36 protein-coding genes, 2 tRNA genes and 1 rRNA gene are annotated in these 43,475 nt (G+C 70.6%); 15 read left to right on the forward strand and 24 right to left on the reverse strand.

The window, feature by feature from the left end; translation table 11 throughout:
* Window positions 1-77, reverse strand: a 16S ribosomal RNA gene (locus E1295_RS24840); the annotation flags it as partial.
* A gap of 599 nt (window positions 78-676) precedes the next feature.
* On the opposite strand from E1295_RS24840, the gene E1295_RS24845 reads away from it, so the two are divergent.
* The 3 genes from E1295_RS24845 to E1295_RS24855 all read left to right on the forward strand — a co-directional run bounded on the left by E1295_RS24845 (window position 677) and on the right by E1295_RS24855 (window position 1,601).
* Window positions 677-1,078, forward strand: coding sequence for a hypothetical protein (locus E1295_RS24845; RefSeq protein ID WP_132633166.1), 402 nt, complete (start codon window positions 677-679; stop codon window positions 1,076-1,078).
* Window positions 1,079-1,227: 149 nt separating this feature from the next.
* A complete protein-coding gene (locus E1295_RS51925) occupies window positions 1,228-1,359 on the forward strand; it encodes a hypothetical protein (RefSeq protein ID WP_281284767.1) in 132 nt (43 codons plus the stop codon).
* Window positions 1,360-1,364: 5 nt separating this feature from the next.
* Complete coding sequence (locus tag E1295_RS24855) at window positions 1,365-1,601, forward strand: hypothetical protein (RefSeq protein WP_132633170.1); 237 nt, start codon at window positions 1,365-1,367, stop codon at window positions 1,599-1,601.
* A gap of 159 nt (window positions 1,602-1,760) precedes the next feature.
* Here the strand turns inward: E1295_RS24855 and E1295_RS24860 are convergent.
* From E1295_RS24860 to E1295_RS24885, 6 genes are all read right to left on the reverse strand, one after another.
* Window positions 1,761-1,834 (reverse strand) — tRNA-Met (locus E1295_RS24860).
* A gap of 108 nt (window positions 1,835-1,942) precedes the next feature.
* Window positions 1,943-2,019, reverse strand: a tRNA-Met gene (locus tag E1295_RS24865).
* A 54-nt stretch (window positions 2,020-2,073) separates the two neighbouring features.
* Window positions 2,074-5,004, reverse strand: a complete 2,931-nt coding sequence (locus tag E1295_RS24870) for a UPF0182 family membrane protein (protein WP_425465364.1) — start codon at window positions 5,002-5,004, stop codon at window positions 2,074-2,076.
* A gap of 164 nt (window positions 5,005-5,168) precedes the next feature.
* A complete protein-coding gene (locus E1295_RS24875; protein ID WP_132633174.1) occupies window positions 5,169-6,215 on the reverse strand; it encodes a YlbL family protein in 1,047 nt (348 codons plus the stop codon).
* A gap of 10 nt (window positions 6,216-6,225) precedes the next feature.
* Window positions 6,226-6,651, reverse strand: coding sequence for a molybdenum cofactor biosynthesis protein MoaE (locus tag E1295_RS24880; protein WP_132633176.1), 426 nt, complete (start codon window positions 6,649-6,651; stop codon window positions 6,226-6,228).
* A gap of 105 nt (window positions 6,652-6,756) precedes the next feature.
* Window positions 6,757-7,830 carry an NAD-dependent epimerase/dehydratase family protein gene (locus E1295_RS24885; RefSeq protein WP_132633214.1) on the reverse strand — a complete coding sequence of 358 codons (1,074 nt, stop codon included), beginning with the start codon at window positions 7,828-7,830 and terminating at the stop codon, window positions 6,757-6,759.
* Between the two features lie 130 nt (window positions 7,831-7,960).
* Here E1295_RS24885 and E1295_RS24890 point away from each other — a divergent pair, with 130 nt between their 5' ends.
* Genes E1295_RS24890 through E1295_RS24900 form a run of 3 tightly spaced genes read left to right on the forward strand, consistent with a single transcriptional unit; the run spans window position 7,961 to window position 10,750 of the window.
* Window positions 7,961-9,178 carry a zinc-dependent metalloprotease gene (locus E1295_RS24890; RefSeq protein ID WP_132633216.1) on the forward strand — a complete coding sequence of 406 codons (1,218 nt, stop codon included), beginning with the start codon at window positions 7,961-7,963 and terminating at the stop codon, window positions 9,176-9,178.
* A complete protein-coding gene (locus E1295_RS24895) occupies window positions 9,175-9,729 on the forward strand; it encodes an NUDIX hydrolase (protein ID WP_132633178.1) in 555 nt (184 codons plus the stop codon). Before E1295_RS24890 ends, E1295_RS24895 begins: the two co-directional genes overlap by 4 nt.
* A gap of 34 nt (window positions 9,730-9,763) precedes the next feature.
* Window positions 9,764-10,750 (forward strand): endonuclease/exonuclease/phosphatase family protein, encoded by a 987-nt coding sequence (locus E1295_RS24900; protein WP_132633180.1) that lies wholly within the window; start codon window positions 9,764-9,766, stop codon window positions 10,748-10,750.
* Window position 10,751: 1 nt separating this feature from the next.
* On the opposite strand, the gene E1295_RS24905 is transcribed toward E1295_RS24900, so the two are convergent.
* The 3 genes from E1295_RS24905 to E1295_RS24915 all read right to left on the reverse strand — a co-directional run bounded on the left by E1295_RS24905 (window position 10,752) and on the right by E1295_RS24915 (window position 12,698).
* Window positions 10,752-11,339, reverse strand: coding sequence for a hypothetical protein (locus E1295_RS24905; protein ID WP_246080321.1), 588 nt, complete (start codon window positions 11,337-11,339; stop codon window positions 10,752-10,754).
* Complete coding sequence (locus E1295_RS24910; protein WP_166427396.1) at window positions 11,333-11,848, reverse strand: M48 metallopeptidase family protein; 516 nt, start codon at window positions 11,846-11,848, stop codon at window positions 11,333-11,335. The genes E1295_RS24905 and E1295_RS24910 overlap by 7 nt, the downstream gene beginning before the upstream one ends.
* A gap of 67 nt (window positions 11,849-11,915) precedes the next feature.
* On the reverse strand, window positions 11,916-12,698 hold the full coding sequence (locus tag E1295_RS24915) for an enoyl-CoA hydratase/isomerase family protein (RefSeq protein ID WP_132633182.1): 783 nt from the start codon (window positions 12,696-12,698) through the stop codon (window positions 11,916-11,918).
* Window positions 12,699-12,934: 236 nt separating this feature from the next.
* Here E1295_RS24915 and E1295_RS48945 point away from each other — a divergent pair, with 236 nt between their 5' ends.
* The 3 genes from E1295_RS48945 (at window position 12,935) to E1295_RS24930 (ending at window position 16,024) form a co-directional block, all read left to right on the forward strand.
* Entirely contained in the window at window positions 12,935-14,284 is a 1,350-nt protein-coding gene (locus E1295_RS48945) for a ubiquitin-activating E1 family protein (protein WP_166427397.1), read from the forward strand.
* Window positions 14,281-15,690 carry an ABC1 kinase family protein gene (locus tag E1295_RS24925; RefSeq protein WP_425465365.1) on the forward strand — a complete coding sequence of 470 codons (1,410 nt, stop codon included), beginning with the start codon at window positions 14,281-14,283 and terminating at the stop codon, window positions 15,688-15,690. Before E1295_RS48945 ends, E1295_RS24925 begins: the two co-directional genes overlap by 4 nt.
* 127 nt (window positions 15,691-15,817) lie before the next feature.
* Window positions 15,818-16,024 (forward strand): hypothetical protein, encoded by a 207-nt coding sequence (locus E1295_RS24930; RefSeq protein ID WP_132633184.1) that lies wholly within the window; start codon window positions 15,818-15,820, stop codon window positions 16,022-16,024.
* A gap of 646 nt (window positions 16,025-16,670) precedes the next feature.
* Here the strand turns inward: E1295_RS24930 and E1295_RS24935 are convergent.
* The 5 genes from E1295_RS24935 to E1295_RS24955 form a co-directional block, all read right to left on the reverse strand.
* Window positions 16,671-16,940, reverse strand: a complete 270-nt coding sequence (locus E1295_RS24935) for a WhiB family transcriptional regulator (RefSeq protein ID WP_132633225.1) — start codon at window positions 16,938-16,940, stop codon at window positions 16,671-16,673.
* A gap of 125 nt (window positions 16,941-17,065) precedes the next feature.
* Window positions 17,066-17,329 (reverse strand): hypothetical protein, encoded by a 264-nt coding sequence (locus E1295_RS24940; protein ID WP_132633186.1) that lies wholly within the window; start codon window positions 17,327-17,329, stop codon window positions 17,066-17,068.
* Between the two features lie 161 nt (window positions 17,330-17,490).
* The gene (locus E1295_RS24945; RefSeq protein ID WP_132633188.1) at window positions 17,491-18,360 is read right to left on the reverse strand and encodes an acyl-CoA thioesterase; all 870 of its coding nucleotides are present in this window, start codon (window positions 18,358-18,360) and stop codon (window positions 17,491-17,493) included.
* 277 nt (window positions 18,361-18,637) lie between these two features.
* Complete coding sequence (locus E1295_RS24950) at window positions 18,638-19,732, reverse strand: winged helix DNA-binding domain-containing protein (protein WP_132633190.1); 1,095 nt, start codon at window positions 19,730-19,732, stop codon at window positions 18,638-18,640.
* Window positions 19,733-20,030: 298 nt separating this feature from the next.
* On the reverse strand, window positions 20,031-22,070 hold the full coding sequence (locus E1295_RS24955) for an ATP-dependent DNA helicase UvrD2 (RefSeq protein ID WP_132633192.1): 2,040 nt from the start codon (window positions 22,068-22,070) through the stop codon (window positions 20,031-20,033).
* A gap of 347 nt (window positions 22,071-22,417) precedes the next feature.
* Between E1295_RS24955 and E1295_RS24960 the strand changes: the two genes are divergently transcribed.
* Window positions 22,418-23,140: an alpha/beta hydrolase gene (locus E1295_RS24960; protein WP_246080323.1), complete on the forward strand. Its 723-nt coding sequence runs from the start codon at window positions 22,418-22,420 to the stop codon at window positions 23,138-23,140.
* A gap of 81 nt (window positions 23,141-23,221) precedes the next feature.
* Window positions 23,222-23,470 carry a glutaredoxin domain-containing protein gene (locus E1295_RS24965; RefSeq protein ID WP_181958043.1) on the forward strand — a complete coding sequence of 83 codons (249 nt, stop codon included), beginning with the start codon at window positions 23,222-23,224 and terminating at the stop codon, window positions 23,468-23,470.
* A gap of 28 nt (window positions 23,471-23,498) precedes the next feature.
* Here the strand turns inward: E1295_RS24965 and nudC are convergent, their stop codons facing one another.
* Complete coding sequence (nudC, locus tag E1295_RS24970) at window positions 23,499-24,473, reverse strand: NAD(+) diphosphatase (RefSeq protein ID WP_246080325.1); 975 nt, start codon at window positions 24,471-24,473, stop codon at window positions 23,499-23,501.
* Window positions 24,474-24,616: 143 nt separating this feature from the next.
* Here nudC and E1295_RS24975 point away from each other — a divergent pair, with 143 nt between their 5' ends.
* Genes E1295_RS24975 through E1295_RS24990 form a run of 4 tightly spaced genes read left to right on the forward strand, consistent with a single transcriptional unit; the run spans window position 24,617 to window position 29,858 of the window.
* Entirely contained in the window at window positions 24,617-25,753 is a 1,137-nt protein-coding gene (locus tag E1295_RS24975) for an ATP-grasp domain-containing protein (protein WP_132633196.1), read from the forward strand.
* Complete coding sequence (locus E1295_RS24980; RefSeq protein WP_132633198.1) at window positions 25,750-27,237, forward strand: IucA/IucC family protein; 1,488 nt, start codon at window positions 25,750-25,752, stop codon at window positions 27,235-27,237. Before E1295_RS24975 ends, E1295_RS24980 begins: the two co-directional genes overlap by 4 nt.
* Complete coding sequence (locus tag E1295_RS24985; protein WP_132633200.1) at window positions 27,238-28,791, forward strand: IucA/IucC family protein; 1,554 nt, start codon at window positions 27,238-27,240, stop codon at window positions 28,789-28,791. It abuts the gene before it with no gap.
* Complete coding sequence (locus E1295_RS24990) at window positions 28,788-29,858, forward strand: type III PLP-dependent enzyme domain-containing protein (RefSeq protein WP_132633202.1); 1,071 nt, start codon at window positions 28,788-28,790, stop codon at window positions 29,856-29,858. The genes E1295_RS24985 and E1295_RS24990 overlap by 4 nt, the downstream gene beginning before the upstream one ends.
* Here E1295_RS24990 and E1295_RS24995 read toward each other — a convergent pair.
* The 8 genes from E1295_RS24995 to E1295_RS25030 form a co-directional block, all read right to left on the reverse strand.
* Entirely contained in the window at window positions 29,818-33,111 is a 3,294-nt protein-coding gene (locus tag E1295_RS24995) for an ATP-dependent helicase (protein ID WP_132633204.1), read from the reverse strand. The genes E1295_RS24990 and E1295_RS24995 overlap by 41 nt on opposite strands.
* Entirely contained in the window at window positions 33,105-36,317 is a 3,213-nt protein-coding gene (locus E1295_RS25000; RefSeq protein ID WP_246080327.1) for an ATP-dependent helicase, read from the reverse strand. Before E1295_RS25000 ends, E1295_RS24995 begins: the two co-directional genes overlap by 7 nt.
* Before the next feature lie 155 nt (window positions 36,318-36,472).
* Complete coding sequence (locus E1295_RS25005) at window positions 36,473-39,220, reverse strand: CDP-glycerol glycerophosphotransferase family protein (protein WP_132633206.1); 2,748 nt, start codon at window positions 39,218-39,220, stop codon at window positions 36,473-36,475.
* Window positions 39,221-39,427: 207 nt separating this feature from the next.
* Entirely contained in the window at window positions 39,428-39,733 is a 306-nt protein-coding gene (locus tag E1295_RS25010) for an MGMT family protein (protein WP_132633233.1), read from the reverse strand.
* Complete coding sequence (locus E1295_RS25015) at window positions 39,730-40,089, reverse strand: hypothetical protein (protein WP_132633208.1); 360 nt, start codon at window positions 40,087-40,089, stop codon at window positions 39,730-39,732. Before E1295_RS25015 ends, E1295_RS25010 begins: the two co-directional genes overlap by 4 nt.
* A gap of 47 nt (window positions 40,090-40,136) precedes the next feature.
* Window positions 40,137-41,285, reverse strand: coding sequence for a S8 family serine peptidase (locus E1295_RS25020; protein ID WP_132633210.1), 1,149 nt, complete (start codon window positions 41,283-41,285; stop codon window positions 40,137-40,139).
* The gene (locus E1295_RS25025; protein ID WP_132633212.1) at window positions 41,279-42,181 is read right to left on the reverse strand and encodes a hypothetical protein; all 903 of its coding nucleotides are present in this window, start codon (window positions 42,179-42,181) and stop codon (window positions 41,279-41,281) included. The genes E1295_RS25020 and E1295_RS25025 overlap by 7 nt, the downstream gene beginning before the upstream one ends.
* A gap of 53 nt (window positions 42,182-42,234) precedes the next feature.
* A partial coding sequence (locus tag E1295_RS25030) for a S8 family serine peptidase (RefSeq protein ID WP_342775905.1) occupies window positions 42,235-43,475 on the reverse strand: 1,241 nt, incomplete at its 5' end.

Consider the following 43,475-nt stretch of genomic DNA (forward strand, 5'->3'; position numbering starts at 1 on the left):
GGGCCTTTCCGCTCGACTTGCATGTGTTAAGCACGCCGCCAGCGTTCGTCCTGAGCCAGGATCAAACTCTCCAAAAAAGGTCTGAACCCAACTATCAAAAAGGAATCCGTCAACACCGACCACAAAAGAAAACCTGCAGCCGATGGACGGGGTTGTGCATCATGCACTGGCTTTTAACACACTGTTGAGTTCTCAAGAAACGCACGCGTCCATCCTCACCAAAACCCCGGCAACCGGGATCCCCGCTCGGAGGCGTTCATTTCGTTGTGTCTTAACTCTTTCAGCCGTTCAAGTCTCTGTCAAATTGACCGGACCTGCACAACCTGCGGGAATTAAGCGCCGCCCCCTTTCGGAGACAACCCCTCTAACTTACCAGCCGATCCGAATCGATGCGAAACCATCGGCGGACGACCGTGAAGGTAGTGGGATTCGCCGGGCTTCTCCGTGGCTCCGAGGAACCTCCGGACCGCCCTGCGGGAAGCAACTCTAGCAGCCTGTGGCACCTACTTCGGCCCACTCAGGTAATCAGAAGGTTCTTCCCTTCCCAGGGGACACCCAAACCTCACCAACGAACTCCCCTGGCGCCGTCGCGGCGCAAGCCGACGTCAAGCCATCCGCAATCGCCCGCCGGTACCAATGTACCTACGAGCAGACTGCGCTCTCGGAGGTGTCCGCCATGACCCGCTCGGAGTTCGACGACATCCGCGCCTTCCTCGCCGACGAGACGACCCAGGCAGGAGACCTGCTGAGCATCGCCAGGATGCTGCTCGACGACCTCGAACAGTCCCGCATGCGCGAGGCCATTCTCCGCACGCACTATCTGCGCCTGCTCACGTCCGCGCGGGCGACCGTCGCCGCCGAGGCCGTGCACGCGCCGGATCCCATGGCCTTCCTCAAGCACGAGCTGGCAGAGCACGGCCAGCTGCCCCAGGACGACGAGACCGTACAGCGTGTCCTCGCCGACGCCAGGACGGCGGCCGCGCTGCTCGCGTGCCTGGAGGAGTCGCCGCAGCGGCCCCGCCGACGCGCCGTGCCACTGCGGCGTTGCGTGGGCACGGGCAGGACGCTCCCCCGCTGAAGTTCACCGGGCACGGCGGGCTCAACGCGCAGTGACCCGATGACGACTCCCGGCATACCCACCATTGGGCGACCGCCTGCGACACTGCACATATGTGGCAGCGAGGGCTGAACTGGGCAGCAATCCTCCTCGTCGGGATATTCGGCCTGATGTGGGTCGGCATTGTGATGTACGCCGACCACTTCTCGTCCCTGTGGATGCGCATCGTGCAGGTCGTCTTCGGGTTCCTGCTCCTCGGCTGGGCCGTACAGAAGACGATCGAGATGATCAAAAAGGTTTGAGCGTCATGGACGACAACCTCTACGAGATCGGCCAGGACATGGGGGACGACCTCCAGCTGTCGCTCATCGACATGTACCGGGACCGGCTGCCCTACCTGCACCGCATCGCCGAGATCGACGACGAGGTCTCGCGGGGCATCTCGCGCTGGGTCGGCGAGGAGGACCTCCGGGACTCCGGTACGTACGTGAACCCGCTCGACGAACCCGACCCCTTTGTGGGACCGGACGAGTGGAACCGGTGAAAGTGCGAACAGCGCGGTCCGGATCAGGTCGTGCTTGACGACGCCGCTCCGCCGGCCCACGCGTAGACACACGACAAGGCCGGCCAATCGGAGAAATTGTCAGAGAAACGAAAAAGTTCCCGGCCGCCGGATGATCCGGTGACCGGGAACTCTGTTGAGTAGCGGGGACAGGATTTGAACCTGCGACCTCTGGGTTATGAGCCCAGCGAGCTACCGAACTGCTCCACCCCGCGTCGGTGTGTCACTTTCAACTATACAGCCTTCAGAGGAGTGCTTGTGACGAGCACATCTCTGAACCGATCAGAGGCCCGATCCTGTTTCCAGATCTCGAGCCTCTGGCCTGGTAGCGGGGGCAGGATTTGAACCTGCGACCTCTGGGTTATGAGCCCAGCGAGCTACCGAACTGCTCCACCCCGCGTCGTCGTGCTTTTCAAGCGTATCGGCGACGCGGGGTGGGCGCAAATTGATTGCGCTAAGAGGTGTCTCCCGCCGGCGATCCGGTGGGTGACGGTGCGGGTGACGGCGGCGCGGACGCCGGCGGCGAGCCCGTGGGGGTCGCTGACGGTGTGGCCGTGGGCGAAGGACTAGGAGTGCCCGTCGGCGCCGCCTGCTGCTTGTTGGCCCCTTCCAGCGTCTTCAGGGCATCGTCCAGCCGCTTCTGGGCGTCGCCGTAGGCGTCCCAGTCGGGCGGGCTCGCCTGCAGGGCCTTCTGCGCGTCGTCGTAGGCCTTCTTGGCGTTGGCGATCGCCGAGTTGAGCGCCGTGTTGGCCTGGTTGGGCTGGGTCTGTTGCTCGTTCTGCTGCTGGTCCTGCTGTTGCTGCTGTTGCTCGCCGCCGAAGACCTCCTGCAGCGCCTCCTCCAGCGTGCGGGCCACACCGATCTTGGAGCCGAACGACACCAGGACCCGCTGCAGGATCGGGTAGGGCTCCTGACCGCCGCCGGCCGCCACCTGGATGTAGACCGGCTCGATGTAGACCAGCCCGCCCGCGTACGGGAGCGTCAGCAGGTTGCCGTAACGCACGGACGACGCACCGACGCCCAGCAGGTTGAGCTCACCCGCGAAGCGGCTCTGGAAGGCGTTCTGTGCCTGGCCGGGGCCTGGAATGGGTGTGCTGGACGGCATGCGCAGGATGCGCATGCGGCCGTATCCGGAACCCGCCGACGAGTCGACCGCCATGAACGCCGCCAGGTTGGGCCCCTGACGCGGCACGAACGTCGTCGTCAGCGAGAACGTCGGCGTGCCGCCCGGCATCGTGGTGGTCAGGTAGTAGGGAGGCTGCTTGACGTTCTGCTCGCCCTGCGTCGGGTCGTTGGGGACGTTCCAGAAGTCCTGGCCGCTGTAGAAGGCGGCCGGGTCGGTGATGTGGTAGCGCGAGAGCGTGTAGCGCTGCACCTTGAACAGGTCTTCCGGGTAGCGCACGTGGTTGCGCAGGTCGGCGCTCATCTCAGAGGCCGGGCGGATGACGCCGGGGAAGGCGTTGCTCCAGGTCTTGAGCACCGGGTCGTTGTTGTCCCAGGCGTAGAGCTTGACCGTGCCGTCGTAGGCGTCGACCGTGGCCTTGACGGAGTTGCGGATGTAGTTGATCTGGTCACGCGGCTGCTGGGCGATCACGCGACGGTCGGTGGACGTGTCGCGCGTCATGTCGCCGAGGCTCTCGCTCTGCGCGTAGGGGTAGTCGTTGGACGTGGTGTAGCCGTCGAGGACCCAGGTGACCCGCCCGTCGATGATCGCCGGGTAGGGGTTGCCGTCGAGCGTCAGGAACGGCGCGACCTGCTCGACCCTCTCACGCGGGTGACGGACGTAGAGGATCTTGGAGTTGTCGTTGATGTCGCCCGACAGCAGGATGTTGGCCTCGCTGTACTTGGCGGCGTAGACGAGCCGGTTGATGAACGAGCCGACGGGCACTCCGCCCTTGCCGGTGTAGGTCGTGTTCTTCTGGCCCGTGCCGCCCGTCTCCGGATAGTCGAGCTCCTGCGGGTTCTCAGGGTTGCCGCCGGCGATGACGTATTCGGAGGACGACGGGTCCTCACCGAAGTAGATGCGCGATTCCTTGAGCTTGGCGCTGTCGACCAGCGGGCCCGTGACCGGCATGTCCTTGGCGTCGTAGGCGGGCAGGCCACTGGAGTCGACCTGGTTGCCGGGCGCGGCGACGAAGCCGTAGCCGTGGGTGTAGACCAGGGCGCGGTTGATCCAGTTGTTCTGGTCCTGGGGCGGGCTGGTCAGCTCACGCACGCCGACGATGTGGTCGGTCAGCTTGCCCGTGCTGTCGGGATAGCGGTCGACGTCGAGCGTGTCGCCGAAGCTGTAGAAGCCTCGGATGCGCTGCGTCTGCTCGTACGTCGAGGACACGAGCGCCGGGTCGAGCAGCCGCACGCCGGAGACCGAGGTGTCGCCGTTGCTGTCGACCTTCGCCGGGTCGGCCTGGGCGTTGTAGGTCTCGACCTCGGTCTTGTCGACGTTGTACGCCTCCCGCGTGGCCTCGATGTTGCGCTGGATGTAGGGGGACTCCTTGCCCTGCTGGTTGGGCTTGACCTGGAACTGCTCGACCAGCGCCGGGTAGACGCCGCCGATCAGGATGGCCGAGAGCACCAGCAGGCCCGCGGAGACCCCCGGCAGCATGCCGCCGGGCCGGAACACGCCCGCGAAGAACAGGGCGGCACAGATCAGGGCGATGATCGCGAGGATGGTCTTGGCCGGCAGGACGGCGTTGACGTCGGTGTAGGAGGCGCCGTGCACGAAACCGCGGTCGGAGAAGACCAGGCCGAAGCGGTCGACCCAGTAGGCGACGGCCTTGAGCAGCAGGAACACGCCCAGCAGCACCGACAGGTGCGTGCGGGCGGCCCTGGAGGCGTGGACGCCTGGCGACTGCAGGCGGAAACCGCCGTAGAGGTAGTGGGTGATCGCCGCGAGAATGATGGAGATGATCACCGCAGTGAACAGGAAGTTCAGGACCATCCGGATGAACGGGTAGTCGAACATGAAGAACGAGATGTCCATCCCGAACAGCCGGTCCTGCTTGCCGAAGGCCTCGCCGTTGACGAACTTCAGCCACGTCTGCCACTGACCGGCGAACGAGGAACCGGAGAAGAGCGCGAGCAGCCCCATGCCGACGATGAAGATCAGCTTGCGGTGGGGGTCGAGCGCCATGCGATAGCGGTCGGCGCCGCTGCTCCCGCCGAACACCGCGGGGCCGAACATCGGCCGCATCCGGAAGGCGAGCAACATGTTGCCGCCGGCGATGGCGACCATCAGTGCCGCTCCGACCAGGAACAACACGATCTGGGTCAGCAGCACACCGGTGAAGACCGACGTGTAGTTCGTCGCGTCGAACCACAGGTAGTCGGTGTAAATGCCGGAGAAGAGAAAGAACAGGGCGACGATCACCACAAGGGCGATCGCCACGGGCAGAAGCAGTCGCGGTCGGCGGGGCAAGCGCATCGCCCTGCCGGCTCCTGGGGTCCGGAAGCTCAAGGCCAACCCCTCGTCGTAATGAAAATTCGGTCCGTGCTGGCAACCTACACCGCTGTGCCAGCCCTACGACTAACGCATGGGCCTTGCCGAAAGTTTCATCCGGCGTCACATGCGGGCACGTTGCCCTTACCCGCGCGCAGCGCGTCCAGCGCCTGCACCGCGTTGTGCAAAGTGTCGGCCCTGACCAGGCGGAGCCCGTCGGGCACCGCTTTCAAGGCCTCGGCGCAGTTGTCGGCGGGCGTCAGGAAGATGGTGGCGCCCGAATCTTTCGCGCCGACCATCTTCTGGGCGATGCCGCCGATCGCCCCCACCTCGCCCGTCGGCTGGATGGTGCCGGTGCCGGCTATCCGCTTGCCGCCGGTGAGCGAGCCGGGAGTGAGCTTGTCGAGTATGCCGAGCGAGAACATCAGCCCGGCGCTGGGCCCGCCGACGTCGCCCACGTTGATGTCGACCTCGAACGGGAACTTGTATTTGGCCTGCATCAGCACGCCCACCAGGGTCTGCCCCTGATCTCCCGCGATCGTCGGCACCGTGACGTCGAGCTTCTCCTTGCCCCTGGTGACGTTGAAGACGACGCTCTCGCCGGGCTTGTGAGCCTTGACGGCGTCGCCCACGACGTCGACGTTCTTCGCCTCCTTGCCGTCGACGTAGTTGATCTGGTCGTCCTTGCGCAGCTTGCCCTCGGCCGGCTTGCCCTTCTCCGTGGAGACGACCGTCACGACCATGTCGTAGGGGACCTTGAGCTCGTTGAGCGCGGCGGCGGTCGCCGAGTCCTGGGAGTTGGTCATCTCGACCGTGTTCTCCTCCTCGACCTCCTGGGGGTCGCGGTCGGGAGCGAAGATGGTCTCCTGCGGGACCACCGCGACGGTCGGGTCGATCCAGCCGCGCAACGCGGTCAGCAGGTCGATCTGGGCGGCGGGTCCGCCTTGGTAGGCGACCGTGACCAGGCTCAGCGTGCCCGTGGTGGCGTGGGTCTGCCGGCCCTTGATCGAGATCACGGGCTTCTTGTCGACCTCGCCGATGGTGTTCTCCGTCGGGCCGGGGCTCAGCACGACGTACGGGACCTCCTGGAACGCGCCCACCACGCCGAGAGCGAGCACGAGGAACCCCGACAGCAGCAGGGTCAGGGCGCGTCGCGACATGGTGGAAAGCCTATTCGCCGACACCGACCCATTCGGCCTCGCCGTCGGCGAATGACTGGTGTTTCCAGATCGGGACGTGCGCCTTCAGGTCGTCGATCAGCCTGCGCGAGGCCTCGAACGCCTCGCCACGATGCGGCGCGGCCACTGCGACGATCACGGCCGTGTCGCCCAGCTCCAGGTCTCCCACCCGGTGGACGGCGGCCAGCGCGGTCACGGGGAAGTCGGCGGCCACCTTCTCGGCCACCTGACGCAGCTCGGCCTCGGCCGAGGGGTGCGCCGAGTAGGAGAGCCGGGTCACCGGCTTCCCGTGGTCCTGCTCGCGGACGGTGCCCACGAAGATCGTGGTGCCGCCTGCGGCGTGGTCGCCCACGGCGGCCAGCACCTCGTCCACGGACAGCGGGGTCTCACGAATGCCGAGCAACCGGATGACGTCCACGGAAAGAGACTACCAACAGCGAACCTGCCCGCCTGCCCGCGGCTCTGTTGTCGTGCCTGGTCAAAGCTCTAGCAGCAGATCGGCTGGGAATTCTCTCAAGGGCCTTCACTGGCGCCTTTTCTTGCGCACCTGGCGGACGATCGCCGCCGTGCCGATCACGGCGACGGTGGCGCCGGCCGCCGTGAGCGTCGCCTCCTTGACGGGCAGGCGCCTGCCGACCACCGTCGTCCTGTTCTCGCGCAGCTCCAGGAGCTGCTCGAACGCGGCCTCGTTGGTCCACGACGGCTTCCATCCGGCCTCGCGCAGCGCCGTGCAGTCGACCACCCACGGATAGACGACGTAGTGCAGGTCGGTCGCGGGCGCCGGCGTGATGCCGAGCCGGTGCAGGCGTTGCGCCGTGCCGAACGTCAGCCCGGCGGGCAGCTCGAACCGGCGGATGCCGGACATCTCCTCGACCTGCTCCTGCTCCATCCACCCGTCGCACCCGACCGCCACCACGCCCGTGACGGCTCCGCGCGCCGCCAGTTCCAGCGCCGAGAGCAGGTCGTCGATGTGGCAGAACTGCCAATGAGGGTTGCAGCCCTTCACGGTCAGCAGCCTGGGCGACTCGAAGTGACGGGTGATCACCGTGTCGACCCCCGGGCCGACGACCGCGGCCGGGCGCAGCACGGTCACCTCGAGGCCGGGATGGCTGCGCAGCGACCTGCGTACGAGCGACTCGATCTCCAGGAAGTCGCCGACGACGCCGGTGTCGGGCTCGGCCGTGACCGGGGAGTCCTCGGGCAGAGGGACGTCGTTGTCGGGGGCGGCGCCGTACACCATCGCGCTTGTGACCAGCACCACGCGGCGGACGCGCGCCGCGGCGCAGGCGGTCAGCACGGTCTGGGCGGCGCGCAGGTTGTAGGCCCGGCGCTCGCCGGGGTCGGAGTCGACGGTGTAGTCACCGGCCAGATGAACAAGGACGTCGATGTCGGAGATCCGGTTCGCCAAGAGCGGATCCCGTACGTCGAGCACTCGCCAGGTGGCCTCACCGACGTCGCCGCGCTGCTCGTCAATGGCCACCACCCTGCGGAAATCCGCAGCGGATACGAGCCTCGCGAGCAGCTCACGGCCGAGACCGGAGGCCGCGCCGGTGACGGCTACGACGGGTTGACGCGGGCGTTTCGAGGTAGGCACCAGGTCCTCACTTTGCACTGATCCGCCGTAGGACGACTAACGTGGCGGATGTGGACTCCTCCATCCTGCACGAGGTAGAGCGGTGACTGACCTGCCAGGTCGCGAAAACGACCCTAACGAGAACCCGTTCGCCATGTTCGGCAACCCTGAGCAGATGGCTCAGGCGATGCGCCAGTTCGCCGACATGTTGTCGGCGCCGCAGGGTTCAGGCCCTGTCAACTGGGACATGGCCAAGAACATCGCCCGGCACTCCGTGGCCGCCGAAGGCGATCCGAGCGTCATGGAAGGCGAGCGCCGCCAGATCATCGAGGCGCTCAGCCTGGCCGACCTGTGGCTCAACGAAGCGACGACGCTGCCCAGCGGCGTGTCCAATCCGCAGGCCTGGAGCCGGTCCGAGTGGATCGAGAACACCGTCCCGATCTGGCGGAAGCTTTGCGAGCCCATCGCCGAACGCATGGTCGAGACCATGGGCGGCGCGCTCGGCGGCTCCGGGCTGCCGCCGGAGGCCCAGCAGATGGCCGGGCCGCTGATGGGCATGCTCAAGCAGATGGGCGGCATGATGGTGGGCCAGCAGATCGGCCAGGCGATCGGGTCGCTGGCCCGCGAGGTGGTCGGCACCACCGACATCGGGCTGCCCCTGTCCGACACGGCCGCGCTGCTGCCCGGCGGCATCGCCTCGTTCAGCGAGGGCCTGGAAGTGCCGTCCGACGAGATCAGGCTCTACCTGGCGCTGCGTGAGGCCGCGCACCACCGGCTGTTCCAGCACGTTCCGTGGCTGCGTTCGCATCTGCTCGGCGCGGTCGAGGAATACGCCAGGGGCATCACCGTCGACACGTCCGCGCTCGAAGAGCAGATCCGCGGTCTCGACATCAACAACCCCGAGGCCATCCAGGAGGCGCTGAGCGGGGGCAACCTGCTCAAGCCCGAGGAGACCGAGCGGCAGAAGGCCGCACTGGCGCGGCTGGAGACCATGCTCGCCCTGGTCGAGGGATGGGTGGCCACCGTGGTCGACCAGGCCGCCCAGGGCAAGCTCCCGTCCGCCGTCGCTCTCGCGGAGACCGTACGCAGGCGGCGCGCGACCGGCGGTCCTGCCGAGCTCACGTTCGGCACCCTGGTGGGGCTGGAGCTGCGGCCCAGGCGGTTGCGCGAGGCCGCCGCGCTGTGGCGCGCGCTGGAGAGCGAGCGCGGGGTCGACGGGCGCGACGCGCTGTGGTCGCACCCCGACCTGATGCCGACGGCCGACGATCTCGACGACCCCGAGGCATTCGTACGCGGTGAGCAGTCGTGGGACATCTCCCAGCTGGAGGCCAAGCCGGACGACGAGGGAGAGGGCGAGGGCGGCAAGAGTTGAGCCTGCACCGCGATGCCGTGGCGGTGTTGTCCGGCTGGACGGCGCCCACACCCGAGGAAGAGGCGCTGCGGACGGAGTTCCTCGAGCACCTGCGCACCCACGACGACGCGATGCTGCGCGAGTGCGTGCCGGGGCATCTGACGGCGACGACGGCGGTGCTGTCGCACGACGGCTCCCGGGTGCTGCTCACGCTGCATCCGAAGGCCAAGATGTGGTTGCCGATGGGCGGCCACTGCGAGATCTCCGACATGTCGCTCGCCGACGTGGCGCTGCGGGAGGCATGGGAGGAGTCGGGGATCTCCGGGCTTGAGTTGCTGCCGGGCCCACTCGCCGTCGACAAGCACGAAGTGTGGTGCCATCCGCCGCGCAGCTGGCATCTCGACGTCGAGTACGCGGCCGTGGCCCCCAGCGAGGCGGAGGCGGTGATCAGCGACGAGTCGCTCGATCTGCGCTGGTTCCCCGTCGACGAGATTCCCGAACTGTCCGACGACGCCACGCGGCGGCTGGCCGCGCGGGGACGGGACGCGCTGAGCTCTCGCGCACTTGGCTAGAGTCCTCTTGGGTCGTTCCAAAAAGGGGGCTTGCGTGGAGACTTCCGCCGTCGGCGGCACGATCGTGGTGCCGGAGCGCAAACGCCGCAGGTTCCCGGCGGCGGCGCTGACCTGGCTGGCCGTGACCCCGTTCGCCGCCTGGGCCGTGGCCCGGGCGGCCGGACTGGAGCGCGGGTCCCTGCCCACGCAGCTCATGACCGCGACCCCGTACGCGGCGGCGGGTTCGCTGATCCCGCTGCTGATCGCGGCGGTCGGGCGCAAGCGGGCCGCGACCGCCGTCGCACTGCTCGCCACGACCGCGCTCGGCTTCAGCGTGCTGCCCCGCGCGCTGGGCACCGCGGACGCCACGGCGGGCCGGTCGCTCAAGGTCATGACGATCAACATGTTTTTCGGCAGGGCCGACGTGGCGACGATCATGCGGCTCGTACGCGAGTTCGACCCCGACGTGCTGGCCACCCAGGAACTGACCCCGGAGGCCGTCGCCGATCTGGACGCCGCGGGGCTCAAGGAGATCATGCCGCACCGGGTGCTCGAACCCGAGTGGAGCGCCAGCGGAAGCGGACTCTTTTCCCAGCACCCGATGCAGGAGCTCCCCGGTCTGATGCCGCAGATCGGGCACCGGATGCCGGCCGCGCTGGTCTCCCTGCCCGGCGGGCCGCCCGTCGAGTTCGTCGACGCGCACCCCCATCCGCCGCTCGGCCGGTATTACGCCGGCTGGCATGAGGCGCTGGAGGCGTTGCCCTCCGCGTCGAGCGAGCGGGTGCGGATCCTGGCGGGCGACTTCAACGCCTCGCTCGATCACGCGCCCATGCGCCGGCTGCTGGCCCGCGGCTACAAGGACGCGGCCGACCAGGTGGGGGCCGGGCTGATCCCCACGTGGCCGGCCAACAAGCGGGTGCCGCCGATCATCACCATCGATCACGTACTGGTCGACCAGCGGGTCGGCGTCAAGGAGGTCAGCGTGCACGACGTGCCGGGCACCGACCACCGTGCCCTGGTGGCCCAGCTCACCGTGCCCTGAGTCAGCGCGCGGCGATCAGCGCGCGCGTGTTGTCCCAGCCTTCGAGGCCGGGGTCGAGGCGTTCGACGTCGTCCCGGGTGCGCAGGCGGTGCCAGCCGGGGGTCGTGGCGACCCTGCGCGGCCCGGGAGCCTGGGCGCGCAACGCGGCCACCACGTCGGGGGCGTCGAGGTCGGCGTCGGCCCAGCCGGGCGCGGGAAGCGCGCAGGCCATCGCCACGGCTCCGCCGCCCTCCGCGGGGCAGACCGTGATCTCGGCCCGGCCCAGCTCCCTGAACAACTTCCCGACCAGCAGCGGAGGAAGGTCGGGTGCGTCCGCGGCGATCACGGCGGCCTGGTCGGTGTCCAGGCGAGCGAGAATCTTCGTCAGCGGCTCGTCCTCGCCCACCACGATGACCTGGGTGCCCGGCCAGACGATCTCGTCGAGCTCGGGCACGCTCGTGATCAGGACGGGGGTGACGAGTTCCAGCCCGGCGACCATCTCGTAGGTGTCCTCAGCCACCGCTTCGAGGAATCTCGCCGGGTCGACGCCCGGTGGCGCCGCCTGGGACATGCGCCGTCGTGCCAGGACCGCGGCTGTGCGGGTCAACATTCCTCCGGTGCCGTGTGGGCCGCGGCGGAGAATCCTTCAAGGAAACCGCGCGCCCGCTCCGCCTTCGGATACTGTTCTACCAGCGCCCAGAACTTGGGGCCGTGGCTGGGGACCAGCAGGTGCACCAGCTCGTGGATGATCACGTAGTTGATGACCCATTCCGGCAGGCCCTTGAGCCGGGTCGAGATCCTGATCGTGCCGTTCTCAGGGGTGCACGAGCCCCAGCGGTGCTGCTGGTTGTCGACCCAGCGCACGCTCACGGGGTCGGGCCCGCCGTCGAGATATTTGGCCGACAGCTCCTTGGCCCGTTCGAGCAGAGCCTCGTCCGTCGGCCGTCGCCGGCGCTCTTTCGCGGCCAGCCGATCCAGCATCCGGCTCACCCATTCATCCGCGTCTTCGCCGCTCAGCCAGGCGGGCAGGAGCACGATCGTCTTGTCACCGTCGCGGTAGGCGGAGACCGTACGCCTGCGACGAGAACTGCGACGAACCTCGACTGTCTCGGGGGGCACATATGCACGGTAGCCGAGACTGGCGAAATTCCACAGAGGGTGGCCGTTGTTTCTGCTGGTCAGATGATTAGGAGCCGGTGAATTTGGGCACGCGCCTTTCCCGATGAGCGGTCAGTCCCTCGATCATGTCGGACGATGCCATGGTCACCGGCTGTGCCAGGGATTCCCACCTCAGCGCGGCTTCCAGGTCCTGATGGTCTTGGTTCAGCGCCACTTTCGTCAGTCGTGTCGCTATGGGTGCGTTCTTCGCGATCTTTCCGGCGATGGACCGCACTTCCGACATAAGGTCATCTTTCGGGAAAGATTCATTTACTAGCGCTTTAACCGCGGCTTCCGCTCCTGTTACGGTGCGGCCGGTGAGCAGCATCTCCCGGGCCAGGCCCGTTCCCGCCCTTCTGGGCAGCAGGTACGTGGCCGCCATGCCGGGATGCAGGCCCAGCGACGTGAACGGGGCCAGCAGCTTGGCGTCGTCGGCGGCGTACACGAGATCACAGGCCAGCGCCACGCACAGACCCGCGCCGACGGCGGGACCGTTGACGGCGGCGACCGTGGGGACTTCGAGCTCGGTGACCATGAGCCAGGTGCGGTAGAAGTCGAGCATGCGATCGCGCAACTGCGGCACGGCCTCCGCGCCGCGTTCGCCGATCCACGACAGGTCGCCGCCGGACGAGAACGCACTGCCCGCGCCGGTGACGACGACACAGCGCACGTCGCGGTCCTTGGCCAGCGACGACATGATCGCGCGCCACTGGGCGGTCATCGTGTCGGTCATGGCGTTGCGCATGTCGGGGCGGTTGAAGGTGATGAGGACGACTCCGTCGTCATGGCGGTCAACCAGGAGCTCGGTCATGCCGGGAAGCGTAACGTGGCCGGGCGGGGAGACCGGGTGCGCGGGGATGCCGGGCGCGCAGGGAGACCGGGCGCGCAGGGAGACCGCGTTCAGAGGCGCTGCGGCAAGCCCGTGGTTGCCCATATGCGCGGCGGCGGGTTTGCGGTTGTCCCCAGGCGCGGCGGCGGGTGCGTGGTTGTCCACAGGCGCGGAGGAAGACGCACGGGATCTTGCTGTGGCGTGCGAACCTTCCCGGCATGAGGCCACGTGTGAAGCCCGCCCTCCGGCGCATCGTCCGCGACGAGCACACCCTCCAATACGGTGCGCACCCGCTCAGGTCCGTCCTGCTGAGCGGTTTGACCCGTCCCGTCCGCGCCTGGATCGAGAGTCTTGACGGCACCCGCGAGCTGGAGCAGGTCCTGCGCGGGGCGGCCGACGCCGGTCTCGGGGACGACTGTGCCCGTTCCGTGCTCGACCAGCTCATCCGGCAAGGGGCCGTCCACGACGCGGGCGCCGGTCCCGGCTCGCTCCGTGACCTTTCGCTGGCCGAGCGCGACCGGCTGCGGCCGGAGCTCGACGCCCTCGACCTGGCCTCGACCTCGCCCGAAGGCGGGATCGCCGTGCTGGAGCGGCGCAGGGGCAAGCGGGTGCGGGTCTACGGAGCCGGGAAGGTGGGGGCGCAGGTCGTCGCGCTGCTCGCGGGTGCGGGAGTGGGGACCGTGCGGGTGTTCGATCCGGGCGTCGTCCGGCCCGGCGACATCACGCCCGGCGGCCTGACGTGGGCGGAGCTGGGCCAGACCCGCGAGGCCGGTGCGGTCGCGGTCGCGAGAAGGCTCACCTCCGGCGGGCGTACGCCATCCGCTCCCACGCCGGCAGCACCATCAGGGCCGGCGGTTCGACCGCCATCCACTCCCACACCGGCGGCACAAACACGACCGGCGGTACGACCGCCATCCACTCCCACACCGGCGGCACCGTCACGGCCGGCGGGGCGGCCGCCATCGCCTGGGCCGGAGGCGACCCGGGCCTCCCGGGCGGCCGCCGATGGCGGCCGGCCGTCCCCGCCCGTCCCCCGGTCCGAGCCGCGCGGGGAAGAGGAGGTCGCGCCATCCGTCGACGCAGTGGCGGGAGGGCCATATCTCGGGGACGCCACGGACCGGCCCGACCTGGTCGTTCTCGCGCCGGTCGACCCGCTGGACGGGGTACTGGTCAACGAGCTGACCGCGCTGGGCATCCCGCATCTTCTGGCGACGGCCTTCGAGGGCCATGGCCTTCTCGGGCCGCTGGTCCTGCCCGGCCGGAGCGCGTGCCTGCACTGTCTCGACCTGACCCGGCGCGACCACGACCCGGCTTGGCCTATCGTCACAGCGAGGCTGGGTGGTTATCCGCCCGGTGAGATCGCCTGCGATTCGACGCTGGCCGCCCTGGTCGCGGCCGCGGCGACCGGCCACGCGCTTGCTCATCTCGATGGCCGGGAGTCCGTTGTGACCAACGGCACAGTGGACGTAACGCCTGATTGGCGTTGGAGAAGGCGGTCTTGGACCATTCACCCGCAATGTCGTTGTATGCGAAACAATCCTTATTCGCTAAGAATGGTCATGGCATGACAACCACGACTGACGTGCTCAGGGACTGCCACGAAGGGGGGAAGCGGATCTTCCGGGGTTCGCGCATCAGTGTGAGCGATCTTCCACGCCGGGCCGTCACGCGCTCCGCCAAGCTGGCCGCCCTTCCGCTGAGTTTCGCCGGACGCACTGCCCTGGGGCTGGGCAAACGGCTCGGTGGCAAGTCCGCCGAGATCGTGGCGCAGGAGGTGCAGCAGCGTACCGCCGAGCAGGTTTTCAAGGTGCTGGGCGAGCTCAAGGGCGGCGCGATGAAGCTCGGGCAGGCGCTGTCGATCTTCGAGGCGGCGCTGCCGCAGGAGATCGCCGGGCCTTACCGCGCCACGCTGACGAAACTGCAGGACGCCGCGCCCCCGCTGCCCACGTCCACGGTCCACACCGTGCTCACGGAACAGCTGGGTGACGACTGGCGGCAGCACTTCCTGTCGTTCGACGACCAGCCGACGGCCGCCGCCTCGATCGGCCAGGTGCACAGGGCCGTGTGGCACGACGGCCGCGACGTGGCCGTCAAGATTCAGTATCCCGGGGCGGGCAAGGCGCTGCTCGGCGACTTCGCGCAGCTGGCGCGCCTGGGCAAGGTGTTCGGCACGCTGCTGCCCGGTCTCGACATGAAGGCCGTGCTGAGCGAGCTCCGGGAGCGGATCGCCGAGGAGCTCGACTATCTCAGTGAGGCCGAGGCGCAGCACGCGTTCGCCCTGGAGTTCGACGGCGACCCCGACTTCCACGTCCCCGACGTCGTCGCCGCCAACGAGATGGTGCTGGTCAGCGAGTGGATGGACGGCACACCGCTGTCCCGGATCATCGCCGAGGGCACCAAGGAGCAGCGCGACCGGGCCGGCCTACTGTTCGTGCGTTTCCTCTTCTGCTCCCCCGCGCGCGTCGGCATGCTGCATGCCGATCCCCACCCCGGCAACTTCCGCATGCTCGACAACGGCAAGCTCGGCGTTCTCGACTTCGGCGCGGTCAACCGCCTGCCCGACGGCTACCCCAAGTCGTTCGGCCAGCTGACCCGCATCTTCAACCAGGGCGACATGGACACCGTCATGCGGGGCCTGCGTCAGGAAGGCTTCATCCGCGACGACATCGAGATCGACCCCGACGCGTTGCGGGCCTTCCTCGCGCCCTATGTCGAGCCGACGGCGGTGGAGGAGTTCACGTTCAGCAGGGAGTGGCTGCAGGCGCAGGTCGCCAGCGTCACGGACCTCCGCCCCACCAACGTGGTCCGCCAGCTCAACCTGCCGACGTCGTACGTGCTCATCCACCGGGTGCACGCGGCGGGCGTGGGCGTTCTGTGCCAGTTGGGCGCCACGGCACGTTTCCGTGACGAGGTGATCCGCTGGGTTCCCGGTTTCGCCGACGACCCCGACGACGAGGCCTTGGCCATCGGCTGACACTGTGGCCGTCCGCGCCCGCATTTGAGCAGAGTCGGCAAGATGAGAATTCGACGTTCCCACTACCTTTACTTGACTACTGTGTGTAATGATTCGGATACAGACAGTCATCCCTGGAGAGGACGTCATGGACCGATCGGCACGCCTGCTCGCAGTTTCCGCCCTGGTGGCAGCGGGTCTGATCTCCGCCGCCACCGCGGCGCACGCCGTCATCGACCCGGCGGCCGCCCTCGGCTGCCTCACCTCGAACGTCGGCGACCTCACCACACTGGTCGACCCGTCGGGGCCGGGCCTGGCCGCCGAGATCCCCGGCACTCACTGCCTGGCCCCCTGACTGTTCCCGTGCCTTGACGTGGAGGCACGGGCGAGATCGTGACGAGTGGTCCGGCTGCCCCATCGGATCGCTCGGCGCGCGCGAGGCACGACGCCCACACCCCCTGCTGCAGGCGTCCGACATTCTGCCTCGCGATCCGGCAGAGCTGCCCAGCGGCGCCGTCCCGCGAGATCCGACCGTCCGCACGGATCCTATGGGAGGCCCTCGCTGGGCAGCTCGTCATTTGCCGGTGAGGTTCTCCTCGGCACCGGGCTCTCTCCGGCGACTGGTCGGAGCGTGGACGCGGGCTCCTTGTGGGGGCGTCGTGCGTACCGGCTGCCGAGGGGAAAAGGGAAAGCCGGGCGCTGGACGCGCCCGGCTTCTGGATTATTCGGCTCCTACGGGGAGATCCTGCGTCGGCGGCAGGACCTCCCCGATCAGAACGGGTGGCTCAAGGCCTTGCGGAGGCGGTCGTTCGCCCGCCTGACCCCACGCCGTGCCCGCTGCACGCGAACGACGCGCGTTATGAGGCGTTGCTCCTCCGCCTCACGATGCATCGTTTGTATTCGGTCATTGACCAGGTCATGGATGAGATCCGGCACTGCGAGGCTCCTCGTCGACTGAGCGATCATGGTTTCTCTGCTTTCTTGCTCGTGGGTGCGGTGGTTCAGGCAGCGACCGGGTGCTTGCGCGGACGCCCACGCGGACGCTTGCGAGGAATGATGGTTCCCCTGAGGATGAGCTCGCCGCCCCAGACGCCCCACGGCTCCTCGCGCTCGAGCGCACGAGACAGGCAGGCCTTCTGGATCGGGCAGCCGCCGCAGAGAGCCTTCGCGAACTCCACGTCCTCCGGCGACTCGGCGAACCACAGGTCAGGGTCGGTACGACAGGGGATTTCGGCTTCGTCGATCAGGTCCATGATCGTCTTCGCCCCCATCTGCTTTCTCCTTTGATCGATCTTTTGATCTTGTTCGGGCACCTCGTGGGTGGTCGGGGGATCACGGACAAACAAAAAGACCGCGGATCCTGTCTGCGGATCCGCGGCCTGGTCGGTCTTCCCGGTCAGGTTATGACCGGGGTATCCCGCCAGGGGTGCGGACCGCGCAGTCCACCCTTGATGAGCTGGTTGGCCGGCAGTTCGATACGAGCGGTGTAGACAGGGGCTCCCTGTGCAGCAGCGGCGGCACCGAAGTGGGCGTGCGCATAGGCGGCGGCCTGACTACGGACAAACTTCTCCTGCCGGGACTGCGTGGGGCCATCGACGAGCCTCACCGCGTCACGGCATGCGGAGGCGAGCCACTTCGTGGCTGGCATCTTGATGCTCATCACAATGACTCTCCTCCCTTGAGATCGTCGGAGCAGGACTGCCCGACTCGCTTGACCAAGACCCTAAACCGGAATCGCAGGAACCGGCAACATATTTTCTACCTGCGATTTCGTTACATTCGACAGGCTTCTCGGGCCGCCGATGGGCAGGTGGTTCGTGCCTACTTCGTACGGCGGATCATCGCCTCCTGGACGACCGAGACCACGAGCTCGCCCGACGTGTTGAACATCTCGCCCCGCGCGAGGCCCCGTGCCCGCCCCGACCATGGGGACTCCTGCGCGTACAGCAGCCAGTCGTCGGCCCGGAACGGCCCGTGGAACCACATGGCGTGGTCCAGCGAGGCACCCATGATGTCAGAAGCCCCCCACGCCATGCCGTGCGCCAGCAGTATCGTGTCGACCAGGGTGAAGTCGGAGGCGTACGCGGCCAGCACGACGTGCAGCAGCGGGTCGTCGGGCAACTCGGCGTCGTAGCGGAACCACACGTTCGTCTCGGCGCTGCGCAGCTCCGGATTCCGGTACGCCTCCCAGGTGAGCGGCGAGGCGTAGCGCGCGTCGACCGGGCGCGGGCGCGACAACCAGTCGCGCAGGCCAGGGTGATCGGCGGCCAGCTCGTGCATCCTGTCCTGGAACGTGGGCAGCGTCGCGGGATCCGGCACCACCGGCATCACGGACGCCTGGTGGGTCACCCCCTCCTCGGCCACGTGGAACGACGCCGACATCGTGAAGATCGCCTTGCCGTGCTGGACCGCCACGATGCGGCGCGTGGTGAACGAACGGCCGTCACGGAGTCGGTCTACGTTGTAGACGATCGGGATGGACGGGTCGCCCGGGCGGATGAAGTAGGCGTGGAGAGAGTGCACGTTGCGGTCTTTCGGCACCGTGCGACCGGCCGCCACCAGGGCCTGGGCCGCGACCTGGCCGCCGAAGACGCGCTGAATGCGCTCTTCCGGGCTTCTCCCCCGGAAGATGTCCAGCTCGATCTGCTCCAGGTCGAGCAGGTCCAGCAACTCCTTCAGCGCCTCGTTCACGTGTCGGTCCCCTTCGTTCTCCGGTGGTGGGACAAGTGTGACGTGCCGCTTGGTTCATGCCACAGGTGGGTCTGGCTTGTCCGATGATTCCGTGCCGGGGTTTCGCCGGGGTTACGGGTGGCGGGCATTTCGGACGCTTCGCCGATCGGGTGGTGTCGGCGTGGCGTTGCGAGAAAACGGTGCTGCTTCTTCCTGGTGGTGAGGGGCGACGCGTGGGCCTGGTCGGTGACCCCGTGCCGCGCGTGTTCGGGGTGGGTGGCCATGGTGTGGTCGCTGGTCAGGCGGTGGCGATCTCCACGTGGGAGTTGTGCTCGTCGGACAGGAACGCCGCCAGCGCCTGCCCCTCCTCGGCCACGGCGTCGCGGTCGGCCCGGGAGAGGGGAAACAACGGGGTGACGTGCACGGTGGTGTCCTTGACGGTCCAGGTCGCGGCGACCCTGCCGTCGACCAGGACGACCCGTTCCCCCGCCACGGACAGCCCGCGGTGGGCGTCGTCGACGATGCGGCTGCGGTCGTGGTAGCCGAGCAGCGCGTTGTCGAAGGCAGGCAGAAAGCGGACAGGGGCCGGTGTGCCGGGGTCGGGGCGCGGCGCGTCGGGGAGGTCGAGGAGTTCACGGCCTCTCTCGTCCCGGAAGGTGATCAGCTCACCGCGGATCGCGGCGACGGCTGCGGGAAGTCCGGACAGGCCGGACCATGCGCGCAGGTCGGCGGTGGCGGCGGGGCCGAACGCGGCGAGGTAGCGGCGTACCAGGGCTTGGCCCGCTGGGTCGGAGCCGTCCGTGGCGGGCGGGTCGATGTCGCGGCCCACCCAGGAGGAGAGGGTTACGTTGCGCGCTCCCCCCTTCGCGCGCCATAACCCGCGCGGCGGGACCTGCACCATCGGGATGAGGGCCGCGACCAGCACCTCACCCAGCGGTCGCGGGCCCGGCTCCGGCCAGCGGTCGGCGACCGCCCGCGCGAGCTCGGACATCGTACGGGGCCGTCCGTCGGCCATCACCTCGAGACCCGCGGCGGCCAGCGCGTCGAGGTCGACCCCGGCGAGTTCGCGGCGGTACGTTCCGAGCACCCGCTGGCGCAGCATGGGGTTGTGGCGGGCCCGCCAGGCCAGGACGTCTTCGGCGGTCATGAGGTGGACGGTGCGGCGCATGAGGTGGATACGCACCACGCTGCGCCGTACCAGCAGGTCGGAGAGCACCGCCGGGTCGAACGCGCGCAGACGCGACCAGAGCCCGACGAACGGTTCCTGCGGTTCCTGGGCCTGCAGGCCGCACAGATGCCCTGCCGCCTCCAGGACCGGGAGGTCGGCGCGGTCGAGCAGCAACTGCCTGGCCAGCGTCGCGCGGTTGAGCGCCCTGGTGCCGAGAACGGTCATCTGATCATCATGCCGCAGCACGCTCGCCTCCCGGGGCCGGGGTGGGTGACGGCCGGGGGCGTAGGTGACCGTCTCCGGCGGCGATCCTCAGGGGTGGCCCCTGGACGACCGTTTCGGGCGGCGAGCCTGTGGCGGGGGTCCAGACGGCAAGGTCCTGGACGGCGAGTTGCAGACAAACCGTCCTAAGCGGCCGTTCCGGGCGGACGTTGCGGGCCGACGTTCCCGGCCGACGTTCCCGGCCGACGTTGCGCGCGGACGTTCCCGGCCGGCGTTCTGGGCGGGGGTGGTTGTGGGAGCGTCAGCCGGCGCGGCACAGGGCGAGTACGGCTTCGCCGTAGCGGTCGAACTTGACCTTGCCGATGCCCGTGATCGACAGCAGTTCCTGTTCCGTCACGGGGGCTCGTTCCGCGATCGCCTGGAGGGTGACGTCGGTGAAGACGACGTACGGGGGGATCTTGGCTTCCTTGGCCGTGGTCGTACGCCAGGCTTTGAGGCGTTCGAGGAGGGCCTCGTCGTAGTCGGCGGGGCAGGTGGAGCAGCGGCCGAGTTTCTGTTCGGCGGCGGCCACCAGCGTTTTGGCGCAGACGCGGCAGCTGACGGGAGCGGCAACCTGGCGGCGTTCGCGGGACTGCGGGGTGACGCGGGCCGGGGAGGAGGAGCGGCCGGTGAGGCCGTCGAGGAACCGGGAGGGGCGGCGGCTCTTGCGGCCGCCCGGCGCGCGGGCGAGGGCCCAGGACAGGGAGAGGTGTTCGCGGGCGCGGGTGATGCCGACGTAGAGGAGGCGGCGTTCCTCCTCGATCTGGTCGGGGGACTCCGCGTAGATGATGGGCATCATGCCGTCGGTCAGGCCGACGAGGAACACGGCGTCCCATTCCAGGCCCTTGGCGGCGTGGAGGGAGGCGAGGGTGACGCCCTCGACGGGCGGGGCGTGCTGCTCGGAGGCGCGGCGTTCGAGCTCGGCCACGAAGGTGGGCAGGTCGGCGCCCTCGGCGGCCATGTCCTCGGCGAGGTCGGCCAGGGCCTTCAGCGACTCCCACTTCTCCCGGGCCTTGCCGCCTCCTGAGGGGGGTGCGGGGGTCAGGCCGATGCCGGCGAGGATGTGGTGGACCTCGGAGGCGAGGGGTTCGCCCGCGGCGGAGCGGGCCGCACCGCGAAGGAGGACGACCGCCTGGCGCACCTCGGGCCGTTCGAAGAAGCGTTCGGCCCCGCGCAGGACGTAGGGGATCTCGGCCTTGGACAGGGCCTCCTCGTAGGCCTCGGACTGGGAGTTGACGCGGAAGAGCACGGCGATCTCGCGCGAGGGCACGCCCTTGTCGAGGAGCTTCCTGATGGCTCTGGCCACGCCCGCGGCCTCGGCGGGCTCGTCGTCGTAGTCGGCGAAGGCCGGTTTGGGGCCGTCGGGGCGCTGGGCGAGGAGTTCGAGGCGGTGGGGGGTCTTGCCCTTGGCGATGACGAGGTTGGCCAGGTCGACCACCTGGGGGGTGGAGCGGTAGTCGCGTACGAGCTTGATGACGGCGGCCTCCGGGTGCTCGACCGCGAACCCGGTGAGGTAGCGGGGGCTGGCGCCGGTGAAGGAGTAGATCGTCTGGTTGGGGTCGCCGACGACGCAGATGTCGTCGCGTCCGCCGAGCCAGGTGTCGAGCAGGAGTTTCTGCAGCGGGTTGACGTCCTGGTACTCGTCGACGACGAAGTAGCGGTACTGCTGGCGGATCTGGGCCGCCACCTCCTGGTGCTCGGTCATCACGGCCGCGGTCAGTTCGAGGATGGTCTCGAAGTCGACCAGGTGGCGTTCGCGCCTGATCTGTTCGTACGTGTCGTAGAGGCGGGCCACCTCCTCGGCCGGTACGGGAGGCGTGCGGTGGTGTTTGGCGGCCGCCGCGACGTAGTCTTCCGGGCCGATCTGGGTGACCTTGGCCCATTCGACCTCGGCGGCGATGTCCCGCAACTCGGACCGGTCGGGATTTTTCCGGACCTGGCGGCAGGCCTCCACCAGCACCGGCAGCTTCGACTCGATGACCGAGGGCGCCTCGCCGCCGATGACCCGCGGCCAGAAGTAGGTGAGCTGGCGCAACGCCGCCGCGTGGAAGGTGCGCGCCTGCACCCCGGGCGCGCCCAGCGCGCGCAGCCGCTGACGCAACTCCCCCGCCGCGCGCGTGGTGAACGTCACAGCGAGAACGCTGCGCGCCTCCACGACGCCGCTACGGACCGCGTACGCGATGCGGTGGGTGATCGCCCTGGTCTTGCCCGTGCCCGCGCCCGCCAGCACGCACACCGGCCCGCGTACGGCCTCGGCGACCGCCCGCTGCTCGGGGTCAAGACCGATCAGAACGTCATCCACGTTGTTCACCTGTGTTCACCCGTACATATTCCCAAGGAGTGGCGGCCATGCGCTTTATTCTGGCAACATGCCTGCCGGCGTATGTTCATTGCCAACAAGATGCAAACTACTGGTCTCTTCCCCCACAATGGGGCCGACCATCTGCATGGGGGAAAGGGAAGGCCGTGCGAACTGCGGTGTCCGTGGGTGTTCTGACGCTCGCTGCCGTTGTGCTCACACCGGTCGTCGCCGCGAATGCGACCAGGGAGCCCACGCCGGGTCCCACGGTGAGTAGTCCCCTGTATCCAGATGGGCTCGGTGGTCTCGCGTTAGAAACCGTCGCGTACGGCCGCCACAAGCGCCAGAGCATGGACGTGTGGTGGACGCCCGACGGCATGGAGCGCCCGGGTGTCTTCCTGATCCACGGCGGTTGGTGGTCCAGCGGCGACAAGAGATACATGAAGGAGATCACGCGGAGCTACGCCGAGCTCGGCTACACGGTCTTCAACCTCAACTACCGCCTGTCCGGCGACGCGGCCTGGCCGGCGCAGCGGACCGACGCTCTGGCCGCGATCGCGACGGCCCGCAAGCACGCCGACAGATGGGCGTTCGACCCGAGCAACTACGTGGTGGTCGGCTTCTCCGCCGGCGGGCACATCGCGGCCGCCGTCGGCACCTACGGCGACGGCGTCACCGGCCTCAAGGGCGTGGTGGGCCTGTCGCCGATCATCTCTCCGCTGCGCGCCTACGCCGACGGCGCGAAGGCCGTCGAACGCAACAAGCGCAAGCTGCGCAAAGCCGCCATCCGCCTGGCGGGCGGCTGCCACCCCAAGGGCAAGTGCTCGCGCGTGTGGGCCAGCATGGAGGTGGCCTGGCACGCCAGCCGCAAGGACGCGCCGGTGCTGGCCGTGCACTCGAAGAACGAGTTCGTGCCGCCGGTGCAGAGCCAGCTGCTCAAGCAGATGCTGGGCCAGGTCGGCGTCCCCGTGACGGTGTATGCCGCGCCGGGCAGCAACCACAGCGCCCCTCTCTACCGCATGCCCGGCGTGGCCGAGCGCGTGCAGGCCTGGATCGCCGAGCGCATCGGCTGACGAGCGGTGTCCGGGATTAACCGGGCAGGTCGCGTTGTTGCACCGATCGCCGTCTTCTTGACCTTGGAGGGATGTTCCACCATGGCGCTCACGATCTACAGCACCACGTGGTGCGGCCCGTGCAAGCGGCTCAAGTCTCAGCTGACTCGCGAGGGCATCGGGTTCGACGAGGTCGACATCGAGCGTGACCCCGCCGCCGCGGAGTTCGTGATGAGCGTCAACAACGGCAACCAGGTGGTGCCGACCGTGGTGATCGAGACGCCGAGCGGCCGGGTCGTACGCACCAACCCGTCGGCCATCGAGGTCAAGGCCCTGCTCGCGCCCGCCTGAGAACAGAGCCCTGCTCGCGCCCGCCTGGTCACCAGTCGCCGGTCAGCTCGCCGCCGTACCACGTCTCGATCAGGCGGCGGGCGATCGACACCGGCGGCGGCAGGCGCAGTTCGCCCGAGTCGAGCGCCCGCGTCAGCTCCTCGCGGGAGAACCAGTGGGCCTCGGCGATCTCGTCGGCGTCGGGGGTCAGGGTGGTCGTCGTGGCCTCGGCGAAGAACCCCAGCATGAGGCTGCGCGGGAACGGCCACGGCTGGCTGCCGAGATAGCGCGGGTTGACCACGGTGATGCCGACCTCCTCCGCCACCTCGCGGGCGACGGCGGCCTCCAGCGACTCGCCGGGCTCGACGAAGCCCGCGAGGATCGACAGGCGGCCATTCGGCCACTGCGGCCCGCGGGCGAGCAGACAGCGGTCGTCGGGGTCGCGGATCAGCATGATCACCGCCGGGTCGACGCGCGGGAAGTGCTGGCTGGAGTCATGGGGGCAGACGCGGATGTGGCCGCCCGCCTGGATCGTGGTGCGGGTGCCGCAGCGCGGGCAGAACTCGTGGGTCTCGTGCCAGGCCTCCAGCGCCACGGCATAGACCAGCAGGCCCGCGTCGCGGTCACCGAGCAGGCCGCCCACCTGGCGCAACCCGGCCGGCACCGGCACGCCCTCGCGCGTGTCGCGCAGGCTCATCGGCACCGTCACCCGGCCGTTGCCCTCGCCTCTGGGGATGCCGGGCAGCGGTGCGGCGACCGCGAAGTAGGCGGCTCCGCCCTCCGTGCCCAGGAGGTAGCGCGGCCCCGGGGGCGCGTCCTCGGTGGTGAACAACACCGCCTGCACCTCATCGCCCTGCCTGCGCACCAGGGTGTGACCGTTGTCGATCACCAGCACCCTGGTCGCCGGATCCGACCACGCCTGCTCCAGGCGGCGCTCGTCAGCCCGCAGCAGAGCGGATCTGTCGATGGTGCCGCGCGCCAGGAGCAGCGGTCCGATGAGTTGCTCTTCCGCGGTCGTTCCCACAGGTCGTTCCCCTCCCGAATCCCATGTCATCCTATGACCTCGCAGTTGGCGGCCGATTAACGTATCCGGCGGACGCGATGATCTCTCTGGGCTAGGATCAATGAGTTAGGTAAGGCTTACCTGATTCTCCTGGGGGTCCTCGCGTGCGGCTCTACTTGACCGCGCTCAAACCGACCGACTCCGTGACGGACGGCTTCCTGCCCGCGGCCCACGCCCTGGGCTGCGAGGTGACGATCCTGACGGACCGGCCCGAGCGGCATCCGTACGCGGTCGCGTGCGACGTGCGGGATCCGCGCGCGCTGATCGACACGGTCGAGCAGCTCGGCAGGCCCGACGCGATCTTCTCCAACTCCGACCACCTGCAGGCGGAGACCGCGCTGGCCGCGGCCTACTTCGGGCTGCCCGGCAAGGACTGGCGGGCCTGCGTGGCGGCCAAGAACAAGTTCCTGATGCGTCGCAGGCTGCGGGAGGCCGGGGTGGAACAGGTCTTCACCGTACGCCTCGCGCCCGGCGACCCCGTGCCCGGCGACCCGCCCTACCCCGTGGTGCTCAAGCCGCGCGAGGGCGTGGCCAGCGAGGACGTCCTGCTCGTCGAGCACAGCCTCGACCGGGCCGTGGCCGAGCTCAGGAAGCGGCGGCCGGGCGAGGCGCTGGTCGTGGAGGAATACCTCGAAGGTCCGCTGCGCACGCTGGAGACGCTGGGCGACGGCACCGAACTGCGGGTGCTCGGAGGGTTCGAGACGACACTGGGGCCGCTGCCGTACTTCGTGGAGGAGCGGCTCGACTGGGCGCCCGGCGGGCCGCACGAACACGTGCTGAAGGCGCTGCGGGCGCTCGGCGCCGGGTTCGGGGCCTGCCACACCGAGTACGTGCTCACGCCGCACGGGCCGAGGATCGTCGAGGTCAACTACCGGGTGATCGGCGACCACTGCGACTTCCTGCTGGGTGACGTGCTCGGGGTGCCGCTGTTCGCGTGGATTTTGCGCGTGCACCTCGGCGAGCCGGCGCCCGCCGTGCCCGCGGCCACCGCGTACGGCAGTGCGGTCAGCCTGGTCGCCGACCGGCCGGGGACGGTCAAGCAGGCACCCGGTCACGAGTCTGTCGAGGCCGGAGACGTACGGCTCTGGCACCGGCCGCTGCGGGCCGTCGGCGACGCCGTCTCCCTCACCCACACCAACCGCGACTACCTGGGCGTCGTCCGCGCGGTCGGGCCGGACCGGGCACGGGTCGACGCGGCCATCGCGGACTACCGGGCCCGCCGGCCGTGGGTGCTCGAATGAGCGCCAGGGAGGCGTACCTCGCCGCGCGGGTGCTGAACGCCCTGCTGCGCGAGGACTACGGCGGGCTGGCCTCCCGCGTCACCAGGAGCAGGGACGGCGTCGGGCTGCTGCTGGCGGACGGCCGCTGGGTGCGGCTCGCGCCGGGGCTGCTGCTCCAGGACTTCGTGGTCGCCGAGGGCGAGCGGCTGGGCCTGGAGCAGGTGCTGGAGACGCTCGTCGAGGTGGCCGACCCCGCCGACGCCGAAGGGGTCGCCGCCTTCTTCGAGGAGTGCGTGGCGGCGCTGGCCGCGCTGGAGCTGCACGACGCGCGGAAGGACGAGGTGCTGGCGCGGCGGCCGTCGTACGAGACGCGGGCCGCCTTCGTGGACCATCCGGTCTATCCGACCTCCCGCGCCCGTCCGGGGTTGTCCGATGACGAGCTGGTGTCCTACGCGCCCGAGTTCGGGCCCTCCTTCGAACTGCGGTGGGCGGCCGTGCCGCGCGGCGCGCTCGCGCCGGGCTCCGCCGCGCGCCTGCCGACGGAGGTAGACCCGGGCCTGCCCGTGGGGCCGGGCGAGGCGCTGTTCCCCGTGCACCCGCTGACCGCCGGGGAGGTGCGGAAGATCGACGGGGTACGCCTGCTCGACCAGGCCGCGGTCACCGTGCGCCCCACCCTGTCCATGCGGACCGTCGAGGTCGCCCCCCGCCTGCACCTCAAATTGCCCCTGCCGATCAGCACGCTGGGGACCGCGAACCGCCGCTCGATCAAGCCGGGCACGCTGCGCGACGCCGCCCTGGCCGAACTGCTGCTGCGCGAGCTGGCCGATCCCGGCGTGCTCCTGGCCGACGAGCAGACCTACGCGCAGACCGGGGACGAACATCTCGCGTGGATGGCCAGGCGGCTGCCCGAGGGCGAGATCGTGCCGGTCGCCGCGCTCAACGCCCCCGGCGTGCTCGACGAGGTGGGCGACGTGCTGCCCGGCTATCTGCGGCTGCTGCTGCGGTGGAACGTACGGCTCTTCGTCCGCTACGGCGTCGCGCTGGAGGCGCACCAGCAGAACCTCGCCCTGGTCCTCACCGGCGACCGGATGCGGCTGCTCGTCAAGGACAACGACGGGCTGCTGGCCTCACCGGCGCGGCTGGCCGCCGCCGGGGTGGCGGTGCCGGAGTTCGGGGACGAGCGCATGCTGAACGACGATCCGCACGCGCTGGCCGACGTGTTCGTCACCATCACGCTGCACCTGGCCGCCGCGGCGGTCACGTTCGGGGCGCTGCCGCACGCCCGCGCGTCCGCGTTACTGCGGGACACGCTGGCCGAGGCGCTCGCCGAGCACGGTGACGACCCCATGGCCAGGCTCCTGCGCGCCAGGACGCTCGACGCCGCCAGGCTGACCGGCAAGTCCATGATCACAGCCGGGACGCTCGTGGCGAAGGAGCGGTCCGGCGCTCGCGACGTCAACAAGTTCTACGGGACCAGCGGGCCCAACTATCTGAGGAGAGCTTGAATGCCGAGCCTTGAGGGACTGGCCGTCGAGGCGCCCTCCGCCCTGGCCGAGGAGGCGACGCTGGCGGCCCTGCTGCGCTGCTGCGTGCGGGAGGTGGCGGGGCCGCGCGGCCTGGTGTGGCCGGCGCCGCCGTACCTGCTGCTGCGGGTCGCGGGCACGCTGCTGCGCGTACGCGCCCACGGCGGCGCGGCGCTGCGTTTCGAGGGCCCGCCGGAGCGCCTGGCAGGCGGCGCGTGGCAGGTGCTGACCACGGACGAGCTGGTCGGGCTGGCCGAGAGCGAGCTGGGAGGTCCCGAGGCCGGGCACAACGGCGAGTTCGCCGGTCAGGTGGCGGCCAGCAGGGCCGCCGTGGCGGCGATCCTTACGGCCAGGGGCTCGGCCGTGCCGCCCGCCGACCCGTGGCTGGCCTCGGAGCAGGCACTCGTGTACGGCCATCCGTTCCACCCCAGTCCCAAGGCGCGGGGCGGGGCCGGCTGGCTGCGGTACGCGCCCGAGGCGCACGCGGAGTTCCCCGTCAGGCTGCTCGGCGTGCGGGCGGACCTCGTCGCGCAGGACGGCGACACCTCGGCGCTCGACGCGATGGGCGACGCGCCGGCGGGCTACCGGCTGCTGCCCGCGCATCCGTGGCAGCTCGACCTGCTGGGGCCCGCGTTCGGGGCCGAGCTGGTCGATCTCGGGCCGGGGCCGGTCGTGCAGCCGACCTCGTCCGTACGGACGGTGTACGTCCCGGAGACGGAGGTCTGCCTGAAGTTCTCCCTGGACGTACGGATCACGAACTGCGTGCGGAAGAACGCCTGGTACGAGCTGGCCGGAGCCGTGGAGCTGACCAGACGACTCGAACCCATATTTCGTGACGTGTCGGTCAGGCATCCCGCCACCCGCTGGCTGCCGGAACCCGGCTACCGTTCGGCCGCCCTCGGCCCGCGGCTGCTCGAAGGGCTGGGCGTGATCGTCAGGCGGAGCCCGTGGGCCGCATGCTCCCCCGGCGTGACCCCGGTGCTGGCCGCCGCGCTCGCCCTCGATGCCCCCGCCGTGGATCCGTGCGCCTGGTGGCGGGCGTACGTGCGGGTGGTGGCGCTGCCGGTGCTGGAGCTGTACTTCACGCACGGCGTGGTGCTGGAACCCCACCTGCAGAACGTCCTGGTCGGGCTGGACACGACCGGCCTGCCCGCGCAGGCCGTCTTCCGCGACCTGGAGGGCGCCAAGCTCGTCGAGGGCCGGCACGACCTCGGCGGCCTGCATCCCGAGGTCGCCGCGGCCCTCACCTACGACGCCGAGCGGGGCTGGGCCCGGGTGGTCTACTGCCTGCTCGTCAACCACCTGACCGAGATCGCCGCGACGCTCGCCGGGCCCGACGACGCGCTGCTGCGCACGTTGTGGCGGATCGCCCGCGACCTGCTCGACCGGCAGGCAGGCGAGCTGGGCCGGCCGCTGCCCCTGTCGGACCTGCTGGCGGGGGCGCCGCTGCCGGCCAAGGCGAACCTGGGCGTGCGCTGGGCCAGGGCGGCCGACCGCGCCGCCGGTTACGTCCCGATCGCGAACCCGCTCGCATGATCAGCGCCCGCGTCCAGGAGGCCGTCACGCGCCTGCCCGCGCTCCCTGCCTACCTCTATGACCTGCCCGCGCTGGACGAGCATGTCGCGTCCGTACGGCGGGCCCTGGGGGCGGCCGAGCTGTACTACGCCGTCAAGGCCAACCCCGACGCCGAGGTGCTGCGGGTGCTGGCCGGGCACGTGGACGGGTTCGAGGTGTCGTCGGGCGGCGAGCACGCCCACGTCACCGGCCTGTTCCCCGGCGTGCGGGTGGCGCTCGGCGGCCCCGGCAAGACCGACGCGGAGCTGCGCCTGCCGCACCACCGCATCCACGTGGAGTCGCCGAACGAGCTGCGCCGCCTGCTCGCCACGGGCCTGGAGGCCGACGTGCTGCTCCGGCTCAATCCCGGCCTGCCGGTGGAGGGGGCGGCGCTCACGATGAGCGGGCCGTTCGGCATGGACGAGGAGGCCGTGGCCGAGTGCCTGCCGCTGTTCGGCGAGCGCGTACGGCTGCGCGGCCTGCACACCCACCTGGCCAGCGGGCTGGACGCGGAGCAGTTGCTGCGGCTGGCCGCGACGCTGCTGGAGGGCGCGTACGACGAGGTCAACCTGGGGGGCGGCATGGCGGTCTCCTACGCCGAGCCGGGGGCGAGGTTCGGCTGGGAGGCCTACGGGGCCGGGCTGGCGGCGCTGGGCCGGGGGCGGCGGTTGCGGATCGAGCCGGGCCGGGCGCTGACCGTCTACTGCGGGTGCTACGTGACCAGGGTCGTGGACGTGAAGCGGGTGCGCGGCCAGGCGTACGCGATCGTGCTGGGCGGCACGCACCACCTGCGCACGCCGGCGACCAAGGGCCACGACCAGCCCTTCACGATCCTGCCCACGGGCGAGGGGCCGGGCATCGGGAACGAGCCGATCACGTTCGTCGGCCAGCTGTGCACCCCGAAAGACGTTTTCGCCCGAGATATCGTGACCACGGCCCGGGTGGGCGACACCGTGGTCTTCGAGATGGCCGGCGCCTACGCCTGGAACATCTCCCACCACGACTTCCTCATGCACCCGAAGCCGGCGTTCCACTATCTGCGATCCTGACGCTCTCGATGAGCGCCACCAGGCCGTCGGCGTCGAGCAGGTCGACCGGGCGCACCGTGCGGTTCGCTCGTACGTAGTGGAAGGCCGCGCCCACCCGCTCCAGCGGCACGCCCGCCAGATGCGACCAGGCCAGCCGGTAGGCCGCCAGCTGCACCGACGCCGCCCTGGCCTGCTTGCCCCTGGGCGGCTGCCCGGTCTTCCAGTCGACGACCTCGTAACCGCCGTCCGGCCGCTCGAAGACGGCGTCCATCCGCCCGCGCACCAGCCGGTCGGCGATCATGGTCTCGAACGGCACCTCCAGGTCGACCGGCCGCCGGTCGGCCCACTCGCTCTCCTCGAACCGCTCCTGCAGCTCGGCCAGGCGCACGTCGGCCTCTTCGAGCTCGTCGTACAGGTCAAGCTCGAAGTCGTCGATCAGCCGCTGCTGGTCCCAGCGCGTCTCCAGCCACTTGTGGAACGACGTGCCGCGCCTGGCCAGCGGCGCGGGCTTGACCGGGACGGGACGGCGGATCCTGCGGGCCAGCTCGCGCGCGTCGGCGGCCAGCGTGACCAGTGACGACACGGTCAGCTTCACGGGCAGCTCGACGGTCGTGGAGGGCCGGCGCCGGTGCAGCTCACGCTCGCGCAGCAGCAGGTCGGTGTCGCGCTCCCAGGCGCGCAGGCGCTCCTCCTCGTACGGGCGCAGCGGCTCTTCCTCGTCGCCCTCATGCCCGTCGCCGAGGTCGCCGGACAGGGCGTCCTCGACCAGGCGGGCGCCGTCGAGCACCGACTCGTAGCGCAGGCCCTCGGGCGTGACCGGCCAGACGGCCTCGGCCGGCTCGGCGAGCAGCGGGTTGGTGGCGCCCTCCGCCAGGTCGCCGGCCCAGAAGGCGACGCGGTCGGCGGTGTCGCGGATCTCCAGCAGGAAGTCGGACGGCTCCAGCGGCCTGGTCGCGCTGCCCCAGCGGTAGCCGGAGGCGATCAGGTGATAGTGGGCCCTGGTCACCGCGACGTACGCGAGCCTGCGCTCCTCCATCAGGTCACGCTCGCGGCACCGCTCGTCGAACGCGGCCAGCTCCTCCTTGCTCAGCCCGCCCAGCCTGGGCAGGTCGGCGGCGTCGCCGCGCAGGGAGTAGGGGAGCTTGCGCGGGTTCTCCGTCCAGCGGCTGTTCATGACCGGGGTGGCGGGGAACACGCTGCCCGTGGCGATCGTCCCCTTCGAGCTGACGAGCTGCGACAACCCCGGCACCACGACGATCGGCCATTCCAGGCCCTTGGAGGCGTGCACGGTCATCAGCTTGACGCTGTTGCTCTCGCCGACCCGCCCGGCCTCCAGCCCGAACTCCTCGCTCTCCGCCGCCTGGAGGTAGGCCAGGAACGCGCCGAGCGTCGGATCCTCCGAGTCGCCCGCGAACCTGGACGCCGCGTCGAGGAACGCGTCGAGGTCGGCCCGCGCCGCGAACGCGCTCGCCGTGCCGCTGCGCGCGGCCACCTCGACGTCGAGGCCGAGCCGCCGCTCGACCTCGGTGATCAGGTCGGGCAGCGGCTGCGCGGTGTGAGCCCTGAGCTGGCGCAGCTCGTGGGCGAACGCGACGAGCCTGGTGCGGGCCAGCGGTGAGAACGCCTCCAGCCACTCCTGCCTGTCGGGCAGCTCGTCCAGCGCGTCGACCAGGCTGCCCCGCTCCTCCGCCAGGTCGGCCACCACCTGGTCGAGCGGGTCGTCCTCGCGGTGGCTCTCGCTCAGCTCGCGGGCCAGCTCTCTGGACTGCTCCCCCAGCACCCGCAGGTCGGCGGGGCCGATGCGCCAGCGCGGCCCGGCCAGCAGCCTGGCCAGCGCGTCGCCGGCCGTGGCGTCGTAGAGGACGCGGAGGGTGGCGACGATGTCGCTGACCTCGGGCACGGTGAGCAGGCCGCCGAGACCGACCACCTCGACCGGGATGTCGCGCGCCTCCAGCGCCCTGCGCAGCGCCGGGAACTGCGAACGTTTGCGCGCCAGGATCGCGACGTCCTGCGGCTGCACGGCGAGCGTCTTCTTGCGCTCCTTCTCGCCCCAGGGCATGCCGTCGGGGGCGACCTCCTGGCCGAGGATCCTCGCGATGCCGTCGGCGACCCACGCGGCCTCGTCGTCGGCGGTCTCGTGGAAAGCGCAGGTGACGCGGCCCCGGTCGACCCGGTTGGGGCCGGGGACGAGCACCGGCACCTCGCGGGCCTCCATGCGCAGCGGGAGCTGGACGCGGGCGGCGACGTCGAGGACGCGGTCGCCGTTGCGGAAGCTGACGCCGAGCTGGCGTACGGGGGCGAGATCGCCCGACGTCGTACGGAAGTCTCGGGAGAAGCGGCGGAGGTTGCCGGAGGAGGCGCCGCGCCAGCCGTAGATCGACTGGCACGGGTCGCCTACGGCGGTCACCGGATGGCCGCCGCCGTAGAGCGAGCGCAGCAGCACGAGCTGGGCGTGGCTGGTGTCCTGATATTCGTCGAGCAGCACCACGGAGAAGCGGGCGCGCTCGATCTCGCCGACCTCCTTGTGGTTCGCGGCGATCCTGGCGGCCAGCGACATCTGGTCGCCGTAGTCGATGACCTCCCGCCGGCGTTTGAGCCGTTCGTACGCCTCCACCAGCGGCAGCAGCTGCTCCCGCGCCTCCTGGACACCGAGCGGCCTGCGCTGCGCGAGGGTGGTGCGGCCGGGCAGCGCCGCCAGGCGCTCCTTCAGCCACTCGCCGAGCCGCCTGACGTCGGACGGCGAGCGCAGGTGCTCCGACAGCTCGCCCGCCAGCTCCAGCACGGCGGCCGTGACCGACGGCGGGCCCAGCTCGATCTTGTCCATCGGCCCGTCGTACATCGCGACCACCCGCGAGGCGAGCTGCCACGACACGGCGGGCGTGACCAGGCGCATGGTCGGCTCCAGCCCTTCGCGCAGCGCGTGGTCGGTCACCAGGCGGGAGGCGTAGGCGTGGTAGGTGGACACGGTGGGCTCGTCGTCGAGCGCGCCCGGCGCGATCAGGCCGGCCTCCGCCAGGCCGGACAACCGTTCCCTGACCCTCGTGGCCAGCTCGGCGGCGGCCTTGCGGGTGAACGTCAGGCCCAGCACGTTCGCCGGTTTGACCAGGCCGTTGGCGACCAGCCAGACCACGCGGCCGGCCATCGTCTCGCTCTTGCCCGAGCCGGCGCCCGCCATGACGACGGTCGGCTCCAGCGGGGCCTCGATGACCGCGGCTTGTTCGCGGGTGGGGGGCAGGATGCCGAGCTTGCCGGCGAGTTCGGCCGGGGTCAGCACACCTGGCCCCCGTTGTCGTTGACCGGGCAGCTCGCCCTGGCCGCGCAGGTGCGGCAGCCGTCGTTGACCTTGGCCTGGAAGAACGGGCCCGACATGCCGGTCGCCACGGTGTCGACGAGGTCGGCGGCCCAGCCGGGGTCGCGGTCGTCGGCCAGCGCGTCCTGCCGCTGCTCCAGCGCCTCCTTCTTGCCCGCGGCCTTGCCGAGCTGCACCAGCGCGGCGCCGCCGGGCTCGGTCATGCCGTGCCGGGCGAACGCGCCGAGCAGCGCGGCGAGCTGGTAGACGCCCAGCTGCGGATGGCGTTCGAGGTCGCCGGCCTTAGGTTTGGCGCCGCCGGTCTTGAGGTCGATGATGACCGCGCGGTTGCCGGAGTCACGCTCGACCCGGTCGACCCGGCCCTTGATCTGCACCCCGTCGGAGAGCATCGCGGTGAACGCCTCCTCCAGAGCCACCAGTTCGCGCGGGTTCTCCTTGTGCCAGCGCAGGAACTTGCCGATCATCTGCTCGGCCACCTGGCGCTGCTTGCGGTTGTACCAGACCCCGCCGAAGTCGAGATCGTTCCACACCTGGTCGAGGCGGTCGCCGAGGAGATCCTCGCTGGGCAGGTCGGTGGCCGCGAGGACGGCGAGCGCGTGGATGACGTTGCCCAGGCCCTGGGCGGTGCTGGTGCCCGCGGCCCCGACGGCCGTCTCCAGGAGCCAGCGCAGGCCGCACTTGGTGAAGCTCTCGACCGCCGACGGAGAGATGCTGACGACCCCGTCGGGCCAGCTCAGGGGGCGGTCGTCGGAGATGGGGGTGAGGGCGTACCAGTCGTTGGGGTGGGCGCCCTGGACGCCCGCCGCGGCCAGGCGGGCGAGCTGGTGGGCCGCCTTCTGCCGCATTCTCGCCGGTCTGGTGGGGTCGGTCACCGCGCTGCGCAGGTCGGCCACGAGCGCGGACATGGTGAGCCAGCGGGCGCGGTCGTCGACCGTGGCCGTCTCCACCGCGCCCGGCATCAGCTCGGACAGGAACCTGGACGGCCGTTCGTCGGTGTCGTCGCCTCCCACGGCCGTCACCACGAGCCTGCGCCTCGCCCTGGTGGCGGCGACGTAGAACAGCCTGCGCTCCTCGGCCAGCAGCTTGGAGACCAGCGACGCGGCGCTCGGCTCGGCGCCCTCGACCACCTCGACCAGGTCTTCGACGCCGAGCAGCGACCCGCGCAGGCGCAGATCGGGCCAGACGCCCTCCTGCACGCCCGCGACCACGACGACGTCCCACTCGAGGCCCTTCGAGCGGTGGGCGGTCAGCACGCGCACGGCGTCGCCGTCGGGCGCCCGCTCGGCCAGCGTGTCGCCGGGGATCTCCTGGGCGGCCAGGTCGTCGATGAACACCTCGGGGCCCGCCTTGGGCATGCGGTCGACGAACCTGGCCGCGCGGTCGAACAGCGCCACCACGGCGTCGAGGTCGCGGTCGGCCTGCGCGCCCCTGGGCCCGCCCGCCAGGCTCAGGTCGGTCCAGCGCTCGGACAGGCCGCTGCCCTGCCACACGGCCCACAGGAGGTCTTCGGCGGTGCCCTCCTGCCGCGCGGCCTCCCTGGCGGTGGCGAGGAGCCTCGCGACCCGCTCGGCGGGCAGCGCCACGTGCGGCTCGACGCGGGTCAGCTCGCGCGCGTCCTGCACGGCCGCCACGAGCAACTCGCCGGACGAACGTGCCGCTAACGGCCGCTCGTCGGCTCCGGCGTCCGTCTCGCGCAGCGCCGCCACGGCGTCGTTCTCGGCGATCTTGAGCGCGCGGCGGAGCCGGCGTACGCCGATCATGTCGGTGCCGCCGAGCGGGCCGGTCAGCAGTTCCTCCGCCACCGCCTCGTCGAGCTGGGACGGGTCGAGCGCGACCCGCAACATCGTCAGCAGCGGGCGCACGCCGGGCTCCTGGGCGATCGGCACCTCATCGCCCGCGATCATCGTCGGCACGCCCGCGTTGACCAGGGCCCGCCGCAGCAGCGGCACCTGACGTTTGGCCGAGCGGACCAGCACCGCCATCCGGTGCCACGGCACGCCGTCGATCAAATGGGCCCGCCGCAGGGTGTCGGCCACGATGGCGGCCTCCTGGCTGGTGCTGTCGGCCAGCAGCACCCGCACCTCGCCGGCCTCGGCGTCGGGCAGCGGCGTCAGGTCGCGGTGGTCGTGCTCGTGACCGTGCACATGGTCGGGCATGGGGGCGACCGGCAGCCGCGCGGCGACCCTGCGCGAGGCCTCCAGCAGGTCGGCGCCGCTCCTGCGGCACGCCCGCAGCGCCAGCACCGGGGCGGGGCGGCCGTCGCGGGCAGGGAACCGCTCGGGGAACTGCATGATGCCCTGCACGTCGGCGCCCCTGAAGCCGTAGATCGACTGGTCGGGATCGCCCACCGCGACCAGGTCGCGGCCGTCGCCGGCGAGCCGGGCGAGCAGCAGTTCCTGCGCCGGGTCGGTGTCCTGGTATTCGTCGACGAAGACCACGTCGTGCGCGGCCCGCTCGCGAGCCAGCACACCGGGCCTGTCCAGCAGCGCCGAGGCGGCCCCGACCAGCTCGGCGTAGTCGAAGGTCTCCTCGGGGTCGAGGTCGAAGCGGTCCTGGTAACGCTCCGCGAACCGGCCGGCCGCCACCCAGTCGGCGCGCCCGTGCCGCCGGCCGAGCGCGACGAGGCGCTCGGCGTCGAGGCCGCGCTCGTTGGCCCGCGACAGGAAGTCGCGCAGCTCCTCGGCGAACCCGCGTGTCCTGAGCGGCTCGCGCAGCGACGAGGGCCAGTCGAGCGCGCCGTTCTCCAGCTCGCCGTGGAGCAGGCGGCGGATCTCCAGCAGTTGCTCCGGGCCGGTGAGCAGGCGCGGCGGCGGCCTGCCGTCGAGCACGGACTCGCGGCGCAGCAGGGCGTAGGCGTAGGAGTGGAAGGTGAGCGCGAGCGGGGTGCGGGTGGTGCGGCGCAGCCGGGCGGTGACCCGCCGGCGCAGCTCCTCGGCGGCCTTCCTGCTGAAGGTGAGGATGAGCACCCGCTCGGGGTCGATGCCCCGCCGCTCGATCCGGTGGACCACGCTCTCCACGATCGTGGTGGTCTTGCCGGTGCCGGGACCGGCGAGGACGAGCAGCGGGCCGCCCTCGTGCTCGACCACGGCACGCTGGTGCTCGTCGAGCACAGGAGGCACAACAGGGGCGTCGTTGCCGCGACGCACCAGCCGCCAGGTCTGACCACTCACAACACTAGATTCCACCAGACCACAGGGGTAGATCGTGCCGACTTGCCCGGTCTCCCGGCACGATCCGCCTACCGTATCGAGGCAAATATCCAGATCCCCGGCGACACGCCGCCCCGCTGTTCGCCCTCGGCGTCACCTCATCCGGCGGCTCGCGGTCAGGGGAAGAGGTGGTCCACCACGCGCGCCGTGGCCTTGCCGTCGTCCTTGGGAGCGAACGTGGCGCGGAAGGCGTCGTAGCGGTCCGCGTGTGCCGCCGTCACCTCGTCGATCGACCTGAGCGCGTCGATGACCTCGGCCGACGTCGACAGCACCGGCCCCGGCGCCTGCTCGGGCAGGTCGAGGTAGAGGCCCCGCTTCGACGAGTATTTTGCCAGGTCGTAGCCGTAGAAGACGATCGGGCGGCCGGTGCAGGCGAAGTCGAACATGACCGAGGAGTAGTCGGTCACGAGGACGTCGGTCACCAGCAGCAGCTCGGCGATATCCGGATATGTCGTGACGTCGCGGGCGATGTCGGGGACGGCGGGCATGGCCTGCATCGGGTGGGCGCGTACGAGGATCTCGTGGTCCGCGCCCAGCGCCTCGCGCGCCTTGGCGAGGTCGAGCTTGACCATGGCGTTCTTGCGGTCGTAGTCGCGCCACGTCGGCGCGTACAGGATCACCCGCTTGCCCGGCGCCAGCCCGAGGCGTTCGCGCACCGCCGCCGCGAGCGCCTCGCGGTCGGGCGAGGCGAGCACGTCGTTGCGGGGCAGGCCGCTCTCCAGCACCTCGCCCTTGTAGCCGAACGCCTTGCGCAGGACCGGGGTCGCCCACGGCGACTGCGACAGCAGCAGGTCCCAGCCGCGCACCTCCGCCGCCTGGCGGTACCAGATCGGCGGCCTCGGGTCGCGCTGCATGTGGGGCAGGTCGTTGCCGATGTGCTTGGCCGGGGTGCCGTGCCACGTCTGCACCACGACCTGGTCCTCGCGGGCGCGGAACCACGTCGGCAGGAACGCGTTGGTGATGATGTGACGCGACCTGGCCAGCGCCGCGTGGTGCTCGCGGCTGCCCGCGCGCACGACGGTCGCGCCGCCCTCCGGCACGAAAGCGCCGTCCTTGACGACCCAGATGTGCTCGCGGTCGTCGCCCCGCCGCAGCCGCTCCTCGTAGATGGCGCGGACGCTGTCGGCGTACAGGCGGCCGTCGTTGACGGCGTAGACGGTCGCGTCGGTCAGCGGCTCGGTGCGCTGGGCCGGGTAGAACACGCGGCGCAGCACATGCGTGCCCGCCACGCCGCGCTCGTCGGCGGGCCGGTCCTCCTCGACCGTCACCACCGGCACGTCGAACCGCGTGGAGATCATCCGGTACGTGCGCCCGTCGAACGTGCGCGGATCCTCGTCGAACCCCGGCAGCGCGGCATGGTCGACGCGCAGCGGCACGATCTCACCCGAGGGGTGGCGCAGCGACATGTTCCAGGTGCCGGACGCCAGCGGCACGGCGTCGCCGAACCGGTCCAGGGCCGCCGGCCGGACGCGTACGGTGAACGCGTCGCCGGACCGCTCCATGGGAATCCAGTAGGACAACCCCGACCGGTGCCGCAACGTGAGCGTGCGGGGGCCGGCCGCGTCGGGATAGTCGCCGCGCAGGACCAGCTCCGGCCCTTCCCAGGCAGCCGAGGTGATCACCGGCCGGATGCGGTGGGCCGAGACGACGACGCGGTCGCGCCGGTCGCCCAGCACGGTGATCTCGCGGTCGCCCACCGTCGTGCGGGTTCCCGCGAGGTCGGCGAGCATGACGGACGCGGCGGGGTCGCCCTTGGGCTCGACCCAGAGCCGCCGGCCGTCCTTCTCATGCAGCAGCGCGGGCACGGCCAGCCCGACGACGACCTTCGTGCCGTCGCCCGCAGGCGTGAAGTCGGCGGCGATGCGGTGGCCGCCCAGCCGGGCGTGGCCCTTGGTCACCGTACGGCCGGGCAGGGAGATCGTGAGTTCGAGGCGTTCGCCGTCGACGGAGACGCCCTTCAGCTCGGCCCGGTTGGGCTGGAGCACGACCTGCAGCGCCCTGTCGGACGTCCAGACCGGCCTGGCCCACCAGCCGGGCTTCAACCGGCGGCCGGCCGGCCGCTCCGCCCTGCCGATCGAGAAGCCGCGCAGCAGGCCGGTGGCCCGCGCGCCCCGGCTCCAGAACACGATCTCCGCGCGCCACGTCGTGGCGTCGGGCACGGAGGGCCGGTGGCGCATGCGGCGGCGTACGGCGGAGACCGCGCCGCGCACAGCGCCGCGCCAGCGCAGCGACCACGGGCTGAGCTCCGCGGCGAAGCCGGACCAGTCGTAGTTGCAGCCGGGCTCGCGTGCCCCGTGGGTGGCCTCGGGGGCGAGGACCCGGCGCGTACGCATGCGGATGGGCGGCAGCCACCGAGGGCCGCGCAGGACCACGGTCGCCCAGTTGAACCTGCGGCTGCGTACGGACAGGCCCGCCAGGTAGGCGAAGCCGGTGACGCGCAGCTTGCCGTCGACCCAGACGATGTCGTCGATGTGGGTCACGGGGACCAGGTCGGAGCGGCGCAGCCGCAGCAGGTCGGGCGGCAGCTCGTCGCCGAAGGGCAGGTCGGCGTACCAGCGCAGGCCCTTGCGGATGCGCTTGGACGGCTCTGCCGCCGCGGCGACGACCGTGGTGAGCGTCTCCCCCTCGACGAGCTCCTCGTCGGGGCGGTGCTCGATCAGGTGGCAGATGACGCGGCGCGCGACCGGCAGGTCGCGTTTGACGCGCGCGTCCACGCCCGCGAGGTAGGGGCGGACGAGATCGAGCAGCTCGCGCCGTCGCTCCGCGCCACGTTTGACCGCGAGGTCGATGCGGCTCCCCAGGGGACCGCTCAGCACCTCGGTGTCGAACGCCGCGTCGCGACCGCCTGGGCCGACCGCTCGCATGACCGCTTCGAGAGGCTCGCCACGATCACAAAGATCTTGGACAGCCTTCAGGCGGTCGGCGAGCGAATCCCCGCCCTGGCTTTGGGCTGTAACGCCGGTGGCCATAGGGAGGCACCGCCTTTCGGGCCGCCATCAGTGTTTTGCCCATGGTAATGGGAGTCACATGTCACAGAATCGCCCGTTCGGCGAAAGTGCTGGTCAGACCATTTACTGAAAATCCCCTGAACGCCCGTCCCAGCGCGCCAGCCTCATGTTCACCCGCTCGCCGCGCAGCGGCGTCCCCTCCTCGCGCCAGTGGGCCAGGCATCTGCGCAGGTGGTCGGGGGCGGCGCCGCTGCCGTCGGCGTGCACGACCCGCCACCAGGGCACGCCGCCGCCCCACGTCGACATCACCGCGCCGACCTGGCGCGGGCCGCCCTCGCCGAGGTATTCGGCGATGTCGCCGTAGGCCATGACCTTGCCCGGCGGGATGCGCTCGACGAGTTCGAGCACCTTCTCCGCGAACGGGTTCATGGAGTCCACGCGGCGGGTCCCGCTTCGATGATCTCGTCGAACTTGCCGATCTCCACCGTGCCGCCGCCCGCCTCGACCTCGATGACGCCGTCGCGCAGGGCGTAGACCTCGCCGTCCTCGCCCACGAGCCGGGCGCCGAGCGCGGCCGACAACCGCAGGAGCTGTGCCACCTGCCAGTCGGAGCCGGGCTCGCCGATCAGCTGGTCCTTCCAGCGCGCCACCGCGTGCGCGGCGCCCGCGTGACCTGCCACGATCTCGTCAGATCCCCGCAGCTCGAACCCGGCCGGCGCGATGGCCTTCGCGAGCTCCGCGAAGGCGAGTGGTGACTCACGCACCACCCGCAGCTCGTATCCCATGACGGGGGACCATAGCGGATCTTTACACCTTCCGTCGTACGGAACTTTCACTCCTTGCGCTGATTGAGCATGATGATCGCGCCGCAGAAGGCCACCAGCGCCACCAGCACGCCGCCGCCGTACAACGCGAGACGGATCGGGTCGGGCCCCGGACGCGCGGGCACGGGCGAGTCCTCGCCCTTGCCGAAGTGCTCCATACCGGGCACGACGCTGCGTTTGGCGCCGGCCAGGCGCTCGGCGGCGTTGAGCGCGGCCCCCGCGTCGACCACGCCGAACCCGGTCCGGTCGTCGTAACCGGCGGCGGGCCGGCCCTTGGCGCTCGACGACAGGGCCTGGGCCACCTGCTCCGGCCGCATCTTCGGATAGCGCGACTTGATCAGCGCGGCCACGCCCGCCACGAGCGCGGCGGCCGAGCTGGTGCCCTGCGACATCTCGTAGCCGCTCTTGCGCTTGACCACGGGCACGCCGACGCCGGGCGCCGCGACCAGCACCGAGAGGTTGTCGCTGCTGAACGTCGCCCGCCTGCCCTGCTTGTCGGTGGCCGCCACGCCGATGACCCCGGGGTAGCCGGCGGGGAAGCTCCAGTAGGAGGTGCCCTCCTTCCTGGCGTAGTCGGTCTGGCCGTCGTTGCCCACGGCGGCCACCAGCACGACTCCCTTGCCGAGCGCGTAGGAGACGGCCTCGCGCTCCGACCTGAGCGGGCCGTAGGAGCCGATCGACATGCTGACGACCTGGGCTCCATGGTTGGCGGCGTAGCGCAGGGCGCGGGCCAAGGGGCTCTCCGTCGGGCGTCCCTGGTCGGGCGCCGGGGTCGCCATCGTGGGCTCCTCGTCGGTCACCAGGGGCAACGACAGGATGCGGGCGCCCGGTGCGACGCCGGTGAAGCCGTCGTCCTCGCCCGAGCCGGCGATCAGCCCCGCCATGGCGGTGCCGTGCCTGCCCGGCGACACCTCGCGGGTCACCGCGCCCGACGTCATGTCGGGGCCCGCGGTCACCCGGCCCTTGAGCTCCTTGACCTCGCCGTCCACCGCGCTGTCGACGACGGCGACGGTGACGCCCTCCCCCTTGGTGACCGACCAGGCCCGCTCGACGTTGAGCGCGTCGAGCACCCACTGCTGCTGGTCGCGTACGGGGTCGGCGTTGGGTCCCGCCAGGACGAGCAGCGCGGCCGTGAGCGTGCGTACGGCGTTCAGCACACGTTCCCCTGGGTGCAGGGCGGCACCTTGGGCGGGTCCGCCAGGAAGTAGGCGATCTGGTTGCCGATCGACTTGGCCGCCGGCCACAGCTCGCTGTGCAGGATCTCCTCGGGTGGGACCGCGGCCCTCGTGCGGCCGTCGGCGTAGCCCGCCGTCGAGAACACGATGTACGGCCCCGCGCCCACCCAGCCGGTGCGCTGGCGCTGCTCGCGGCCGAAACGTTCGCTCACCGTGCCGGGGAAGGCGACCGGCAGCACGCCGACACGGTCGTCCTTGGTCAGCTCGTCCGTCGCCGAGACCCTGGACTCCTCGTCCTCCAGCACGGCGACGCCGACGGTGATGACGAACGCGGCCGTCTGGTCGGTGTACGTGGCCCGCAACACGGTGACGCAGTTGTGGTCGCGCAGCACCTCGGCCACGGAGGTGTCCACGCCCTTGCCGCAGTCGGCCTCGGGGGCGATGCCGACGCGCCTGGCGTACTGCTGGGCGCGGTCGAGGCCGACGTACTTCACCTCTTCCGGGAAGACGCCCGTGGCCGGCCACGCCTGCCAGCGCCTGGCGATCTCCTCGTCCTTGTACTGGTTCTGCTCGGCGGCGGTCAGCGGCCTTGAGCGGGTCTCGGCGACCAGCCCGACGGTGCCGAGCAGCACGACGACGGCCGAGACGGCGATGATGACGCCGAGCAGCATGACGAAGATGCGCCGGTAGCGGATGCCCTGCCGCAGCTCGTCCATCTGGGCGCGCTGCCGGGCGGCCGAGCGCGTGCGGGAGTCGGCCGGCGGCCATGCGCGTACGCGTGACCTGCGGCCGGTCGCGGCGCCGAGCGGGTTGCTCCGTCGCTGCGCGGCCTCCCCCTCGGCGCGCGGAAGCCCTGAGGTCGTCCTACGTGCCTTCACCACCGCCTCGTTCCCGCGTTCGCTTGCCTATTTCGTCCCCCTAAGGAGGCGGATCATGCCTCTTGTGAGCTCTGTGCCCGGCGCACGCGCCTGACCAGGACGAATATGACGGCCAGGGAGGCCAGCGCACCGGCGCCCGCCGCGGCGGCGACGGCGGAGTAGAGCGTCACCTGCCGCTGGTCCCTGGTGATGACCTTGACGGGGCCCGCGACGCCGCCGGCCAGCGGCATGGCCGGGTCGTGGGCGTCGGCGCCCTTGGCGGCCTCGGTGTGCCCGGCGAGCTTGGCGGCCTCGGTCAGCGCCCTGGCGGCGTTCACGACGCCGAAGCCGGTGGCGGTGTCGTAGCCGCCGGGTGGCCTGTCGGTGGCGCCGGTGGAGAGGGCGCGGGCGACCAGCGGCGGCGACATATCCGGATATTTCGCCTTAATGAGGGCGGCCACCCCCGACACCAGCGCGGTCGCCTGCGAAGTACCCCTGCCGACCCAGTACTGGTCACCGGGGCCCGCGCCCATGATGTCGACGCCGGGCGCGGACACCAGCACCGAGGAGTTCCAGTTGGAGAACGCGGCCCGCCGCAACCGCCGGTCCGTCGCCCCGACCGAGACGACCCCGGGGAACGCCGCCGGGTAGGAATAGGGGGCGAAACCGCCGTCGATCTTCCTCTCGCCGTGGTTGCCGGCGGCGGCCACGAGCACGACGCCCCTGGAGATGGCGTAGCGGATGGCCGCACGCTCCTGCCGGGTCGCCAGCTCCTTGGAGATCGACATGTTGATCACGTCTGCTCCCTCGTCCACCGCGTAGCGAATGCCGCGGGCCACCACGTTCTCGAAGCGCTCGGCGGAGTTGAACTCCCGGAAACCGGGCTCTTCGTCCTCGAGGATGACCCTTACCGACAGTACGTCTGCTTCGGGCGCGACGCCGATGATCCCCCGTTTTCCCTTGGGCCCGTGACCGTGCCCGGCGATCAGGGAGGCCATGTACGTGCCGTGCAACCTGCGCGGAGTCACCCCCCGCGGGTTTGCGCCCTCAGTGAAATCCTTGCCCATGCGTACGGACCCGGCCAGGTCACGATGGCGGCGGTCGACCCCGGAGTCGAGCACGGCCACCAGCACCCCCGCGCCCTTGGTGGTGCGCCACGCCTTGGCGAGGTCGAGCGTCTCGATCACCGCCCGCTGACCGCCCCGTACGTCGTCGGCCCGGACGGTCGGCGTCGCGAGCAGCACCGGCCCGAGCGCCGCCACGACCGCGCCCCGCCGCAGCACCCGGCCGCTCCAGCCCCACCTCAGCACGGGAC

The sequence above is a fragment of the Nonomuraea mesophila genome, from assembly GCF_004352805.1.
In the GTDB taxonomy this organism is placed as follows: Bacteria; Actinomycetota; Actinomycetes; order Streptosporangiales; family Streptosporangiaceae; genus Nonomuraea; species Nonomuraea longispora.

What these genes read in the sequence shown, in the direction of transcription:
- E1295_RS24965 (WP_181958043.1), top strand. Translation starts at nt 23,222, where the DNA reads ATGGCGCTCACGATCTACAGCACCACGTGGTGCGGCCCGTGCAAGCGG.
- E1295_RS24915 (WP_132633182.1), bottom strand. Translation starts at nt 12,698, where the DNA reads ATGACCGAGCTCCTGGTTGACCGCCATGACGACGGAGTCGTCCTCATC.
- E1295_RS24905 (WP_246080321.1), bottom strand. Translation starts at nt 11,339, where the DNA reads ATGTTGACCCGCACAGCCGCGGTCCTGGCACGACGGCGCATGTCCCAG.
- E1295_RS24890 (WP_132633216.1), top strand. Translation starts at nt 7,961, where the DNA reads ATGTTCGGCAACCCTGAGCAGATGGCTCAGGCGATGCGCCAGTTCGCC.
- E1295_RS24875 (WP_132633174.1), bottom strand. Translation starts at nt 6,215, where the DNA reads ATGTCGCGACGCGCCCTGACCCTGCTGCTGTCGGGGTTCCTCGTGCTC.
- E1295_RS24930 (WP_132633184.1), top strand. Translation starts at nt 15,818, where the DNA reads ATGGACCGATCGGCACGCCTGCTCGCAGTTTCCGCCCTGGTGGCAGCG.
- E1295_RS25005 (WP_132633206.1), bottom strand. Translation starts at nt 39,220, where the DNA reads ATGCGAGCGGTCGGCCCAGGCGGTCGCGACGCGGCGTTCGACACCGAG.
- E1295_RS25015 (WP_132633208.1), bottom strand. Translation starts at nt 40,089, where the DNA reads ATGGGATACGAGCTGCGGGTGGTGCGTGAGTCACCACTCGCCTTCGCG.
- E1295_RS25010 (WP_132633233.1), bottom strand. Translation starts at nt 39,733, where the DNA reads ATGAACCCGTTCGCGGAGAAGGTGCTCGAACTCGTCGAGCGCATCCCG.
- E1295_RS24990 (WP_132633202.1), top strand. Translation starts at nt 28,788, where the DNA reads ATGATCAGCGCCCGCGTCCAGGAGGCCGTCACGCGCCTGCCCGCGCTC.
- E1295_RS24980 (WP_132633198.1), top strand. Translation starts at nt 25,750, where the DNA reads ATGAGCGCCAGGGAGGCGTACCTCGCCGCGCGGGTGCTGAACGCCCTG.
- E1295_RS24845 (WP_132633166.1), top strand. Translation starts at nt 677, where the DNA reads ATGACCCGCTCGGAGTTCGACGACATCCGCGCCTTCCTCGCCGACGAG.
- E1295_RS24960 (WP_246080323.1), top strand. Translation starts at nt 22,418, where the DNA reads ATGGACGTGTGGTGGACGCCCGACGGCATGGAGCGCCCGGGTGTCTTC.
- E1295_RS24985 (WP_132633200.1), top strand. Translation starts at nt 27,238, where the DNA reads ATGCCGAGCCTTGAGGGACTGGCCGTCGAGGCGCCCTCCGCCCTGGCC.
- E1295_RS24940 (WP_132633186.1), bottom strand. Translation starts at nt 17,329, where the DNA reads ATGAGCATCAAGATGCCAGCCACGAAGTGGCTCGCCTCCGCATGCCGT.
- E1295_RS24925 (WP_425465365.1), top strand. Translation starts at nt 14,281, where the DNA reads ATGACAACCACGACTGACGTGCTCAGGGACTGCCACGAAGGGGGGAAG.
- E1295_RS51925 (WP_281284767.1), top strand. Translation starts at nt 1,228, where the DNA reads ATGTGGGTCGGCATTGTGATGTACGCCGACCACTTCTCGTCCCTGTGG.
- E1295_RS48945 (WP_166427397.1), top strand. Translation starts at nt 12,935, where the DNA reads ATGAGGCCACGTGTGAAGCCCGCCCTCCGGCGCATCGTCCGCGACGAG.
- E1295_RS24935 (WP_132633225.1), bottom strand. Translation starts at nt 16,940, where the DNA reads ATGGGGGCGAAGACGATCATGGACCTGATCGACGAAGCCGAAATCCCC.
- E1295_RS24950 (WP_132633190.1), bottom strand. Translation starts at nt 19,732, where the DNA reads ATGACCGTTCTCGGCACCAGGGCGCTCAACCGCGCGACGCTGGCCAGG.
- E1295_RS24855 (WP_132633170.1), top strand. Translation starts at nt 1,365, where the DNA reads ATGGACGACAACCTCTACGAGATCGGCCAGGACATGGGGGACGACCTC.